Source organism: Rhizorhabdus sp. P4_G6 (assembly GCF_056401045.1).
The window spans coordinates 276,948-331,847 of sequence record NZ_JBFUKC010000002.1 but is presented as its reverse complement, the minus strand read 5'-3'; the positions used below and the strand labels follow the sequence as shown (position 1 = coordinate 331,847).

The 54,900-nt window shown below is 64.8% G+C and carries 56 protein-coding genes (2 of these 56 running past the window's edge); 31 read left to right on the top strand and 25 right to left on the bottom strand.

Annotated elements, in window-relative coordinates:
* Positions 1-271, top strand: partial view of an acetyl-CoA carboxylase biotin carboxylase subunit gene (gene accC / locus AC1DPF_RS03820; RefSeq protein WP_477870159.1) — the end only. 1,088 nt of this gene lie to the left of the window's left edge; 271 of the gene's 1,359 nt are visible here — the last part of the coding sequence; its start codon lies off the left edge, out of view; its stop codon occupies positions 269-271.
* Complete coding sequence (locus AC1DPF_RS03815) at positions 268-606, top strand: arsenate reductase family protein (RefSeq protein WP_477870157.1); 339 nt, start codon at positions 268-270, stop codon at positions 604-606. The genes accC and AC1DPF_RS03815 overlap by 4 nt, the downstream gene beginning before the upstream one ends.
* A gap of 7 nt (positions 607-613) precedes the next feature.
* On the opposite strand, the gene AC1DPF_RS03810 is transcribed toward AC1DPF_RS03815, so the two are convergent.
* From AC1DPF_RS03810 to AC1DPF_RS03795, 4 genes are all read right to left on the bottom strand, one after another.
* A complete protein-coding gene (locus AC1DPF_RS03810; RefSeq protein WP_477959771.1) occupies positions 614-1,381 on the bottom strand; it encodes a GDSL-type esterase/lipase family protein in 768 nt (255 codons plus the stop codon).
* 66 nt (positions 1,382-1,447) lie between these two features.
* A complete protein-coding gene (locus tag AC1DPF_RS03805; RefSeq protein ID WP_477870153.1) occupies positions 1,448-4,870 on the bottom strand; it encodes a chromosome segregation SMC family protein in 3,423 nt (1,140 codons plus the stop codon).
* Positions 4,871-4,914: 44 nt separating this feature from the next.
* Positions 4,915-5,658 (bottom strand): thioredoxin domain-containing protein, encoded by a 744-nt coding sequence (locus tag AC1DPF_RS03800; RefSeq protein WP_477870151.1) that lies wholly within the window; start codon positions 5,656-5,658, stop codon positions 4,915-4,917.
* Positions 5,659-5,791: 133 nt separating this feature from the next.
* On the bottom strand, positions 5,792-5,977 hold the full coding sequence (locus tag AC1DPF_RS03795) for a hypothetical protein (RefSeq protein WP_477870149.1): 186 nt from the start codon (positions 5,975-5,977) through the stop codon (positions 5,792-5,794).
* 115 nt (positions 5,978-6,092) lie between these two features.
* Here AC1DPF_RS03795 and AC1DPF_RS03790 point away from each other — a divergent pair, with 115 nt between their 5' ends.
* The 3 genes from AC1DPF_RS03790 (at position 6,093) to AC1DPF_RS03780 (ending at position 7,800) form a co-directional block, all read left to right on the top strand.
* On the top strand, positions 6,093-6,620 hold the full coding sequence (locus AC1DPF_RS03790; protein WP_477870147.1) for a YsnF/AvaK domain-containing protein: 528 nt from the start codon (positions 6,093-6,095) through the stop codon (positions 6,618-6,620).
* Positions 6,621-6,624: 4 nt separating this feature from the next.
* Positions 6,625-7,554: a YsnF/AvaK domain-containing protein gene (locus AC1DPF_RS03785; RefSeq protein ID WP_477959769.1), complete on the top strand. Its 930-nt coding sequence runs from the start codon at positions 6,625-6,627 to the stop codon at positions 7,552-7,554.
* 93 nt (positions 7,555-7,647) lie between these two features.
* Complete coding sequence (locus AC1DPF_RS03780; RefSeq protein ID WP_477870143.1) at positions 7,648-7,800, top strand: hypothetical protein; 153 nt, start codon at positions 7,648-7,650, stop codon at positions 7,798-7,800.
* Between the two features lie 75 nt (positions 7,801-7,875).
* On the opposite strand, the gene AC1DPF_RS03775 is transcribed toward AC1DPF_RS03780, so the two are convergent.
* The 5 genes from AC1DPF_RS03775 to AC1DPF_RS03755 form a co-directional block, all read right to left on the bottom strand.
* Positions 7,876-8,274: a TadE/TadG family type IV pilus assembly protein gene (locus tag AC1DPF_RS03775; RefSeq protein ID WP_477870141.1), complete on the bottom strand. Its 399-nt coding sequence runs from the start codon at positions 8,272-8,274 to the stop codon at positions 7,876-7,878.
* Positions 8,271-8,720 (bottom strand): TadE/TadG family type IV pilus assembly protein, encoded by a 450-nt coding sequence (locus tag AC1DPF_RS03770; protein ID WP_477959767.1) that lies wholly within the window; start codon positions 8,718-8,720, stop codon positions 8,271-8,273. Before AC1DPF_RS03770 ends, AC1DPF_RS03775 begins: the two co-directional genes overlap by 4 nt.
* Positions 8,721-8,728: 8 nt before the next feature.
* Positions 8,729-9,982 (bottom strand): pilus assembly protein TadG-related protein, encoded by a 1,254-nt coding sequence (locus AC1DPF_RS03765; RefSeq protein ID WP_477959765.1) that lies wholly within the window; start codon positions 9,980-9,982, stop codon positions 8,729-8,731.
* 233 nt (positions 9,983-10,215) lie between these two features.
* On the bottom strand, positions 10,216-10,917 hold the full coding sequence (locus AC1DPF_RS03760) for a thioredoxin domain-containing protein (protein ID WP_477959837.1): 702 nt from the start codon (positions 10,915-10,917) through the stop codon (positions 10,216-10,218).
* Between the two features lie 2 nt (positions 10,918-10,919).
* Complete coding sequence (locus tag AC1DPF_RS03755) at positions 10,920-11,498, bottom strand: DUF721 domain-containing protein (protein WP_477959763.1); 579 nt, start codon at positions 11,496-11,498, stop codon at positions 10,920-10,922.
* Positions 11,499-11,523: 25 nt separating this feature from the next.
* Here AC1DPF_RS03755 and AC1DPF_RS03750 point away from each other — a divergent pair, with 25 nt between their 5' ends.
* Both AC1DPF_RS03750 and nudC read left to right on the top strand, forming a co-directional pair.
* Positions 11,524-12,570: an A/G-specific adenine glycosylase gene (locus AC1DPF_RS03750; protein WP_477959761.1), complete on the top strand. Its 1,047-nt coding sequence runs from the start codon at positions 11,524-11,526 to the stop codon at positions 12,568-12,570.
* The gene (gene nudC, locus AC1DPF_RS03745; RefSeq protein ID WP_477959835.1) at positions 12,570-13,460 is read left to right on the top strand and encodes an NAD(+) diphosphatase; all 891 of its coding nucleotides are present in this window, start codon (positions 12,570-12,572) and stop codon (positions 13,458-13,460) included. Before AC1DPF_RS03750 ends, nudC begins: the two co-directional genes overlap by 1 nt.
* A 27-nt stretch (positions 13,461-13,487) precedes the next feature.
* On the opposite strand, the gene AC1DPF_RS03740 is transcribed toward nudC, so the two are convergent.
* The gene (locus tag AC1DPF_RS03740) at positions 13,488-14,387 is read right to left on the bottom strand and encodes a prephenate dehydratase (RefSeq protein WP_477870127.1); all 900 of its coding nucleotides are present in this window, start codon (positions 14,385-14,387) and stop codon (positions 13,488-13,490) included.
* A gap of 158 nt (positions 14,388-14,545) precedes the next feature.
* On the opposite strand from AC1DPF_RS03740, the gene AC1DPF_RS03735 reads away from it, so the two are divergent.
* The 5 genes from AC1DPF_RS03735 (at position 14,546) to AC1DPF_RS03715 (ending at position 20,923) form a co-directional block, all read left to right on the top strand.
* A complete protein-coding gene (locus tag AC1DPF_RS03735) occupies positions 14,546-15,166 on the top strand; it encodes a c-type cytochrome (RefSeq protein ID WP_477870125.1) in 621 nt (206 codons plus the stop codon).
* A gap of 271 nt (positions 15,167-15,437) precedes the next feature.
* Complete coding sequence (locus AC1DPF_RS03730; protein WP_477959759.1) at positions 15,438-16,598, top strand: phosphoserine transaminase; 1,161 nt, start codon at positions 15,438-15,440, stop codon at positions 16,596-16,598.
* A 126-nt stretch (positions 16,599-16,724) separates the two neighbouring features.
* Positions 16,725-18,302 (top strand): phosphoglycerate dehydrogenase, encoded by a 1,578-nt coding sequence (gene serA / locus AC1DPF_RS03725; RefSeq protein ID WP_477959757.1) that lies wholly within the window; start codon positions 16,725-16,727, stop codon positions 18,300-18,302.
* Between the two features lie 180 nt (positions 18,303-18,482).
* Entirely contained in the window at positions 18,483-19,598 is a 1,116-nt protein-coding gene (locus AC1DPF_RS03720) for an ATP phosphoribosyltransferase regulatory subunit (RefSeq protein ID WP_477870119.1), read from the top strand.
* 35 nt (positions 19,599-19,633) lie between these two features.
* A complete protein-coding gene (locus AC1DPF_RS03715; protein ID WP_477870117.1) occupies positions 19,634-20,923 on the top strand; it encodes an adenylosuccinate synthase in 1,290 nt (429 codons plus the stop codon).
* A gap of 31 nt (positions 20,924-20,954) precedes the next feature.
* On the opposite strand, the gene AC1DPF_RS03710 is transcribed toward AC1DPF_RS03715, so the two are convergent.
* The 3 genes from AC1DPF_RS03710 to uvrB form a co-directional block, all read right to left on the bottom strand.
* A complete protein-coding gene (locus tag AC1DPF_RS03710) occupies positions 20,955-21,575 on the bottom strand; it encodes a DJ-1/PfpI family protein (RefSeq protein ID WP_477870115.1) in 621 nt (206 codons plus the stop codon).
* Positions 21,576-21,637: 62 nt separating this feature from the next.
* The gene (locus AC1DPF_RS03705) at positions 21,638-22,072 is read right to left on the bottom strand and encodes a DUF1810 domain-containing protein (protein WP_477959755.1); all 435 of its coding nucleotides are present in this window, start codon (positions 22,070-22,072) and stop codon (positions 21,638-21,640) included.
* A 309-nt stretch (positions 22,073-22,381) separates the two neighbouring features.
* Positions 22,382-24,565 carry an excinuclease ABC subunit UvrB gene (uvrB, locus tag AC1DPF_RS03700; RefSeq protein ID WP_477959753.1) on the bottom strand — a complete coding sequence of 728 codons (2,184 nt, stop codon included), beginning with the start codon at positions 24,563-24,565 and terminating at the stop codon, positions 22,382-22,384.
* Between the two features lie 107 nt (positions 24,566-24,672).
* Here uvrB and AC1DPF_RS03695 point away from each other — a divergent pair, with 107 nt between their 5' ends.
* The 3 genes from AC1DPF_RS03695 to AC1DPF_RS03685 are packed head-to-tail and all read left to right on the top strand — an operon-like array spanning position 24,673 to position 27,541.
* Positions 24,673-25,770 carry an acyltransferase family protein gene (locus AC1DPF_RS03695; protein WP_477870109.1) on the top strand — a complete coding sequence of 366 codons (1,098 nt, stop codon included), beginning with the start codon at positions 24,673-24,675 and terminating at the stop codon, positions 25,768-25,770.
* Between the two features lie 31 nt (positions 25,771-25,801).
* Complete coding sequence (locus AC1DPF_RS03690) at positions 25,802-26,635, top strand: 2OG-Fe(II) oxygenase (protein ID WP_477870107.1); 834 nt, start codon at positions 25,802-25,804, stop codon at positions 26,633-26,635.
* Between the two features lie 42 nt (positions 26,636-26,677).
* Positions 26,678-27,541 (top strand): sulfotransferase family protein, encoded by an 864-nt coding sequence (locus AC1DPF_RS03685; protein WP_477870105.1) that lies wholly within the window; start codon positions 26,678-26,680, stop codon positions 27,539-27,541.
* 102 nt (positions 27,542-27,643) lie between these two features.
* On the opposite strand, the gene AC1DPF_RS03680 is transcribed toward AC1DPF_RS03685, so the two are convergent.
* The 4 genes from AC1DPF_RS03680 to AC1DPF_RS03665 all read right to left on the bottom strand — a co-directional run bounded on the left by AC1DPF_RS03680 (position 27,644) and on the right by AC1DPF_RS03665 (position 30,742).
* Positions 27,644-27,808 (bottom strand): hypothetical protein, encoded by a 165-nt coding sequence (locus AC1DPF_RS03680; protein ID WP_477870103.1) that lies wholly within the window; start codon positions 27,806-27,808, stop codon positions 27,644-27,646.
* Between the two features lie 146 nt (positions 27,809-27,954).
* The gene (locus tag AC1DPF_RS03675) at positions 27,955-29,046 is read right to left on the bottom strand and encodes an acyltransferase family protein (RefSeq protein ID WP_477870102.1); all 1,092 of its coding nucleotides are present in this window, start codon (positions 29,044-29,046) and stop codon (positions 27,955-27,957) included.
* A 129-nt stretch (positions 29,047-29,175) separates the two neighbouring features.
* On the bottom strand, positions 29,176-29,625 hold the full coding sequence (locus AC1DPF_RS03670; protein WP_477870100.1) for an acyltransferase family protein: 450 nt from the start codon (positions 29,623-29,625) through the stop codon (positions 29,176-29,178).
* Positions 29,615-30,742, bottom strand: coding sequence for a glycosyltransferase (locus AC1DPF_RS03665; protein WP_477870098.1), 1,128 nt, complete (start codon positions 30,740-30,742; stop codon positions 29,615-29,617). Before AC1DPF_RS03665 ends, AC1DPF_RS03670 begins: the two co-directional genes overlap by 11 nt.
* Positions 30,743-30,883: 141 nt before the next feature.
* Here AC1DPF_RS03665 and AC1DPF_RS03660 point away from each other — a divergent pair, with 141 nt between their 5' ends.
* The 5 genes from AC1DPF_RS03660 (at position 30,884) to AC1DPF_RS03640 (ending at position 35,153) form a co-directional block, all read left to right on the top strand.
* Complete coding sequence (locus AC1DPF_RS03660; RefSeq protein WP_477870096.1) at positions 30,884-31,360, top strand: DUF3617 domain-containing protein; 477 nt, start codon at positions 30,884-30,886, stop codon at positions 31,358-31,360.
* Positions 31,351-32,184 (top strand): arylamine N-acetyltransferase family protein, encoded by an 834-nt coding sequence (locus tag AC1DPF_RS03655; protein ID WP_477870094.1) that lies wholly within the window; start codon positions 31,351-31,353, stop codon positions 32,182-32,184. The genes AC1DPF_RS03660 and AC1DPF_RS03655 overlap by 10 nt, the downstream gene beginning before the upstream one ends.
* Positions 32,185-32,296: 112 nt before the next feature.
* On the top strand, positions 32,297-33,583 hold the full coding sequence (locus AC1DPF_RS03650; RefSeq protein ID WP_477870092.1) for an MFS transporter: 1,287 nt from the start codon (positions 32,297-32,299) through the stop codon (positions 33,581-33,583).
* A gap of 8 nt (positions 33,584-33,591) precedes the next feature.
* Positions 33,592-34,362 carry an NRDE family protein gene (locus AC1DPF_RS03645; protein ID WP_477870090.1) on the top strand — a complete coding sequence of 257 codons (771 nt, stop codon included), beginning with the start codon at positions 33,592-33,594 and terminating at the stop codon, positions 34,360-34,362.
* 53 nt (positions 34,363-34,415) lie between these two features.
* A complete protein-coding gene (locus AC1DPF_RS03640) occupies positions 34,416-35,153 on the top strand; it encodes a hypothetical protein (RefSeq protein WP_477959751.1) in 738 nt (245 codons plus the stop codon).
* A 113-nt stretch (positions 35,154-35,266) separates the two neighbouring features.
* Here the strand turns inward: AC1DPF_RS03640 and AC1DPF_RS03635 are convergent, their stop codons facing one another.
* Positions 35,267-36,790 (bottom strand): fumarate hydratase, encoded by a 1,524-nt coding sequence (locus AC1DPF_RS03635; RefSeq protein WP_477959749.1) that lies wholly within the window; start codon positions 36,788-36,790, stop codon positions 35,267-35,269.
* Between the two features lie 122 nt (positions 36,791-36,912).
* Here AC1DPF_RS03635 and phhA point away from each other — a divergent pair, with 122 nt between their 5' ends.
* The 7 genes from phhA to AC1DPF_RS03600 all read left to right on the top strand — a co-directional run bounded on the left by phhA (position 36,913) and on the right by AC1DPF_RS03600 (position 42,860).
* A complete protein-coding gene (gene phhA, locus AC1DPF_RS03630; protein WP_477959747.1) occupies positions 36,913-37,812 on the top strand; it encodes a phenylalanine 4-monooxygenase in 900 nt (299 codons plus the stop codon).
* Between the two features lie 184 nt (positions 37,813-37,996).
* Positions 37,997-38,341: a hypothetical protein gene (locus AC1DPF_RS03625; protein ID WP_477959745.1), complete on the top strand. Its 345-nt coding sequence runs from the start codon at positions 37,997-37,999 to the stop codon at positions 38,339-38,341.
* A gap of 625 nt (positions 38,342-38,966) precedes the next feature.
* Entirely contained in the window at positions 38,967-39,374 is a 408-nt protein-coding gene (locus AC1DPF_RS03620; protein WP_477870081.1) for a hypothetical protein, read from the top strand.
* 67 nt (positions 39,375-39,441) lie between these two features.
* A complete protein-coding gene (locus AC1DPF_RS03615; protein WP_477870080.1) occupies positions 39,442-40,407 on the top strand; it encodes an SGNH/GDSL hydrolase family protein in 966 nt (321 codons plus the stop codon).
* Positions 40,404-40,841 (top strand): SxtJ family membrane protein, encoded by a 438-nt coding sequence (locus AC1DPF_RS03610; protein WP_477959743.1) that lies wholly within the window; start codon positions 40,404-40,406, stop codon positions 40,839-40,841. Before AC1DPF_RS03615 ends, AC1DPF_RS03610 begins: the two co-directional genes overlap by 4 nt.
* A complete protein-coding gene (locus AC1DPF_RS03605; protein WP_477959741.1) occupies positions 40,765-41,013 on the top strand; it encodes a DUF5989 family protein in 249 nt (82 codons plus the stop codon). Before AC1DPF_RS03610 ends, AC1DPF_RS03605 begins: the two co-directional genes overlap by 77 nt.
* 11 nt (positions 41,014-41,024) lie before the next feature.
* The gene (locus AC1DPF_RS03600) at positions 41,025-42,860 is read left to right on the top strand and encodes a carbamoyltransferase family protein (protein WP_477959739.1); all 1,836 of its coding nucleotides are present in this window, start codon (positions 41,025-41,027) and stop codon (positions 42,858-42,860) included.
* A gap of 96 nt (positions 42,861-42,956) precedes the next feature.
* Here AC1DPF_RS03600 and wecB read toward each other — a convergent pair whose 3' ends face one another.
* Together wecB and AC1DPF_RS03590 are read right to left on the bottom strand one after the other, a co-directional pair.
* Entirely contained in the window at positions 42,957-44,054 is a 1,098-nt protein-coding gene (wecB, locus tag AC1DPF_RS03595) for a non-hydrolyzing UDP-N-acetylglucosamine 2-epimerase (protein ID WP_477870072.1), read from the bottom strand.
* Positions 44,055-44,061: 7 nt separating this feature from the next.
* Positions 44,062-44,997, bottom strand: coding sequence for a cation diffusion facilitator family transporter (locus AC1DPF_RS03590; protein ID WP_477870070.1), 936 nt, complete (start codon positions 44,995-44,997; stop codon positions 44,062-44,064).
* 391 nt (positions 44,998-45,388) lie between these two features.
* On the opposite strand from AC1DPF_RS03590, the gene AC1DPF_RS03585 reads away from it, so the two are divergent.
* The 3 genes from AC1DPF_RS03585 (at position 45,389) to AC1DPF_RS03575 (ending at position 49,653) form a co-directional block, all read left to right on the top strand.
* Complete coding sequence (locus AC1DPF_RS03585; RefSeq protein WP_477959737.1) at positions 45,389-46,582, top strand: type III PLP-dependent enzyme; 1,194 nt, start codon at positions 45,389-45,391, stop codon at positions 46,580-46,582.
* A gap of 119 nt (positions 46,583-46,701) precedes the next feature.
* Positions 46,702-47,754 (top strand): 1,9-bis(guanidino)-5-aza-nonane synthase, encoded by a 1,053-nt coding sequence (locus AC1DPF_RS03580; protein WP_477870066.1) that lies wholly within the window; start codon positions 46,702-46,704, stop codon positions 47,752-47,754.
* A gap of 48 nt (positions 47,755-47,802) precedes the next feature.
* On the top strand, positions 47,803-49,653 hold the full coding sequence (locus tag AC1DPF_RS03575; RefSeq protein ID WP_477959736.1) for a hypothetical protein: 1,851 nt from the start codon (positions 47,803-47,805) through the stop codon (positions 49,651-49,653).
* On the opposite strand, the gene AC1DPF_RS03570 is transcribed toward AC1DPF_RS03575, so the two are convergent.
* Entirely contained in the window at positions 49,645-50,100 is a 456-nt protein-coding gene (locus AC1DPF_RS03570) for a BLUF domain-containing protein (protein ID WP_477959735.1), read from the bottom strand. The genes AC1DPF_RS03575 and AC1DPF_RS03570 overlap by 9 nt on opposite strands.
* 155 nt (positions 50,101-50,255) lie before the next feature.
* Here AC1DPF_RS03570 and AC1DPF_RS03565 point away from each other — a divergent pair, with 155 nt between their 5' ends.
* Complete coding sequence (locus tag AC1DPF_RS03565) at positions 50,256-50,690, top strand: MAPEG family protein (RefSeq protein ID WP_477870063.1); 435 nt, start codon at positions 50,256-50,258, stop codon at positions 50,688-50,690.
* Here AC1DPF_RS03565 and AC1DPF_RS03560 read toward each other — a convergent pair.
* The 4 genes in view from AC1DPF_RS03560 to ilvD are tightly spaced (at most 42 nt apart) and all read right to left on the bottom strand, a layout consistent with a single transcriptional unit that may run on beyond the window.
* Complete coding sequence (locus tag AC1DPF_RS03560; protein ID WP_477959833.1) at positions 50,687-51,889, bottom strand: class I SAM-dependent RNA methyltransferase; 1,203 nt, start codon at positions 51,887-51,889, stop codon at positions 50,687-50,689. The genes AC1DPF_RS03565 and AC1DPF_RS03560 overlap by 4 nt on opposite strands.
* Positions 51,890-51,894: 5 nt before the next feature.
* On the bottom strand, positions 51,895-53,262 hold the full coding sequence (locus AC1DPF_RS03555) for an NAD(P)H-hydrate dehydratase (protein ID WP_477959734.1): 1,368 nt from the start codon (positions 53,260-53,262) through the stop codon (positions 51,895-51,897).
* Positions 53,259-53,603 carry a hypothetical protein gene (locus AC1DPF_RS03550; RefSeq protein WP_477959732.1) on the bottom strand — a complete coding sequence of 115 codons (345 nt, stop codon included), beginning with the start codon at positions 53,601-53,603 and terminating at the stop codon, positions 53,259-53,261. Before AC1DPF_RS03550 ends, AC1DPF_RS03555 begins: the two co-directional genes overlap by 4 nt.
* A 42-nt stretch (positions 53,604-53,645) precedes the next feature.
* Positions 53,646-54,900, bottom strand: the 3' portion of a protein-coding gene (gene ilvD / locus AC1DPF_RS03545) for a dihydroxy-acid dehydratase (RefSeq protein ID WP_477870057.1). Its footprint extends 467 nt past the window's final position; 1,255 of the gene's 1,722 nt are visible here — the last part of the coding sequence; the start codon falls outside the window, past its right edge; the stop codon is at positions 53,646-53,648.

Here is a 54,900-nt window from a genome sequence, read left to right as displayed (position 1 = left end):
GCACGTTCGCGTCGATAGCGGCATTTATGCCGGTTATCGCATTCCGCCTTATTATGATTCGATGATCGCCAAGCTGATCGTCTACGGCCGCGATCGTGCCGGCTGCATCCGTCGGCTGCGCCGCGCGCTCGAGGAGTTCGTCGTCGATGGCGTCAAGACGACGATCCCGATGCACCGCGCCTTGCTCGACGAGCCGGATTTCCAGAGCGGCAATTACACAATCAAGTGGCTCGAGGAGTGGCTGGCGACACAGCAGGATCCCGCCGAATGAAGGCGACGATCTGGCACAATCCGCGCTGCTCCAAATCGCGCGAGGCGCTCGCTATCCTGCAGGCGGCTCCAGGCGTCGAGATCGAGGTCCTGGACTATCTGAAGCAGCCGCCGAGCCGCGAGGCCATCGCCGCGATCTACGCCAGGGCGGGCATGACGCCGTCGGAAGGCCTCCGCAAGGCCGAGGACGGCGCCAAGGCGCTGAAGGGCGCCAGTGACGACGCGATCCTCGACGCGATGGCTGCCGATCCCATCCTGATAGAACGCCCGCTGGTGGAAACCGCCAAGGGCGCAAGATTGGGCCGGCCGCCGGAGAGGGTGCGCGAGATACTCTGAGCAGGCGCTAATGCGCCACCCGCTCGCCGCCCGCAATCTGGGTCGGCACCGGCGGCATCATCTCCAGATAGGCATCGACGAGCAGGTTCCACACCGCATAGCCGTCCGCATTCAGGTGGATCCGATCCTCCAGGAAATAGCGGTCGTCGGGCCGGCCGTCCGCGGCCAGCAAAGCTGTGCCGACATCGAGATAATCGAAATCGCCTGCCGCCTCGGCCTGCGCCTTCACCGCCGCGTTCACCTGTTGCATCTTCGCCCATAGTCCCCACCGGGCGTTGCCGGGCTTGAGCGAGAGGAAGACGATGCGCGCCTGGGGCAGATCGGATCGCAGGCGAGTGAGCAGGGTCAGCACGTCGGCGATCACGCGCTCAGGCGCCGCGCCATGCGCGATATCGTTCTCCCCGATATAGACGACCACGGCGGCGGGCCGATAGACCGACAATATCTGCGGATAATAATATAGCACATCAGGCGTTTCCGAGCCGCCGAAGCCGTGGTTGACCGGAGCGAATGCGGGAAAGCCGGCCGCGACGTCCCAGCGCCTGATGCTGGAGCTGCCCACGAAAAGCGTGCCGCCATTGACGATCCCGAGATCCTTGTCGTGGCGCTGAAATGCCGCGATCTCAGGCGCAAAGCGCAGCGATGCGTTCGCAGCCGGCGCCGGCGCGAGCTGGTCCCCGGCCGCGGCGGGGACCAGCTCGGCGGCCCATGCGGGCATGGCAGGCATGACAGGCGCGAGGAGCAGCGCGAGCAGTCGATTGAGCATTCGATTCATCTGGCGTGAGGTCTCCGACGTGTCGCACCTGTTGGTAGATTGGAGCAGATTAACTCCCGATTGCGGTTACTCCGCGGCGAGGAGTTGCTCCGCCGCGCCCAGATCGACCGAGACGAGCCGGCTGACGCCCCGCTCGATCATCGTGACGCCGAACAGGCGGTGCATGCGACTCATCGTGACGGCATTGTGCGTGACGATCAGGTAGCGCGTGTCGGTTTCGTTGGTCATCGCCACGAGCAGGTCGCAGAAGCGCTCGATATTGGCGTCGTCGAGCGGGGCATCGACCTCGTCCAACACGCAGATCGGCGCGGGGTTGGTGAGAAACAGCGCGAAGATCAGCGCCACCGCGGTCAGCGCCTGCTCGCCGCCCGACAAAAGGGTGAGCGAGCTGAGGTTCTTGCCCGGCGGCTGCGCCATGATCTCGAGCCCCGCCTCCAGCGGATCATCGCTGTCGATCAGCGCGAGATGCGCCTCGCCGCCCGCAAAGAGCGTCGTGAACAGCCGTCGAAAATGCCCGTCCACCGCCTGGAACGCCGCGAGCAGCCGCGCCCGCCCTTCGCGATTGAGGCTGCCGATCGAGCCGCGCAGCCGGTTGATCGCCTGATAGAGTTCGTCCCGCTCGGCGATGCTGGTGCCGTGCTGGCTCTCGATCTCGGCCAGTTCGCTCTCGGCGACCAGATTGACCGGGCCGAGCCGCTCGCGGTCGACGGTCAGCCGTTCGAGCCGGGCGGACTCGGCCGCGCCGTCGGCGACTTCGCTGCTCGCGAAGCCGATCTTTTCGGGCAACACCGGCGCCGGGCATTCGAAACGCTCGCCCGACAGGCGGCTCATCTCGACGCGGCGCTGTTCCTGGTTCTCATGCCGTGCCTGCGCGCCTGCGCGCGCCTCGCGGGCAGCGGCTAACGCCTCGCCGGCCTGCGCGACATCGGTCTCGATCGCACGCAACTCCGCCTCCGCCAGGCGCTCCGCTTCGCGCGCGGCATCGGCAGCCTGATCGGCCGCGCGCGCATCGGCGCCCACTGTTTCGATCAACGCCTGCAATTCCTCGGGACGGCCTTCGAGAGCCTTGGTCTCGGTTTCGATGGCGCGCGCGCGCGAATCCATCTCGGCAATGCGGCTTGCGGCATCGCCTGCCCGACTTCGCCAGCTCTTCGCCTCGGCGCGTGCCGCTTGCTGGCGCTGCGCGTCAGCCGAAGCTGCCTGCGCAAGGGTCATCGCTTGCCCCCGCGCCTCGAACAGCCGCGCGCGCACCATCTCGCTGGCCTTGCGCAGCCGCTCGACTTCGCTGCGGGTCGCCTCTCCGTCGGGCAGGGCCAGCATCACCGCCAGTTGGGCTTGCACCGCCTCACCGGCCTCGTCCGCTTCGCCGGCGGCGCGCTGCTGCCGCTCGGACATCGCACCGCGCTGGCCGGCCAACCGCTCGATCGCGGTGGTGGCCTGATCCTCGTCGCGGATCGCACCCCGCTGCGCGACCTCGGCCCGGCCGAGTTCGCCGCGCGCCGCATCGATCGCTGCCTTGGCCGCCTGCACGGCCCCATTGGCATCGGCCAGCGAAGACTGGGCCGCATCCACATCGGAGCGTGCCTTCGGCAAAGCTGCGTTGAGCTCCGCGAGGCGATTTGCGCGCACCAGCCGTTCCGCCGCGGCCGCACCGACATTGGCGGCGACGAAACCATCCCAGCGCCGCATCCGACCATCACGCGTGACGAGCCGCTGCCCGACGCCCAGCGGGATCGAGCCGTCATCGCCATCGACAACGCCGACCTGGGCCAGTCGCCGAGCCAGTTCCGCAGGGGCGCCGACATGATCGGCAAGATTCTCCACTCCGGCGGGAAGCCGCGGGTCGTCGGCCTTGTCCGCGCCCGACCAGCGCAGCGGCCCGTCACCGCCGACGGCGGCATCGAGGTCGTCGCCCAAGGCTGCCGCCAACGCCCGTTCATAGCCGGGCGTCGCCTGGATCCGGTCGATCGCGCGATTGCCCTGCCCTGCCGCGCCGGCCGTCTTCGCCAGCGAGCGCGCTTCGGACTCGAGCGCGGCCAGTGCCGCGCGCGCCGCGCCGCTCGCGGTCTCCGCCTCCTCGCGCCGCGCGGCGGCGGACGTGCGGGCCTCCTCGGCCGCGCCGATCGACGCCATCGCGTCCGCTATGCCGCGCTCGGCCAGTTCGCGCGCGGCTATCGCCGCCGTCCTGCGCGCGACCAGCGGCGCCTCGTCGCCAAGTGCTGCCAGCTCGCGCGCGATCCGCTGAGCCTCGGCCTGCGCCCGCTCCAGCCGTTGGCGCGCGGCCGTGACATTGGCTTGCGCGACCCGCATGTCGGCCTGCTCCGCGGCATAGGCCGCCTGTGCCTTGGCCACGGCCAGTTCGGCCTCACGCGCTTCATTCTCCGCGTCCCGCACCTGCGAGTCGATCGCCGACTGTCGTATCGTCGCCTCGTCGATCCGGCGGCCGAGTTCCTTTTCCTCCTGGCCGAGCGCCGCTAGCGCTGCCGCCGCGTCGATCGCCAGCCGATCCTCCCGCGCGCGGTCGCGGCTCAGCGTATCGCGCGCCTGCCCGATGTCGGCGAGGCGGCGCCGGACGCCTTCCAGGTCGGCGTTCAAAGTCGCCAGGCGATGGGCCAGCCCGGTCGACCGCTCGCGCGAGCTCTGTGCAGTGGCGCGTGCATCGCCAACCTTGCGGGTAATTTCCGCTTGCCGCGCCACCAGGGCGCGCTGGATATCGGCGGCCTGGTTGACCGTGGCGTCGGCCAGGGCCGCTTCCTTCTGCGCCGCGTCGGCAGCATTGGCCGCGTCGCGCCAGCGCGAGAAGATCAGCCGCGCCTCCGCGATCCTGATCTGCTCGCTGAGCGCCTTGTAGCGTTCGGCGGTGCGCGCCTGCCGCCGCAGCGATCCTGTGCGCGCTTCCATGTCGGCGATAAGGTCGTCGAGCCGTGCGAGGTTCGTCTCGGTTGCCCGCAGCTTCTGCTCGGCATCCTTGCGGCGGACATGCAGGCCGGCGATTCCCGCTGCCTCTTCGAGCATCTGGCGCCGCTCGGCGGGCTTGGCGGCGATCACGGCGGCAATACGACCTTGGCTGACCAGCGCCGGCGAGTGCGCGCCCGTGGCGGCGTCGGCGAACATCAGGCCGACGTCCTTCTGGCGAACGTCGCGGCCGTTCATCCGGTAGGCGGAACCGGCGCCCCGCTCGATCCGGCGGGTGACCTCGACCTCCCGGTCCTGATCGCCCTCCGCATCGGGCCGTTCGGTGAACAGGGTGACCTCGGCGAAGTCGCGGGCTGGCCGGGTGGTCGTGCCCGCGAAGATGACGTCCTCCATGCCGCCGCCGCGCATCGACTTGGCGCTGGATTCGCCCATCACCCAGCGGATCGCTTCGAGCAGGTTGGATTTGCCGCAGCCATTGGGACCGACAATCCCCGTCAGGCCGCGCTCGATCATCAGCTCGGCCGGCTCGACGAAGCTCTTGAACCCGGAGAGGCGCAGCTTGCGGATGCGCATCGGCGGCTCAGTCGGCCCCCGCCGATGCGCCCCTGAAGCTCATCTCAGCGGGCGCGTTCGCGCAGCTTGGCTTCGAGGCCGGGCCAGTCATAGACGCCTTCCTGGCGTTCGCCATTCAGGAAGAAGTTGGGCGTGCCGTCGACCTTGTCCTCGTTGGCGCCGTGGTCGCGGATCTTGAGCAGTTCCGCCAGCGCGCCCTTGTCGGAAAGGCAGGCCTGGATGCGATCGCCCGGCACACCATGAGCCTTGAAGAAATCTTCGAGCCCCGACAGCTGCACCAGCTGGGCGAACTGCTCCTGCTGCGGCAGCGCGCCGAGCGACTGGAGCCTCTTCTCGTCGATCGAGTTGAACTTGCCGACCCAATCGGCCTGCGTTGCATAGAGCTGCTCGACGAACGGGAAGAAGGTGTCCGCCCCCTGGCAGCGCGCGACCAGCGTTGCCGCGACGTCGAGCGGATTGAGCACGAAATTACGATATTCCCAGCTCACCTTGCCGGTTCTGACATAATCATTCTTAAGCGGCTCGGCACCGGCCTTGGTGAAGTCGCGGCAATGCGGGCAGGTGATCGAGGCATATTCAACCAGTTTCACCGGCGCGTCGGGATTGCCCATCCGGAAGCCGCCCTCGGGCGTCTTGACGACCGTCTCGGTCCAGTCCTGTCCGGTATAGGGTGCCTGGGGCGCAGCGGTCGCAACATTGGCGGCAGCGCCTTCGTTCGCATCCTTCTTGCCGCAGCCGGTCAGCACCAGCGCCAAACCGATCGCCGCGAGGGCCAGCGTCTTCGTCATATTCTCATAGTCTCCGAGCAGCGCATGGGGGCTGTGGTGCACAGTGATAGCCGCGACGGCGGATGGCGCAAGAGAAGCTTGCGCCATAGCATCCGAGGCCTCGCATCCCAGCCCGTCATCCGTCCCGGCGGCGCTATTTCACGCCGGACGTCTCCGGCGGCTCATTCGCACTGCCCCTGAAACCATAGATCCGCCACGGTCCTTCGATCTTCGGCTCCATGCCGGGCGCCAGGAACTGCACGCGGTTCAACCCCCGTGGGTCATAGGCGATCCTCAGGTCGAAAAGCCTCGCCAGACGCGCCCGCGGATGTTCGGCCATGATATCCCCCGATCGATTTGCCCCGCTGGATATTCGCCGCGAACCACCTCCGAAATCAAGCTTGTCCGAATAGCGGGCGCGACGACCAGGCACCTCGGCCCAGCTCACCGCGCTTTTGCATGCTCCTGTCAAAACTATCGAGATCCATGACCCTCAACAGGAACAGGTCTTCCATCTATTTGTTTATCAAAAGTTCCAGCCTGAACGGCATGGAACACTTCTGGAAAATATCAACATGACAAATAACGATCGAGTAGAAGTCATTCCGCTGGTGGAAGAGCATATCTCTACTTCCAAGGAACGCTTCGAAACCGGAACGGTTCGGGTGAGGACTTTCACCACTGAAACAATGGCGCGTGTTACCGAAGATCTCCAGCAAGACGAAGTAGACATCCGACATGTTTCAATAGACCGGCCAGTCGAAAGCGTGCCCGATATCCGAGAGGAAGACGGTGCGCTGATCATACCCGTCGTCGAGGAAATTCTGGTCGTGGAAAAGCGGCTCGTGCTGAAGGAAGAGATCCACATTCGACGACGCCAGACGGTGGAACGCTTTGAAAAGTCGATCCCCCTCAAGTCGCAGCAGGCCATCATCGAGCGGCACCGCGCGGACGGGGCCGCATCACCACCAAGCAAGGAGTAGGATAATGTCGCGAACAGTCACCGCCCTTTTCGACAACCGCCAGGAAGCCGAGGCTGCGGCTGACCGGCTGCGGCAGTCGAGAATCGATGCCGACCGGATCAGGATCATGGACCAGCACAGCCAGGGCTTCAGCGCCGATCGCTATTCGAACCGCGAGGATCGCGGCATTTGGGCCTCGATCAAGGAGATGTTCCTGCCCGACGAGGATCGCTACACCTATGAAGAAGGCGTTCGGCGCGGCGGTGTGGTGGTCAGTGCGCAGGTCGACGAAGACGAAGCCGACGAAGCGATCCGCATACTCGAGGAAGCGAGCAGCGTGGATCTCGACCGCCGCACGCAGGATTGGCGCAGCAGCGGCTGGACCGGGGGCGTCGCCAGTGGCAGCACCGGCATGTCCGCGACCGACACCTTGCGGGGCGACAGGGCGCGCGAGCCCGGCGTCTCCGATCGATCGGGTTCCGTGGTCGACGAGGAGCGCATCCCGGTGATCGAGGAGCAGCTTCGCGTCGGCAAGCGCGAGATCGAGCGCGGCGGTGCGCGCGTCCGTTCCTATATCGTCGAGGAACCGGTCCATGAGCAGGTTACCCTGCGCGAGGAACATGTCAGCGTCGAGCGGCGCCCGGCGGAGCAAACCACCCGCGCGGGAGATGTCGGCGACGCCGACCTGCTGCGCGATCGCGATATCGAGATGACCGAGACGGCGGAAGAAGCCGTGGTGGCAAAGGAAGCCGTCGTCCGCGAGGAGATCGTGGTCCGCAAGACCGCCGAGGAACGGGTCGAGGACATCGACGATACCGTGCGCCGAACCGAAGTCGAGGTCGATGAGGGCGATCGCGGGATGGTCAGCCATGGCGTTGACCGGGACCGCGACCGCGATCGCGACCGCGACGGTCTGCCGGGCAGCGGCAGGACCGATCGCGACACTTCGTTCTGATCGGATGGCGACGTCGAGGGAGCGGGCCCCGCTCCCTCGGCATCCTCCACCTGTGGACGCGCAGAGGTCGCGATGTGGAGAGCGGTGTGGCGCATGATGATCGTCGCGATCGTGGCGGTCAGCGCCGCGATCCTCGTCATGTTCGTCGCCGAACGGTTAAACCCGAAAAGACCGGTGCCGCCAGAGGATGCGGTGCCGATCGCTCCGGTCGTCAAACCACAGCCCGACAAGCTTAAACTGCGTTGATAGTGCGTGGAGCGGAACCACAGCAGCTCGGCTGCACAGGCTCGGGGTGCAGAACGGGCAAGAGCGCAATCGCCGCTACGGTTGGTAGGCGCGCCTCGTATGACTCAGGCTGACCGCATCCGCCTGGAAGAAGATGAAGTTCATCGGAACCGAGTAGGCCATGGTCACTTCGACGAATTTGACGCCCTTCGCGGTTCCATGGCTCACCGAAGGGCCGGTGATCCGGCTGTTGTCGAGCCCGAACTTGCTGCTGCCCACCTTTGCAAGGATCTGGGCGTCGGACGGGTTCGGATAAATGGTCGCGTAGCGCGCGCCGGTTTCGACCGCCTGCTGCAGTCCTGCATCCGCGTAGAACATGATCCCGATCTGCATGATGCCGATGATCATGGTCAGCAAGACCGGTATCACAAGCGCGAACTCGACCGCGGACGCGCCGCGCTCATCGTCAACGACATTGCCGCGCTGCGCGCTCACTGCACCCGCACCGAGGCATAGCCCGCCACCGGGATGTCGCCGCTGGCGGACAGCTGCAACATCGGGAACATGGGCCGATAGCTTGCGCTGATCGAGATCGACACGAAGCGTCCGACCTGCTGGCCGGTAAAGCAGCTGCCGTCGAACGAGACCTGCCTTACGCCCGCACATTCGAGCCACTTGTCGAGCGTGACCTGCTCCGCGGGCACCGACGCCGCATCGGCGGCCTCGGCCTGCAAGGCCTGGAAGGCTGCACTGTTCAAGCCGCCCGCGGTCGCCATCTCGACGCTGCGCGCTGCCGCCTGCTGCACCCTCAGCTTCGCGGCGAAACCCATCGCGAGATCCGACATCCCGGCAATCAGCATCGCCAGGGCCGGAATCACGATCGCAGTCTCGATCACGCTGATGCCGCGATCGTCGGATGGCAGGTCCCGAAGCCGTCGCAAGCCCATTCTCAGCTCACCAGTTGGACGCGCGCGCCGGTGAAGGACGACGCGCCCGAACCGCTCGGGCAATTATTCGCGATCATGGTGTTGCCGGTGAAGGTGACGCGCCGGCTCACGATCTGGATGCATTCGGTTGTCATGCCCGAATCTCCCGAGAAGCTCACGGCCTGCGACGCCATGTAGATTGCCCCCTGCAGCTTCGAACCGGCATTGCCGTTGACCGTGTTGCTCCCCGAATCCTGGGCGCGGCGATCCTGGTAGAACAGCACCCCCTTGTAGGTCCCGCTGGTCGGCGCGGTGAGCTGCAGGCTGGCGCCGCCGTTGATGTCCACCGTCGCGATCGTGCTCGGATTGGACGTCGCGTTGCTGCTGGTGAGGATGAAGGTCACCCCGGTACCGGTGATCACCGTCTGCGATCCCGCGCTGAACGAGCTGCCATCGATAAGATACACGCCGGGATCGAAGCTAACCGTGCCCTTCAGGTCCATGCCGCGGTAGCAGGACACGCCCGCGGCATTGGTCACGTGCTGGGTTGCGTTCGGCGCCACCGAAAGCTTTCCGCTGCACGTCGTTACCGATGGCGTCGGCAACCCGGCGAAAGGGTCCGGCTGGGCTATCGAATAGGGCTGCAGCGTGGTGCCCGCCGCGTAATTCGCGCTCGCCTGCAGCCCTCCGACCGCCGCAACCGGCGTCGCGAAGATGCTGCTGCTTCCGCCAGCGGTCACGGCATTGCTGGCGATCGAATTGGTGGCGATGCCGCAACCCATCGTCACGCTCGCATTGCCCTGCATCGTCACCCCGGTGGCGCTCGTCGGCTCCAGCGAGATCACGCAGTAATTGCCGTTGCTGATGACGGCGGCGGTTGCATCGGCGGTCAGCACCGGTGCCGAACTCAGGAACAGGCTCGAGAAGGGCAGCGCCTTCTGCATCTTGAGCACCACCCGCACAGCATTGGCGTTTCCGGCAAAGCTGCCGGCCGTCGGCGCGCTTTCGATCGTGGGCGATCCCAGCAATGTCACGAAGCTGTGCCGGTTGATCTCGGTCGTGGCGCTCGCCATCGGGTCGCCCCCCTGAGCCTTGGCATATGCACCGGCAAGCGCGGCCGAGTCTGCCTGGCGCTGGATCTCTCTTTTCCACACCGTCCACTGGACCGTGTCGGTAGCAAGCCCGCCGGTCCCGATCAGGACGGGAAACGACAATGCGACCAGGAACAGGGCGTTGCCCGCTTCGTTGCGGATCAGATCGATAAGCTTGTCGAACATCAGGCGCCAATCCGTCCATCCAGCACGCGAGGACGGCACCACAAGCAGGCAGCAGCCTTGAAATCAGGATAAGCGAATTGGTTAGCGGGACAGGAAGGAAGGCCGCTTGCCTAGACCTTGATCGGATCAGGCACAATCAGCCTGATCCGTGAATCAGGGTCTAAATCTTTGACAGAGCATGATTCACGCTTTCGGCGGAAGCGCAACGCGCTTCCACCTCAAACGAGCATACTCTAGCGCAAGGCAGCCTTGATCAAGGGTTCCAGATCCGCCCATTCGTGGACGTTCTCCTGCCGTTTCCCATTGACCAGGATCAGCGGCGTTCCGGGAATTGCGTCGCGTTGCCAGCTGTTCCCGGCCATTTTCGTGAGCTGGTCCTTGCCGGCCGCATCGGCCATGCAGCTGGCATAGACCTTCGGTGTCATGCCGCGCTTCATGAAGAAGGCATCGAAGCCGGCCGCCTTGGCGACAAGCGCCATCTTTTCGTCGTCCGACCTGCTTTCGAAGTCTGGCGCACTCGCAGCACTCGCGCCCTTCGTCATCCAGTCCTGCTGGGTGGCGAACAGCGCTTCGATCGAATCGAGATAGAGCGCGCGCGGTTCACAGCGCAGCAGCAGAGATGCGACGAAGTCGTAGCCGTCGCGCACGGCATGCCGCACTTCGAGGCTCGCAATCCCCCTAGCGAGATAGTCCCGCTTGAGCGGAGACATCGCGTCTCGTGCCAATGCGGCGCAGTGCGGGCAGGTGAGCGACAGATATTCGACGAGCTTCACCTTGGCCGCAGGGTTGCCGACGACGATCGCGCCTTCGGTGGTGCGGCTGGTCGTCAGCAGCCAGTTCCGAGCGGCAGGAGCTGCCTTTGCCAACGGTTTTGCAGCGTACACGCCAGATGACATCGACAGGGCGAGCAGCGCAGCCGCTGCAACCGGTAGCATCTTCACTGGTCGCCGTCTCCGGGCGTGATGACCGGCGGCCCGCTCGTGGCGGCAAGCGCCCCCGCCAGCGATTCCAGGCAGGCACGAAGTTCGGGATCGCCAACTGTCCGCAGACTGTCGCCGAGATCGACCGGCAGCATCTTGAGCGAGGGCGGAGCGACTCGCGGCGCCGGCGCGGGCGGCGCGGCACAGGGACCCTGCTTGATCGCGATGCGCGCCACCGCGGGATAGCCGAAGAAGCGGTTGACCCGCTCGATGATCGTGGGCGCGACATGCTGGAGCATCGTGCCATGCGCGCCGTCGACCAGCAGCGCCAGAACGCCTTCCGAGCGACGGCCCTGGGGGAAGCGAATCGATTCGGGAACCGAGACCCTGGCGTAGCGCTCGCCGACGATCTCCGCCCAGCGGCTGACCACCGAACTCTGCACGAAGCCGAAGCGGCGAAAGGCAGCGCGGCCGACATCGGGCAGCATATCCGCGACCGAACGGGCCTGGCCGCCGCGCGGTCGGGGCTCGATCGGCTTCGCTGCTTTCGCCGCCTTGGGCCGCGCCGTTTTCACTGTCTTGCCGGTTTCGCTCATACCCGCTTCATGCCATAGGCGCCCCATGCGCGTCGATGCCGTAGCTGAAAATTTGCTGGCCTGGTATGACGTCCATCGTCGCCGGCTGCCGTGGCGTGCCGAAGCCGGAGCGGCAGCACCCGATCCCTATCGGGTGTGGCTGTCCGAAGTGATGCTGCAGCAGACCACGGTGGCAGCGGTGAAGCCCTATTTCGAACGCTTCACCACCCGCTGGCCGACGGTGAACGATCTCGCCGCCGCCGACGAGTCCGAGGTGATGACCGCCTGGGCAGGCCTCGGCTATTACGCCCGCGCCCGCAACCTGATCGCCTGCGCCCGTGCGGTGGCACGCGACCATCGCGGCCGTTTTCCCGACAGCGAGGCCGGGCTGCGCACCCTGCCGGGCATCGGCGACTACAGCGCTGCCGCGATCGCGGCGATCGCCTTTGGACAGCGCGCGGTGGTGATCGACGCCAATGTCGAGCGTGTCTGCAGCCGGTTTTTCGCGTTCGGCCAGCCCCTGCCGCAGGCGCGCGCCGCGCTGCGAACCGCGGTCGACCGGATCACACCAGACGCGCGGGCCGGCGATTTCGCGCAGGCGATGATGGATCTGGGGTCGGGCATCTGCACCGCCCGCGCGCCGCAATGCCTGCTTTGCCCGTTGAGCGGGGGCTGTGCTGCCCGGTCGGCTGGCAATCCGGAGGCCTATCCGGTCAAGGCCGCAAAGCGCACCAAGCCGCAGCGCCGCGGCACCGCATTCTGGATCGAACGCGGCAACCATGTCTGGCTGGTGCGGCGGCCGGCCAAGGGCCTGCTCGGCGGCATGCGCGCGCTGCCCAGCGGTCCCTGGATCGACATCGATCCCGGGCTTGCCGGTGCACCGATGGGCGGCGCATGGCGCGATGCGGGAACGGTTGCCCACGTCTTCACCCATTTCGCGCTGGACCTGCGGGTGATGGCCGCCAGTTGCCGGGAGGAGATCGGCGACGGCGAATGGTGGCCGATCGAGCGGATAGAGGAGGCCGGCCTCCCCACCCTTTTCGCACGCGCCGCTGCCTGCGCTATCGCCACGCGCCGACCCATGGAGAGATGATGGCCGACTTTCCCGCCCCCGGCTTCACTGGATCACCGCTCGTCCGCATCGATATAGAGCGCGATAACCAGGCCTATTTCGACGAGCAGCGCGCCAGCCTCTCGGCACGGCTGTTACGGCTGGGGGGGCTCGGTCCGGTGCTCGATCCCGACGGCCGGCTGAGCTGGGGTTCGCTGGCCGAAGCGGATCCCGATGCGCCGCTGGCTTTACTCGGCCTGATCGACGGGAAGCCGCGCTTCGTTTCCTTGACGAGGATAGATCCGGCGAGCGACCAGCGCGCCGGTATCATGACCGTGGGATCGATGACCGAGCCTGGCGACGCCGGCACCTATGCCGCCGCCCGGGCGCTGGTCGACTGGCACAGCCGCCACGGCTGGTGCGCCAATTGCGGCCATGTCACCACGGCAGGACGCTCGGGCTGGGCACGCTTCTGCCGCAAGGAGGATGGAGGCTGCGGCACCGAGCATTTCCCGCGCACCGATCCCGTGGTGATCATGCTCGCGGAATATGGGGATCGGGTGCTGGTCGGCCACAATGTCCGCATGCCGCCGCGCTTCTATTCGGCACTCGCCGGCTTTCTCGAAGTCGGCGAATCGATCGAGGACGCCGTTGCGCGCGAGCTTCATGAAGAGGCAGGCGTCGTCGTCACCGAGGTCCGCTACATCGCCAGCCAACCTTGGCCGATGCAATCCCAGCTGATGATCGGCTGCATTGCCAAGGTCGAGAGCGACGTGCTTCAGCTCGACACCAAGGAGATCGACCATGCGCTATGGGTGAATCGCGAGGAGGTCCGCGCCGCGCTGTCCGGCAATCCCGACGCGCTGTTCGAGATGAGCTTCCCGATGGCGATCGCCTATACGCTGCTCACCGCCTGGTCGAATGGAGCGTAGCCCGACCCACAGCCATGGCGATCCAGATTAGCCCAGCACCCGCGCGCGGGCCTGCGGATACGTCCCGAGCAAACGTACCCACTTGGTGTGGAAAGCGAGCTCCTCCAGGGCGCGGCGGACATGCGGCTGGTCGGGATGGCCCTCGATATCGGCGTAGAATTCGGTTGCCGCGAAGGTCGCGCCACGCTGATAGCTTTCAAGCTTGGTCATGTTGACGCCGTTCGTGGCAAAACCACCCATCGCCTTGTAGAGCGCTGCCGGGATGTTCTTCACCTCGAAAATGAAGGTGGTCATCACTGGCGTGCTATCCAGCGGCACGTCCGGTGCCGCGCGGGCCAGCACGACGAAGCGCGTAGTGTTGTCGTCCGAGTCCTGCAGATCGTCCTTCACCACCTTCAGACCGTAGATCGGCGCGGCGAGCGCCGGCGCGAGCGCGCCGACGTGAAGGTCGCCCGCTTCCGCCACCGCGGCTGCTGCACCGGCGGTATCGGGATAGGAGATGGGCGTGATGCCATTGGCGCGCAGCCAGTGGCGGCACTGCCCAAGTGCCTGCGGGTGGCTCATTACCTCGGTGATCTTGCCGTGGTTCGGCAGCGCCATCATCGTATGGCTGATCCGCATGAAATGCTCGCCGGTGATCACCAGTCCCGATTCGGGGAGCAGGAAGTGGATGTCGGCGACACGGCCGTGCAGCGAATTCTCGATCGGAATGACGGCACAGTCGGCGCGGAAGTCGCTCACGGCGTCCAGCGCATCCTCGAAACTGAAGCATGGCAGCGGCAGGCAGTTCGGAAATGCCGCGAGCGCGGCGATATGCGAATTGGCCCCGGGAGCGCCCTGAAACGCCACGGCGCGGCCCGGGTCGGCGGCACAGGCAGCGGACATTTCGGCGACGAGCACCTGGGCGGGAGCGGGATAGTTCTGCATGTTGCGCAGCCGATTAGGCGGACCTCGGGTCGATCGCAAGTCGCAGCGCAGCATATTCGGGTGTCGGGACGCTTGCGGAGCCCTCCAACCGATTATAAAGGGAGCGCGATTTTCGCGTGGGTTCCATCTCCCACGTTACCAGGGAGCTTGTGGGGCAAATGGACGATCGCGCTAACACGATTGCCGGCTGGGCGCTGGCTGGCGGCATTGCCGCACTGGGCCTTTCGATCCTCAGCGGCGAATATTTCAAAGCTGAGCGGCCCGAGAAGATGGGCTATGTCGTCGAGGGCGTCGAAGCAGAGGGCGACGCGGGCGGCGGCGCTGTCGCCGACAAGCCGATCGCTTTCTATCTGGCGAGCGCCGATCCCGCCAAGGGCGCCGACGTGTTCAAGAAGTGCGGCGCCTGCCATAATGCGGAAAAGGGCGGCCCGAACGCGCTTGGTCCGAACCTGTGGGGCGTACTGGGCGAGACGATCGGTGCCGGCGCGCATGGGTTCGCCTTCTCGGATGCTCTCAAGGCAAAGGGCGGAACCTGGGATTGGGACGGCCTGAACGCATGGCTGAAGAGCCCCAAGGCGTTCGCTCCTGGCACCAAGATGACCTTCGCCGGTCTGTCCAAGCCCGAAGATCGCGCCAACGTCATCGCCTATCTCAACCAGCAGAGCGATGCGCCTAAGCCGATGCCGGCGGTTCCCGCCGAAGCGGCCCCGGCTGCCGGCGCCCCAGCCGACAATGCTGCGGCTCCGGCCGAAGGCAACGAGGCCGCACCGGCGAAATAGTCCTGCTGCGATCGATTTTAAGAGGCCTCGGAGCGACGCTCCGGGGCCTTTCTCTTGGGCATCATTCAGGCGGAGGCCGGAATCTCGATAGTGGTTCGCGACCTCAACCCGTCCTTGACGGCCGAGACCCCGGCATCCGCCGGGGTGACGTCATCTATTCAAATGTCACCCGATCGCCATCCCGCATTGACTTGCAGTCACGCATCTCTAGAAGCGCCGGCGGGCCACGCTGTCCCAACGCAGCGCGTGCTCTCTGTGAGGAGAGTCTTAAATGACTGATTTTGAATACCCGGCCTCGAAGCCGGCACGTCCCCATTTCTCTTCCGGTCCCTGCGCCAAGCCGCCGGGCTGGGCCCCCGAAAAGCTCGCCACCGGTTCGCTCGGCCGCTCGCATCGTTCGAAGCTGGGCAAGGCGCGGATCAATCATGCGGTCGATCTGACCCGTGACATCCTCGGCATTCCCGCCACGCACCGCATCGGCATCGTGCCCGGATCAGACACCGGCGCCGTCGAGATGGCGCTGTGGAGCCTGCTCGGTGCCCGCAAGGCGACGATGGTTGCCTGGGAGAGCTTCGGTGAGGGTTGGGTCACCGACGTCGTCAAGCAGCTCAAGATCGAGGCCGACGTGGTCAAGGCACCCTATGGCGCTCTGCCCGATCTCGCCGCGCTCGACCAGTCGACCGACATCGTGTTCACCTGGAACGGCACCACTTCGGGCGTGCGCGTACCGAATGGCGACTGGATCCGCGACGATCGCGAAGGGTTGACCATCGCCGATGCCACCTCGGCCTGCTTCGCGCAGGATATTCCGTGGGACAAGCTCGATGTCGTCACCTTCTCCTGGCAGAAGGTGCTCGGCGGCGAAGGCGCGCATGGCATCCTGGTGCTTGGCCCGCGTGCCGTCGAACGACTCGAAAGCTACACCCCCGCCTGGCCCCTGCCGAAGATCTTCCGCATGACCAAGGGCGGCAAGCTGATCGAGGGCATCTTCAAGGGCGAGACGATCAACACGCCGTCGATGCTGGCGATCGAGGATTATATCCACAGCCTGGAATGGGCGAAGTCGATCGGCGGCCTGTCCGAGTTGATCGCGCGCGCCGATGCCAATGCCGCGGCGCTTGACGCCTGGGTGCAGAAGACCGACTGGATCGACCACCTCGCCCCCGACGCGGCGACGCGGTCCAACACCTCGGTATGCCTCAAATTCGCCGAGCACGCGGTCGAAGGGCTCGATGAGGATGCACAGCTCGCCCTCGTCAAGAAGATGGCCGGTGCGCTGGAACTCGAAGAGGCCGCCTATGATGTGGCGGGCTATCGCGACGCACCTCCGGGTCTGCGGATCTGGTGTGGCGGCACGGTCGACACGGCCGACGTCGAGGCACTCGGACCCTGGCTCGACTGGGCCTGGAACCAGGCCCGCATCCCGGCCTGACAGGCCTCCACCTATGCAACGTCATTCCAGCGAAAGCTGAAATCTCCTTGTCTTCCTTCGCTCACGAAGAGAAGTGAGATCCCAGCTTCCGCTGGGATGACGGCCTGAGATCAAAGGATAAAATCCATGCCCAAGGTACTGATTTCCGACCAGATGGACCCTCTCGCCGCGCAGATTTTTCGCAACCGCGGCATCGAGGTCGACGAGATTACCGGCAAGACCAAGGAAGAGCTGATCGCGATCATCGGCCAATATGACGGCCTGGCGATCCGCTCCGCCACCAAGGTCACCAAGGAGGTTCTCGAAGCCGCCACCAACCTGAAGGTTGTCGGCCGTGCCGGCATCGGCGTCGACAATGTCGACATTCCCTCCGCATCGGCCAAGGGCGTGGTCGTGATGAACACGCCGTTCGGCAATTCGATCACCACTGCCGAGCACGCGATCGCGCTGATGTTCGCGCTCGCCCGCGATCTGCCCGAAGCCGACAAGTCGACCCAGGCCGGCAAGTGGGAAAAGAACCGCTTCATGGGCGTCGAGGTGACCAACAAGACCCTCGGCCTGATCGGCGCCGGCAATATCGGCTCGATCGTCGCCGATCGCGCTCTGGGCCTCAAGATGAAGGTTGTCGCCTATGATCCCTTCCTGACGCCCGAGCGCGCGATCGAGATGGGCGTCGAAAAGGTTGCGCTCGACGAACTGCTTACGCGCGCCGACTTCATCACCCTGCACACGCCGCTGACCGATTCGACCCGGAACATCCTGTCGAAGGAAAACCTCGCCAAGACCAAGAAGGGCGTGCGCATCGTCAATTGCGCGCGCGGCGGCCTGGTCGACGAGGCGGCGCTCAAGGAAGCGCTCGACAGCGGCCATGTCGGCGGCGCGGCGATGGACGTGTTCGTTACCGAACCGGCCAAGGAATCGCCGCTGTTCGGCACGCCCAACTTCATCGCCACCCCGCATCTTGGCGCGTCGACCAACGAAGCCCAGGTCAACGTCGCGATCCAGGTCGCAGAGCAGATCTCGGACTTCCTGCTGTCCGGCGGCGTCACCAACGCGCTCAACATGCCGTCGCTGTCGGCCGAGGAAGCCCCCAAGCTGCGCCCGTACATGGCGCTGGCCGAGCATCTCGGCGCGCTGGTCGGCCAGCTCGAGGGCGACGCGATCAAGGCGATCGCGATCGAAGTCGAGGGCGCTGCCGCCGAGCTCAACCAGAAGCCCATCACCGGCGCGGTGCTCGCCGGGCTGATGCGCGTCTATTCGGACACGGTGAACATGGTCAACGCGCCCTTCCTCGCGAAGGAGCGCGGCCTCGACGTGCGCGAAGTCCGCCACGACCGCGAGGGCGACTATTCGACGCTGGTACGCGTCACCGTCACCACGTCGGAGGGCGCCAAGTCGGTCGCGGGCACGCTGTTCGCCAATGCCGAGCCGCGCCTTGTCGAAATCTATGGGGTGAAGGTCGAGGCCGATCTCAGCGGCGACATGCTCTACATCGTCAACGTCGACGCGCCGGGCTTCATCGGCCGGCTGGGTTCGACGCTGGGCGAAGCAGAGATCAACATCGGCACCTTCCATCTCGGCCGCCGCACGGCGGGCGGCGAAGCGGTGCTGCTGCTATCGGTCGACACCAAGGTGGATAACAGGGTGAAGGCAAAGATCGCCCAGCTGCCCGGCGTTAAGTCCGCCAAGACGCTGAGCTTCTAGGCCGTGACACGTCGCCCCAGCGAAGGCTGGGGCTCATATCTCTCCCGGCTAGGCGATGATCTCGTCATAAAGATCGCGCCGGCCGGGATTGGCAATCTCGATCAGATTGACCTTCCACGTCCGCAGAATGACGAAGGTACAAGTTGAACCGCGTGCAATCGCCGCTATGAGCCTCAGCCGATGACCATTACCCCCGGCCTCCTGCCCGAAGGATTGCGTGATCGCCTGCCGCCGCAGGCGGAAGCCGGGTCGCGCCTGCTGCACAGGGTGATCGTCGCGATCGGCCGGCACGGCTATGCGCGCGTGTCGCCGCCGCTCGCGGAGTTCGAGGAAGGGCTCGTCGCACAGCTCAAATCGGCGCGCTCGCAGGATCTGCTGCGCTTCGTCGATCCGCTGTCGCAGCGTACACTGGCGCTTCGGCCCGATATCACCGCACAGGTCGGCCGCATCGCCGCCACCCGCATGGGCCACCGCCCGCGCCCGCTGCGGCTCGCTTATGGCGGCCCGGTGCTCAAGCTGCGCGCGACCCAGCTGCGCCCGGAGCGCGAGCTGACCCAGGCCGGGGCGGAACTGATCGGTAGCGACAGTCTCGCCGCGGTGATCGAGGTGCTGCGCGTCGCCGTCGAGGCGCTCGAGGTGGCCGGCGTCACCGGCATCACCGTCGACCTCACCTTGCCCGATCTCGTCGAAACGCTTGCCGCCGGGGCGATGCCGCTGCCGCCCGAGAAGATCGACACCGTGCGCGACATGCTCGACGCCAAGGATGCCGGCGGGCTGGCGGGCCTTGGCGCCGACGCCTATCTGCCCTTCATCGAGGCCGCCGGCCCGGTTGCCCCGGCCCTCGCCCGGCTCCGCGCCATTGCCGGGGCCAAGGCGCTCGACAAGCGGATCGAGGCGATCGAGGCGATCGAGGCCGCGCTCGGCGCCCAGGTCACGCTGACGCTCGACCCGACCGAGCGCCACGGCTTCGAATATCAGAGCTGGATAGGCTTCTCGCTGTTCGGCCGGGGCCTGTCGGGCGAGATCGGCCGCGGTGGAAGCTATACGATCGTCCACCCGGACGGGCGTGAGGAAAAGGCGATCGGCTTCTCGCTCTATATCGATCCGCTGGTCGATGTCGGCCTCGGCGTCGTCGAGCATCGCCGCGTCTTCCTGCCGCTCGGCACCGATCCGGCATTGGCGGCGCGGTTGCGCGCCGAAGACTGGATCACCATCGCCGCGCTGACCGACACCGACGAGGCTGCAGCGCTCGGCTGCACCCATATCCTTCGCGGCTCTGTGCCCGAATCCCTTTGAATCCCGTGATGCGGGAAGTTGAACAGGACTGACTGATGGCCAACGTCACCGTGATCGGCGCCCAGTGGGGCGATGAGGGCAAGGGCAAGATCGTCGATTGGCTCGCCGAGCGCGCCGACGTCGTCGTGCGTTTCCAGGGCGGGCACAATGCCGGCCATACCCTCGTCGTCGGCAACCAGACCTACAAGCTCAGCCTGCTGCCGTCGGGCATCGTGCGCGGTACGCTGTCGGTGATCGGCAATGGCGTCGTGTTCGATCCATGGCATTTCCGCGAAGAGGTCGCCAAGCTGCAGGGCCAGGGCGTCACGATCACCCCGGCCAACCTCCAGCTGGCCGAAACCTGCCCACTGATCCTGCCGATCCACCGCGACCTGGACGGCCTGCGCGAAGACGCCTCGGGGGCCGGCAAGATCGGCACCACGCGGCGCGGCATCGGCCCGGCCTATGAGGACAAGGTCGGCCGCCGCGCGATCCGGGTGTGCGACCTCGCCCATCTCGACGACCTTGAGCTTCAGCTCGACCGGATCTGCGCGCATCACGACGCGCTGCGTGCCGGCTTCGGCGAGCAGCCGGTGGACCGCGACCGGCTCAAGGCCGATCTGGCCGAGATCGCGGATTTCATCCTGCCCTTCGCCAAGCCGGTCTGGCTGACGCTCAACGAGGCGCGCAAGGCAGGCCGCCGCATCCTGTTCGAAGGGGCGCAGGGCGTGCTGCTCGATGTCGATCACGGCACCTATCCGTTCGTCACTTCGTCGAACACGATCGCCGGCACCGCCTCCAGTGGTTCGGGACTCGGCCCGTCCGCCGCCGGCTTCGTGCTGGGTATCGTCAAGGCCTACACCACGCGCGTCGGCTCGGGGCCGTTCCCGTCCGAGCTGGAGAACGAGACCGGCCAGCGCCTCGGCGAGCGCGGCCGCGAGTTCGGCACCGTCACCGGGCGCAAGCGCCGCTGCGGCTGGTTCGATGCGGTGCTGGTGCGCCAATCGGCGGCCGTATCGGGCATCACCGGCGTCGCCCTCACCAAGCTCGACGTGCTCGATGGCTTCGAAGAGATCCGAATCTGCACCGGCTATACGCTCGACGGCAAGACCTATGACTATCTGCCCCCCCACCCGCAGGATCAGGCGCGGGTCGAGCCGGTTTACGAGACCATCGAAGGCTGGAGCGAGTCCACCGCCGGCGCGCGCAGCTGGGCCGAACTTCCCGCCCAGGCGATCAAATATATCCGCCGCGTCGAAGAACTGATCCAGTGTCCGGTCGCACTCGTCTCGACCAGCCCGGAGCGCGAGGACACCATCCTGGTCCGTGATCCGTTCACCGACTGAGCATAAGCCTCGGCGTTACCACCGGGCGCCTCTACACGGTGACCGCAACGGGAACAGGCAGAAACGGGCTGACGACGGCAAGCGCCCGGTCGACCCAAGCCTGCTTCTCGCCGACCGGCGCGACATAATGGAGTGCCGCGGCGGCAGCCTCGATGCCACTGCCCCGGGCGATCAGCCAGGCCGTCAAATATGTCGACGCCAGGCATCCACCCGCGGTCGCGACATTGCCATGCGCCACGAACGGCGCATCGATGACTTCGATCCCGGCTTCCATGACCCAGGGCTTGGTGGTCAGGTCGGTGCAGGCCGGCAGGCTACCGATCAGCCCGAGCTTGGCGAGCAGCAGCGTGCCCGAACATTGCGCCGCGATCAGCTGGCGCGCCGGATCGAGCCCTATGCGTGCCAGCATGCGCGGATCGGCTGCGATCTCACGCGTCCTGACGCCGCTGCCGATCACCACCGCATCGGCCTCCGCAGCAAACTCGAGCGGCTTCTGGCGCTGCACGACGACGCCGTTCATCGACGCGACCGTCTCGCTGGGGGCGGCGATATGCGCCATCCAGCCCCTTGCGCGCATCCGATTGAGAATGCCCGCCGCGACGAAGGAATCGAGCTCGTTGAAGCCGTCGAAGGTGAGCACAGCAATCTGCATGGGGCGTGAGCACAGCATGTCGTGAAGCGTCAGGCAAGGCCAGTCCGGCGGGCTGCGCCCGATCAACAGCCCGTGCTGGCGAGCAATGCCATGGTGGCCTCATCGACCTCGCCATCGAACCAACGCTTCAGCGCCGCCTCGAACAGGGAGCCTCCATCCGCGCGTCCAAACAGGGTCAACGAAGATTGCAGCTTGCGCGCGTCCACCGCCCCGAACACAGCTCCGGCGTCACGCTGGTCGAGGTCCTGTACCGCGGTAACGCATGCCCGCAGGCGTTCGCCGAGGATCGGATGCTGGAGATAGGCGCGCGCTTCGTCGAGGGAGCGGATCGCATAATGTTGCGCCGTCGCGCTGCGGCCGAGCCCGGCGAGCTGCGGGAAGATGAACCACATCCAATGACCGTGCTTCTGCCCGTCCCGGATCTCGGCCAATGCACTGGAGTAAATGCCTTCCTGCGCGGAGACGAACCGCTGCAGATCGAACCGGTCAATCGTCACTTCCGTCGCGGCGCGTACCGCCTCCCGCTGCTGTTGTGGTTCGCCCTGCCTCAGTCAGCGGAGCCGTCGGGCTCTCCACGGTGCGCACTTCGCTTGGCGGGCGCTATTCGCGATGCGAGGACATAGCGGCTGAGTTCATGCCAAGCTTCGGACGTGGGCTGCGTAGAACGGGCACGCGATGTTCCGGACGTGCGACTCGTCTCGTACATGATGCTTCCTCCTGTTACTCCCCTGATTCCACTATAAATACTTATCCGCAGTTCGGCACGAAAATTCGCGTAACGAGTTAAGATTCCGTAGCGGAATGTCTCAGCGCCGCTTGGCGGCCCGCATCTTGCTATATTTGGTGGTGCGCGTTCCGGGTTTGCCGCCGGTGGCATGGGCCTTGACCGGCGCTCGATGCTCCTGGACCGGCAAGCCGAGCTCCTCCTGCTCCAGCCGGCGGATCTCGTCGCGCAGCCGTCCGGCCTCTTCGAACTCGAGATCCGCCGCCGCCGCGCGCATGCGCGCTTCGAGGTCCTCGATATAGCCGCGCAGATTATGGCCGACCATGTGCGAGCGCTCGTCGATGCCGGTGTCGACCGTGACCTGGTCGCGCGACGCGAGATGGCCGACGATGTCGGTGATGTTGCGCCGGATCGTCTCCGGCGTGATCCCGTGCTCCTGATTATAGGCGGCCTGCTTCTCGCGCCGCCGCGCCGTCTCGGCCATCGCACGTTCCATCGATCCGGTTATGCTGTCGGCATAGAGGATCACCCGCCCATCGACATTGCGCGCGGCGCGGCCAATCGTCTGGATGAGCGAGGTTTCGGAACGCAGGAAGCCTTCCTTGTCGGCATCGAGGATCGCGACCAGCCCGCATTCGGGAATATCGAGCCCCTCGCGCAGCAGGTTGATGCCGACCAGCACGTCATAGACGCCGAGCCGCAGGTCGCGGATCAGCTCGATGCGTTCGAGCGTCTCGACATCCGAATGCATGTAGCGGACCTTGATGCCGGCCTCATGCATATATTCGGTCAGGTCCTCCGCCATTCTCTTGGTCAGCGTGGTGACCAGCGAGCGATAGCCCCGTTTGGCGGTCTCGCGAACCTCATGGACGAGGTCGTCGACCTGGCTCTCGATCGGGCGCACCTCGACGGGCGGATCGATCAGCCCGGTCGGGCGGATCACCTGCTCGGTGAAGACGCCGCCGGTCTGCTCCATCTCCCAATTACCTGGCGTCGCCGAGACATAAACTGTCTGGGGCCGCATCACCTCCCACTCCGCAAAGCGCAGCGGCCGGTTGTCGATGCAGGACGGCAGGCGGAAGCCATATTCCGCGAGCGTGATCTTCCGCCGGTGATCTCCCCGCGCCATGCCGTTGATCTGGCCGATCGTCTGATGGCTTTCGTCGACGAACAGCAGCGCGTTTTCCGGCAGATATTCGAACAGCGTCGGCGGCGGCTCGCCCGGCATGCGGCCGGTCAGGAAGCGCGAATAATTCTCGATGCCGGCGCAGCTGCCGGTGGCCGCGATCATCTCGAGGTCGAAATTGGTGCGCTGCTCCAGACGCTGCGCCTCGAGCAGCTTGCCTTCGCCGACCAGTTCCTTGAGCCGTTCGGCAAGTTCGAAACGGATCGCCTCCATCGCCTGCTTCATCGTCGGGCCGGGCGTGACATAGTGCGAGTTGGCGAACACGCGCACCGAGTCGAGGCTTGCCGCCTTCTTGCCCGTCAGCGGATCGAATTCGACGATCTCCTCGATCTCGTCGCCGAAGAAAGCGACCCGCCACGCGCTGTCTTCATAATGCGACGGAAAAATCTCCAGGCTGTCGCCGCGCACCCGGAAATTGCCGCGCGCGAAGGCAGCATCGTTGCGCTTGTACTGGAGCGCGACGAGCTTGCGGATGATCTCGCGCTGGTCGACCGTCTCGCCCTTCCTGAGGTCGAAGATCATCGCCGAATAGGTCTCGACCGAACCGATGCCGTAGAGGCACGATACCGACGCCACGATCAGCACGTCGTCGCGTTCGAGCAGCGACCGGGTCGCCGAATGGCGCATCCGGTCGATCGCCTCGTTCACCGAGCTTTCCTTCTCGATGTAGGTGTCCGAGCGGGGCACATAGGCTTCGGGCTGATAATAATCATAATAGCTGACGAAAAACTCGACCGCATTGTCGGGGAAGAACTGCTTGAATTCGCCGTAAAGCTGCGCCGCCAGGATCTTGTTCGGTGCGAGCACGAGCGCCGGACGCTGCAGCTGCTCCACCACCTTGGCCATGGTGAAGGTCTTGCCCGATCCGGTGACGCCGAGCAGCACCTGATCGCGCTCGCCTGCGTCCGCCTGGGCAGTCAGCTCGGCGATCGCGGCAGGCTGGTCGCCCGACGGCTCATAGTCGGACACGAGCTTGAACGCCTTGCCGCCCTCGGTCTTTTCCGGGCGCTCGGGACGATGGGGTATGAAGGTCTGGCCGAGATCGACATCGTCGAGGCTGGTGCGGATCTGGATGGTCATGGAACAAATATAGTCCGAAAGCCGCGCCTGACAATCTTGCCGAGCCCTGTCCGCGTCGTTAGCGAGGAACGGTGGGGGCGCCGGGACAAATCAGATCGCATAGCGGAATGCGCGGCATAGCGGCGCTGATGGTGCTCTTCTATCACGTTCAGTACGGTGCCGATTATCATCTGCCATTCGAGCAAGCGACCGCCCTTTTCCAGCGCGGCTATCTGATGGTGGACCTGTTTTTCATCCTTAGCGGGTTCATCATCAGCCATGTCAATCGCGCCGATCGCGGCGTGGCATATGACCGGAAGGAAGCCCGCGACTTCCTGTTGCGCCGGCTGGCGCGGATCTATCCGCTGCTGCTGTTCACACTCGTCGCACTGCTGGCATTCCGAATCATGGCGCAAATGCTGGATGTAGGTTCGGCGATGGTGCCGTGGGACCGGCATAGCATCCTAAACTTGGTGGCACAGCTGCTATTGCTCAACGCCTGGCTGCCCTTTGGTGGAGGCTGGAACACGCCAAGCTGGTCGATCAGCGCCGAGATGTTCACTTATCTCCTGTTTCCGCCGATCGTCTCGCTGAACTGCCGGATGCCGATGCTGAACCGGGCCCTGCTGCTGTTCGCCGCCACTCTCTTCTATGCTCTGGTCGCCGTCGATTCGGGATCGCTCGACATCATCGCCGGCATAGCACCGTTCCGCTGCCTCGCGGGCTTCTCCGTTGGCATGCTGATATTCTATGGCCGCGAACGCATCGCGGCCTTGCCGCCGACTATGCTCGCCACGCTGCAGATAGTCGCCGGCGTGGCGAGCATCCTGCTCCTCGCGGTTTCCTCGAACGATGTGCTGATCATCCTGCCTTTTGCGCTGCTGGTGGCAAGCTGCTGGACCGATTGCGGTCCCGTCGGCCGCGCGCTCGGCTGCGCGCTCGGCTGCGCGCCGCTGCTATGGCTTGGGGATCGTTCCTATTCGATCTACCTCAACCATCTGTTCATAAGATCAATATTCATCGTGCCCTGGAGCTATATGACGCGCCATATCGCACTCGACCCGGCCATCGCGCGGACGGCCTATCTGATCGGATATACGGCCATCGTGCTGCTGGTCTCCCATTTCACCTTCCGGTTGATCGAGATTCCCGCTCGCCGCCGGCTGACGCAAGCATGGCTCGGCCATCCGCCAGTCGCGATCGCGGCCGCAGCGCCTGCCCCATGACATCGATCGTGAGATTGTGGATCAAAGCCGCATGAGCATCCTCACCTTCTCCAATCACCGGGGTTGGCTTGGCTTCGACGCAGCCCAATGCCGGAAGATCGGCACCGACTACGCAGCGGCCTATGCGGCCGCGCAGCCCTTTCCGCATATCGTGCTCGATGAGTTGCTTGATCCCGCGCTGCTGCGCGACATGGCCGCCCAATTCCCGTCGGCCGAGGGCAAGAGTTTCTTCGACCGCGATCAGGAGCGGCTCAAATTCCAGTTCGCGCCCGACGAGATCATCGATCCGCGCCTGCGCCATCTGTTGCTCGAACTCAACGGTCCCGCTTTCCTGGGTTTCCTCGAAGCACTCACCGGGATCGCAGGTCTCATCCCGGATCCCTATTATATCGGCGGCGGCCTGCATGAGACGCGGCCGGGCGGGCATCTTTCAATCCACGCCGATTTCAACCTGCACAAGCCGATGCTCGTCGAGCGGCGGCTGAACCTGCTCATATACCTCAATGAAGATTGGCTTCCTGATTATGGCGGCGATCTCGAACTCTGGGATCGAGACATGAAAGCATGCGTCGCAAAGGTGGCGCCGATCCTCGGCCGTGCGGTGATCTTCAACACCGATGCCGACAGCTATCATGGCCATCCCGAGCCGCTCACCTGCCCGCCCGGACGCGCCCGCCGCTCGATTGCGACCTATTATTATACCGCGCCGCAGACCGAAGCCCTACGCAGCCGCACGACCTCCTTCCGCCGCCGGCCGGGCAGTTCGGACCGCCGCGACATGCGGGTAGCGGTCGATCATTTCGTTCGCGACTGGATTCCGCCACGTCTCCAACCCTTCGCACGGCGCTTCAACCGCTTTCGCTGACTGGCGCTTGCCTTCAGGCACGATTGGCGCGATCAATCCCGCGTGGCCTTCAAACCCTGTATCTTGATCGTCGGCGCCATGAAGTGCGGCACCACGTCGCTTTATGATTATCTGGCGCAACATCCCGACATCGCCTCCTCGGCGGAAAAGGAACCCAAGTATTTCTCGTCCGACGAGCGCTTCGCGCGCGGACTCGGTTGGTATGAGGGTCTCTATCCAACCGCAGGCGACCGCCGGTGGATTCTCGACGGCAGTACGGACTGCAGCAAATATCCCTATTGCGGCGATGTGCCAGCGCGGATGGCGGCCTCGGGTGGCGCTTATAAATTGATCTATCTGGTGCGGCATCCGCTGCGCCGCATCGAATCTCATGCGCGGCACGCCCAGTTGATGCGCGACGAGGTCAACCAGATTCGGTCCGATCGACCCGACCATAGCCTCGATCATGGCGTGAGCCCGGTATCGCTAGCCGCGTCCGACTATGCGGCACAGATCGACCGTTTTCGCTACTGGTATGACAGCGGCGACATGCTGCTGCTTACGACCGAAGAGCTTGAGCGCGATCCTGAAGCGCTGGTGGAGCGGGCCCTAGACTTTATCGGCCTGCCGCCACTTGCCTCGCTGCGGCGGCCCCGCTTTCAAAACCGGGCGGGTGAGCGCAAGGAGCCAATAGGCATCACGCGCCTGCTACGGCGTGCACCGGCCATCTACCGCGCACTGGGCGCGTTGCTGCCGCCTGCCGTGCGCGCCAGGGGACATCGGCCGATCAAAATTCCAGGGCGTTTCCGGCTCACGCCGGACGAAGAAACCGCGCTGATCACGAGCCTGACACCATCGCTGGTCCGGCTGCGGGATGTCTACGGCCTCGATGCGGAGCATCACTGGAATATCCCGCTGCCTCAATAGGTGAGGGAGCAGGCTTGAACCGTGACGGCCAGCCGTTAAAAAATCGCGGCGGTAAGGGCAAAAGCCTGATGATCGGAATTGCGCGCTTGGGCGCCACCTTTATTACACCGCGCCCCAGGCCGACGGCCTGCGCAGCCGCACCACCAGCTTCCGCCGCCGCCCCGGCAGCGGCGACCGGCGCGACCCGAAAGTGGCGGTCGACCATTTCATCCGCGACTGGGCGCCGCGCAGGTTGCAGCCCTGGGCCAGACGGTTGAACAGATTCAAATAGAGCGACTGGAAGGCCCGTCACCCAATAGCTTGTGCTCCTCGATCGCGCGCGACCAGATGGTCGAAGCTGGCGCTGCCGGGGACGACGAGGTCCCGCAGATAGCCGATGGTGAAGCTAGTCTATTGACTGATTGACGCTTAGGTCACGTCGGTCGCGCATGCTCCCAGATCGCATCTAGCCTTTCGAGAATGATGCGTTTTCTAGCCAGCAGTGGGTTTTCGACCAGCCTCCAGGACACTGCAGCGAACGCTACGCTTCCGAAGAGACTGATGATAGCGAAGGGCCACCACCATCCCATGAAGCGACCCACCAAGGCCATTAGCATCTGCGTGACGGGGAAGTGGAACAAATATACGCCGTAAGACAGATCACCGAACGGTAGGGCCGGCAATTGCTTCAAACCGAACCAAGCGATGAAATAACCTGTTGGAATCGCAGCCAACCACCATAGAGCCGGATATCTGAGTAGAACAGAAATCAATGCCAGTGAGGCCCATCCCAGTAGATCGGAGTACGGAATCCGACTCCGGTAACGATAGACCAACACCCCCGCCAGAAACATGAGTATAAGAATTCGACCAGTAAAATGACCGGCAACCATCGAACCCGTGGAGTCATCGTTTTTGATAAACGCAATATAGATTGTCCGTGCAATTATCAAAATAATCGTTAATATTAGTAGATAGCTGCGTCTCCATATGAGGCCGAGTAGTGACAGTAGGCTCAGAACGGCGTAGCATTCAAGCTCGAAGGGAATGGTCCAGAGCTGCGGATTCGAGAGGCTGGACAAAGGGTTTTTTGGGAACACCCCAGGCAGCGTAACATGAACCAAACCTACAATATTCAGGAAGTAGGTCGAAAACTCTCTGGAAGTGAAATACTGTCCGAGCGGTAGACTGGTGAACAGGGCGCCGATCACACAAGCGGATATGATGATCTCAAAAGCAAGTGCCGGAATAATCCGCAAGACGCGAAGCGCGAGAAAATGATGGAGCCGATTGCGTTCAAGGCTTCCTGCAACAAGAAACCCGGAAAGCGCGAAAAACATCGGAATGAAGCTCTGTGGTACGAATGCGAGCCAACCGCGCCAAAGGGGCAGATCCCACGCAAGTCTTCCCGTGAATATCCACCACGAATGCCAGATGCATATAGCAGCCGACAAACCGATACGTAAATAGTCAAATCCAGCGGAGTTCGACTTAGAATCGAATCGAGAACCGACGGTTTCTTGCATAATTACTCGTTCACATCGAAGGATGACAAATCATTTTCTAACATAATGCAATCAATGACGAGGCCAAATTTCGCGGCGCGGGCGACGGATGCGATTGCACTGGATTTTTGCGTACTCTCCTCCGTCGCATTAGCAATTATCATCTCCCGCTGGATGACACGCTGCGGTGTGAGCAGCGCGGGCTGTTTTCAAGCCAACAAGAGGTCGTTCCCAAGCCAGTCCAAGCGTCGCCAGCGCGGTGCCGCCATCGATCGGCGCCTCGCCCGGCGGCCAGCCGTAGCTGGAGAGAGCCATCAGCACGAGCACCAGCACGAGCAGCCCCGGCCAGACACGCGAGAAGCGACGCGCGAAGAACGGCCGCAGCGGGAAGCCGTCGACGAACAGGATCTGCGCCATCAGCCGTCCCGACAGCGCGAAGAACAGCTCGACGCCGAGCTGGCCCCAGCGGATCGCCGGAAGGCCGGTGAAGTGGCCGATCAGCACCAGCAGGATCGAGACGCCGCGCCACCCGTCCAGATAGGCGGTGCGGGCATGATCCTCGTGCCGCAGCAGCGGCGGCTGGCTGGACCTAGCGTCCACACAGCCCCGCGACGAAGCGTTCGAGGCTGGGGCCGGCGAGATACTCGACCACCCGCTGCCGTGCGGCTGCAGCTATCTCCGCCAGCCACTCAGGCCTGCGCAGCGCCTCGCGGACCTTCTCATCGAGGTCGGCAAGGTCCCACCGCACCGGAATATAGGTTTCGAACGGCACGAAGATGTCGGGATCGCACTCGATGTGCGACATGTCGGGCTTGACGAGCACCGCACCGCACAGTGCAGCCTCATAGTCGCGCCAGCACAGCTCGCCATAGCCGAACGGGCTGAAACACAGCTTCGACGCCCGCAACTCGTCCAGGAAGGCCCGCCGCGAGATCCTGCCGCTCGCCGCGACCCGCAGATCAGGGAAGCTTGATCCGACCTTGTCGGCCGCCTCCTGCCGCATGGCCTGGTACCAGGGCGTGCCCTCGACGGCGATCCGGGCATGCAGGTCGATCGGGCGATGGGCCGATGCGGCGGCGGGCCGTTCGAAGCCCGGCAGCAGCGCCGGCCCGGTCGCGAAGGCCGGGCCGATCATCAGCCGATCGACGATCGACGGATCGACCCGCCACTCCGGCGCCGGATTGTCGGTGCCGAGCCGGCGGCTGAAATGATCGGTAAGCTGGGTATGGCCATCGGTCGGCATCATATAGGCGCCGCGGTCGCGCAGCAGCGCTTTCTTCACATAATGCGAGACATAGGGCGTCACGCGCTCCGAGAAGCGGATGTCGGTCGGCGCGAACCAGTCCAGAAAACTCAGCGGCGTATCGGGATGCGCGGCCTTCAGTCCGCCGAGCAGCCGCTCGATCTCACCGTCTCCAGCGCCATAGGGCGCCTGCACCGCTATCGCGGCCAGGTCGCTTCCAAGATCCGCGACATCGATATGGTGATAGTCGAACACCCGAAACTCGGTCTGCGACGCTGCGAACCGTGCCCGGTAGCGCAGCAGCGGATAGATTTGCGGCCATGCCAGCACATCGTTCATCGCGATCAGCGCGATCCGCCGCCTCGAGCCCGGCGACCATGGCCTCGCCAGCCACGCCCGTGTCGCGCGCGCCGTGAAGCCGAGACGACGCCTGCCCAGCAGCCGGACGCTAAGTTCGTCTCCATTCCAGACCATCGACACGTGGCGCAGCTACCCCCCGGCAGACCCTATCAGCACAGCCGGCCCGTGGCGACAGATCGCCGCCCGCCCGGCCGAGCAGGCTTGAACCTTAGCAGTCAGCCGTTAATGGATCGAAGTCGTGAGGAGAACAGTCCGATGAGTGCGGGAAACGGCAAGAAAACGCGTCACATGGCGACCGGCTTCATTCTGCTCGCGTTGGCCGCGCCGGCCGCTGCCGACGGCTTCGCGCCGGGCGCGTGGCAGCATCAGACCAAGACGATCAGCGCCGACGTGCCCGGCGTCCCGCAATGGGTCGTGAAGGTCTTCGCCGGAAACAGCAGCCGCAAGAGCTGCTACACCGCGCAGCAGGCGGTGAGCCGCCCGGAAGCCTTGCTGACCCAGGACGACGCCGCAGTCTGCAAGCTGCGCCGCTTTTCGCTCGTCGGCGGCAAGCTCGCCTTCGACACCTTCTGCGTCAACAAGCGCTTTCCCGAAGGGCTGCTGGTCGCATCGAAGGGCAGCTATACCCCCGACAGCTACGAGATTTCGACGATGTCCACCGGCACCAAGGATGGCGCGCCGGTCAGGATCGTGACCACCGGCACCGGCCACCGCACCGGCCCATGCAAATAAGCGCACCGATCGACCTAGACAGCTACCTCGCCCGCATCGGCCTGGGGCTGCAACCGGCCGCCGATGCCGAGGGACTGGCCATCGTGCAGCGCGCGCACCGCCTGTCGATTCCCTTCGAAAATCTCGACGTGCGGCTGGGCCGCGGCATCAGCCTCGATCCGGCCCATGTGTTCGACAAACTCGTCCATCGCCGCCGCGGCGGCTATTGCTTCGAACAGAACCAGCTGTTCCTGCGCGCATTGACCGCGATCGGCTTCGATGCGCGGCCGCTGCTCGCGCGGATCTGGCTGATGGCTGACGGAGTCCCGCCGCGCACCCACACCCTCAACCTGATCCAGATCGAAGGCGAACCCTGGATCGCCGACGCCGGCTTCGGCGGCAGCTACTCGCCGCCAATGAAGCTGTTCGAAGGCTCGACTGCGACCGCGCCCGACGGCGCCCAATTCCGCCTCTCGCTGATTGAAGACCATGGCTGGCTGCTCGAACGGCGCGGCGACCCGGCTGCGACCGATGGTCGCTCCGCCGGCGTAGATTGGCAGCCCCAGTACAGCTTTACGCTGGAGAATGTCGCATCGGCCGATCTCGAGCTGTCCAACCATTGGTCCTCGACCCGGCCGAATATCCGCTTCACCAACCTTTCGGTGGTCAGCATCTGTCTTCCGTCCGGCTTCGCCTCGCTCACCGATCGCCACTATCGCCGGCGCAACGGCGATCAGCATGTCGAGGCCGACATCGAAAGCGCGACGGCATATCGGCTGCGCCTGAACTTCGTGTTCGGGATCGCGCTCGACGATGTTGAAATCGGCGGGCTGGGTCTGTTTTGAGCCGATCCCTCATCTCTCTTCGTCATCCCAGCGAAAGCCGGGATCTCATTTCTTCTTCCTCGCGGCCAGGAAGACAGAGGGATTTCAGCGTTCGCTGGAATGACGAACAGAGGTGAGAGCAGAAACCCGCCGCCCCAACGCCGTCCGTTCGGTCGTCGGCGGTGCGCTCGGCAATCTCGTCGAGTGGTATGACTGGTATATCTACTCCGCCTTCTCGCTCTATTTCGCGAAGAGCTTCTTCCCGAAGGGCGATCCGACCGCGCAATTGCTGAGCACCAGCATCGTGTTCGCGATCGGCTTCCTGATGCGGCCCCTCGGCGGCTGGCTGCTCGGGGTGCTCGCCGACCGCTACGGCCGCAAGAGCGCGCTGACCTGGTCCATCACGCTGATGTGCGCCGGCTCGCTGATCATCACGTGCACCCCCACCTATGCGTCGATCGGCCTCGCCGCGCCGCTGCTGCTGGTCGTCGCGCGGATGGCCCAAGGACTCAGCCTGGGCGGCGAGTTCGGCACCGCTGCCACCTATCTCACCGAGATTGCGCCGCCCGACAGACGCGGTTTCTGGTCGAGCTTCCAATATGTCACGCTGATCGCCGGGCAATTGCTCGCGCTCGCGCTGCTGGTGCTGCTGCAGTTCGTGTTCCTGACCGAAGCCCAGCTCGAATCCTTTGGCTGGCGGATCGCGTTCGCGACCGGCGCCATCCTGGCGGTCACGGTGTTCTGGCTCCGTCGCGGGATCGACGAGACACCCGATTTCCTCGGAGAAGGCACGCGGAAGCGCAAGGGAGGTCTCGTCACGCTGATCCGCGAGCAGCCGAAGCAGGTTGCCCTTGTGTTCGGCCTGTCGATCGGCAGCAATGTCAGCTTCTACGCCTTCACCACCTATATGCAGAAATATCTGGTCGCGAGCGCCGGCTTCGCCAAGGACCAGGCGTCGCTGATCTGCTCGGCGGCGCTGATCTTCTACATCGTCATCCAGCCGTTGCTCGGCGCCCTCTCCGACAGGATCGGCCGCAAGCCGCTGCTCTACTGGACGTGGATTCTGGGCGGGATCGCCACCGTGCCGCTGTTCACCGCGATCGGCGCGGCGCAGAGTATGGTGAGCGCCTTTCTGCTGATCTGCCTCGCCTATCTGATCATCTCCGGATCGAGCGCCACCAGCGCCGTCGTCAAGGCCGAGCTGTTCCCGCCGCACGTCCGCGCGCTGGGCGTCGGCCTGCCTTATGCGGTCAGTCAGGCAATTTTCGGCGGCACCGCGGAATCGATCGCGCTGTCGTTCAAGGCCGCGGGGATCGAGGCCGCGTTCTTCTGGTATGTGGCGGCCTGCATGGCCATCGCCCTCGTCACCACGTTCTTCCTGCCCGAGACACGCTGGCCCGGCGGCAGGCCGAAACGGTAGAGCCGCCGATGTGCGTCCTCGCCATGGCCTGGCAAGCCCATCCGCGCTGGCGGCTCGTCATCGCCGCCAATCGCGACGAGTTCCATGCCCGCCCCGCCGCTCCGCTGGCGCGCTGGCAGGATAGCGGACTGCTCGCGGGCCGCGACCTGCAGTCGGGCGGCACCTGGCTGGGCGTCTCCGAACGAGGTCGCTGCGCTGTCGTCACCAACCTGCGCGGTTTCGGCTCGCCCGGGCAGGACCGGCCTTCGCGCGGCGGACTGGTGACCGGCCTGCTCAAAGGCACCGATCCCGACAGCATGGCGATAGACGCCTATAATCCGGTCAACCTGATCGCGATCGACGGTGATCGCGCCCGCTTCCTGTCCAATCGTCCGGCGGCGTTGCACACCAGCCTCGGTTCCGGCCTCTACGGCCTGTCCAACGGGGCGCTCGACGAACCCTGGCCCAAGACGCTAAGGCTCAAATCCATCCTTCTGGATTGGCTAATGGGCCCGGCCGACACGCCCGAGCTGCTGCTCGAAGGCCTGCGCGAGGAAGCGCTTCCCGATATCGGCCTCGACCCTGTCCAACCCTCCGACGTGCCGCAGGAACCGAACCACAGTCCGATCTTCATCCGAAATCCGGTCTATGGCACGCGGTGCAGTTCGGTGATCGCGGTCGACGGCGAGGGTCGGGGGCTGTTCGTCGAGCGCCGCTTCACGGCGGCCGGCGATGCTAATGGCGATACGACCCTGCCTTTTTGCTGGCCGGTTCATCCGGGAGACAGCGTGGCATCATAGAGACGTGCCGATCGGGTTGCGGCATGTCGTCGCGGTGTTTAGGGGCGATCCTCATGCGTCCGGCCTTCCGAACACTCCTGCCGGCGCGGCGCCCCGAGCTGTTGACGCGGCGCGCCATCGGGCTTTTGCTCGCCGCCGCCGTCCACCTGGTCGCTGTCCTCCTGGCCTTCCTCATGGCGCCGCCGCTCGCGGTCAGGAAAGTCGAGCCGGAGTATAAGAGCTTTCCACTGCTCGCGCTGCGCGAACCCAAGGCCGAGAGGAAGGCCGCAGCACGCAAGGCGACGCCCAGGCCGGTCGAAGCCGTGACCGCGCCGAAGCTGCCAGATCCGCCGCTGCCGGCGGCCGCACCGCTCAGGATGATGCTGGTCAGCAGCGACGTGTTCGCCGCCAGCGATATCGGCAAGATCCCTTCACGCACACAAGGGGCAAGCGGCACCGGCGGCACCGGCTCCGCCGACAGCAGCGGATCCGGCGAAGGGCCGGGCGGCGCGCGCCTCTACAACGCCGAATGGTATCGCGAGCCGACCCAGGCCGAGCTCGCCTATTATCTTCCGAAGGGCACGCCGCGATCGGGATGGGGCGAGATCATCTGCCGGACGATCGCGGACTATCGCGTCGAGGACTGCCGCGAGCTGGACGAGGGGCCGATGGGATCCGGCATGGCCCGGGCCGTCCGACAGGCCGCCTGGCAATTCCGCGTCCGCCCCCCGCGTGCCGACGGCAAGCCGCTGATCGGCGCCTGGGTCCGCATCCATTATTCGCTGACCGTGAACGGAGAAAAGGGCGGCTAGCCCCCTTATCCCTCCACGTCATCCCGGCGGAGGCCGGGATCTCAGGAGTGCCGTGCCACCCCTACTCCGCCCTCGCCGACCGAGGCCCCGGCCTCCGCCGGGGCGACGGCGCCTTACGCGGTCTCGAGCAGCTTCTCCTTGGCGATCTTCTCGCGCCACACCAGCGGGCCGGTGTGGTGGACGCTCTCGCCGGTCGCGTCTACGGCCACCGTGACCGGCATGTCCTTAACATCGAACTCGTAGATGGCCTCCATGCCGAGATCGGCGAAGCCGACGACCTTGGCGCCCTTGATCGCGCGGGCCACCAGATAGGCCGCACCGCCGACCGCCATCAGATAGGCGGCCTTGTGCTTCCGGATCGCCTCGATCGCCGCAGGCCCGCGCTCGGCCTTGCCGACCATGGCGATGAGGCCGGTCTGCTCGAGCATCATGTCGGTGAACTTGTCCATGCGGGTCGCGGTGGTCGGGCCGGCGGGGCCGACGACCTCGTCGCGCACCGGATCGACGGGGCCGACATAGTAGATCACCCGGCCCTTGAAATCGACCGGCAGCGGCTCGCCCTTCGCCAGCATCTCCTGGATGCGCTTGTGCGCGGCATCGCGGCCGGTGAGCATCTTGCCGTTGAGCAGCAGCCGGTCGCCCGGCTTCCAGCTCGCGACGATCTCGGGGGTCAGCGCGTTCAGGTCGACGCGGATCGACTCCTTCGACGGCGCCCATTCCACCTTCGGCCATTCGTCGAGATTCGGCGGATCGAGATAGGCCGGGCCCGAGCCGTCGAGATGGAAATGCGCATGGCGGGTCGCCGCGCAGTTCGGGATCATCGCCACCGGCTTCGATGCCGCATGGGTCGGATAATCGAGGATCTTGACGTCGAGGATGGTCGAAAGGCCGCCAAGCCCCTGCGCGCCGATACCGAGCGCGTTGACCTTGTCGAAGATCTCGATCCGCAGCTTCTCGATGTCGTTCTGGGGGCCGCGCTGCTTGAGCTGGGCCATGTCGATATCGCCCATCAGCGATTCCTTGGCCATCGTCATCGCCTTTTCGGCGGTGCCGCCGATACCGATACCGAGCATCCCCGGCGGGCACCAGCCGGCACCCATCTTCGGGACGGTCTCGATCACCCAGTCGACGATCGATTCCGATGGGTTCAGCATCGCGAACTTCGACTTGTTCTCCGAACCGCCGCCCTTAGCCGCAACCGCGACCTCGACATGATGGCCGGGCACCATCTCGACGTTGAGCACAGACGGCGTGTTGTCCTTGGTGTTGACGCGGCTGAACGCCGGGTCCTTGAGGATCGACGCGCGCAGCCGGTTTTCGGGATGGAGGTAAGCGCGGCGAACGCCCTCGTCGACGACCTCCTGCAGGCTTCTCTCGGAATCCAGCATGCACTGCTGGCCCCATTTGATGAAGACGGTGACGATGCCGGTATCCTGGCAGATCGGACGGTGGCCCTCCGCGCACATCCGGCTGTTGGTCAGGATCTGCGCGATGGCATCCTTGGCGGCTGGCCCCTGTTCCGCCTCATAGGCCGCGCCAAGCGCCCTGATATAATCCATCGGGTGATAATAGCTGATATATTGGAGCGCGTCGGCGACGCTCTCGATCAGATCGGCTTCCTTGATGATGACGGTCATGGCCCCGGCTCCCGCGATGCTGCTTTATGCATCCACATAGACGCCAAAGGCAGCGCCGGTCAGCCCTAAAATGCGGTCGATGCACCGGTGTAAATGGTATCATCTGTTGCTATATCGCTGTGATGCTCAAGACCGACGAGACCATAGCCGCTGGCCCGCCCCCGGGCGCCGCACCCGACTGGACCATAGCCCAGGCGTGGGACAGCTATAGCCTTGCCGAGCATGCGATGTGGGATCGGCTGTTCGCGCGCCAGTCGGCGATGTTGCCGGGCCGGGTCGCGCCGGCCTTCCTCGAAGGGCTCGATATCCTGCGGCTGTCGAAGCGCGGCATCCCCGATTTCGCCGAACTGTCCGAGCGGCTGATGGCAACGACCGGCTGGCAGGTCGTCGCCGTGCCGGGACTGGTGCCGGAGGACGTCTTCTTCGAACATCTCGCCAACCGCCGCTTCGTTGCCGGCCGGTTCATCCGCACGCCCGAGCAGGTGGACTACCTACAGGAGCCGGATATCTTTCACGACGTGTTCGGCCACGTCCCGCTGCTCGCCAACCCGGTGTTCGCCGACTATATGCAGGCCTATGGCCGCGGCGGTCTCCGCGCCCTGGAACAGGGCGCGATCGACCGGCTGGCGCGCCTTTACTGGTATACCGTCGAATTCGGCCTGGTCCGCGACGGCGCCGAGGGTGATGGCGGCCTCAAGCTCTACGGCGCGGGCATCGTCTCCTCCTATGGCGAGTCGATCTTCGCGCTCGACAACCCCTCGCCCAACCGGCTCGGCTTCGACCTCAGGCGGGTGATGCGCACCCGCTACCGGATCGACGACTACCAGCAGAATTACTTCGTGATCGACAGCTTCGACGATCTGCTCCGCCAGACGATCGAAACCGACTTCGGCCCGGTCTATGCCGAGATCGCGGAGCAGGACGACATCGAGCCGGGCGAGATCGTCGCGGGCGACCGGGTGTTAACGCGGGGAACCCAAGCCTATGCGCGAGCGCGGGAGGGGCTGGTAGCGGGGGATTGACCCCAAGGCGAATGCAGACATCCGCCTATCAGCTTCATCCGCATCGAACATGTTTCTGAGCCGACATTGACGTACCTGCTGCCGAAGGATGGCAAGCTCCGGCGGAGACTAGGAGTTACATATTATGCGCAAGAGAAATCGCGATCGCCGGGAGGTATCGATTACGATCGAACCACCTCTGGGGATGAGCATCATGCACAAAATCACGCGCCTGACCCTGATTGTCGCGACGCTGGGCTGGTGCTCGCTGTCCATCCCCGCCTTCGCTGCCGGCAATCCCAATAACGGCAACAGCGGGAACGGGAACGCGAACGGCAATGCCGGCCATGGCAACCCGAATAACGGGAACAACGGCAACACGGGCTCGAACGGCAATGCCGGTGGCGGCGGTAATGGCGGTGGCGGTGGTGCTCACGGTACTCCGGCGCCGATCGCCGGCATCGGCTTGGGCGCCCTCCTTGTTCTGGGAGCGGGAGGAAAGATGCTGAGCCGGCGATTCCGCGGTGAACGCGATACGAAGAGCTCCTGACCCGACACGGGCGACCGCTGACTGCCTTTGCCAGAGGATCGCGCTAAGGCGTTTGCTGTCATCGACAGATCGCCGCTGTCGATGCGCAGGCGGGAAAGCTAGCGTTCACGCTACTTCGGCAAGTCCTGCTAGCACGCTTTCCGTTGGATGGCGTGATCGGCATCCTCCGTCCGCGACAATGTCGACGGTGATGGCGGCTTGACGCTCGACGGCGCGGTATCGTCTCCTCCTATGACAGCGATCTGCGCTGATCCCTCGACGAACCGGCCCGGCTTCGAGCTCAGGCGGGTGTTGCGCACCCGATATCCGGATCACGATTACCCGCAGACATATATCGGGATCGATGGCATCGACTACCTGCTCCGCCAACCGGCGACAGGGTGATCGCTCACCAGCTTCGGGTAATCACGCTCGGATTCTAGCGCCCTCCTCTAAACGATGAATTTCTCGCTCAGGTTACCAAATTTCGTGTCGTCGCTGGCACATGCTCAATGTTGTTACCAACAAAGGCCTATTTGCTAATCTTATGCGCGCTGCGGAAATCACAGATGAACATGTAGGTCTGGGGTCACGCGGTTGTCGGAGCCCCGAGCCAGCTTCCGCGGGTGCCATCGGAGACGGGCGCATGGCCATTCAGGCAGTTATCGAGTTGGTCTTCAGGCATGGCTGCGTAGCCTTCCAGCCACTGTTGCATCATATCTACCGCAGCAGTGCGCATGGCATGATTGCCTTGGTCCTCAACGATATCAGCCCTGATGCGATCGACCAGTCGCTTGATACTGTGGTTAAAAAACTACCGCTGACGATTCCGGGCCTCCGATACTTTGTGCCCCTCGATGATGACTTGCCGACTGTAATTTACGAGGCGAGCCTTATCTTTGCATCAACCCGCTCTTTTCGAAAGTGGCTCGTCAGTCTCGGGGTAGACGAGAGCTTCGTGATGCCTTTGCATTCACTCGGTGCACGGCTGCCGCACCGCCGGTCGAGCTTCGCCATTTCAGCCTTGCAAGATAGGGAACACGCCCTTGGCTAGTACGATAGTTGCCCAGCAACGCCCATCGTCCAAGCTCCGCAAAATATTCGCCAATGTAGGCTTGTGCATGGCGTCGCTCATTATCGTGCTGTTCGGCTGCGAGATAGGTGCTCGGATCCTGCTCTCCGATATAGGCACGACGGGCAACCGCACTGATTACTTTTCGCAGAGATGGTATACCAGCCACCCGCCCCAAAAAAATCGCCTTGGATTTCGCGACCGCGACTTCACGCCGATGGCTCAGCCCGGCATCTTCCGGATCGCAATTATAGGCGATAGCTTTACCTATGGCGCGGGGATCATGGAACGGGATCGCGTTTCCGATCGCCTAGATGAGCTGCTTAACCGGCGAGAGCATCGCTACGAAGTGCTTAATTTCGGCGTGCCCGGTGCCAACTACGCCGAGCATCGCGCGAACATGGCGGTCGCAATACGTGCTTCGCACCCACATTTCATTTTGTTGCAATGGTATCTGAACGACGTCGACGATCCCCAAACGCGCCGTCCCGATCCAAAGCAGCCTGGATGGATCCTGCATGAACCTCTGTCCCGCTCATCAGCGCTGTACATGTTGCTCTCCCATGCTTTCGCCGATGCCCAGATCCGGCTCGGACTTGTAGATCCCGATGCCTATTATGCGCGCTTCCGCGACCCCCGCGACGAACTCGCGCAGCGCGCCGACGCTCGACTCGCGGAGGTTCTGAATGTCGCCCGTGCCGCGGCGATACCGATCGCGATCTACATCTGGCCGGAGCTTGGTCGTCCGATCGGCCTCAGCCCGAACGATGGCTTGATCGACAAGCTCCTGGAGCGGTGCCATCGGGAACGCATCGCCTGCGTTGATCTGCGTCCGGCTCTGGCTGCTGTGTCGGATCGGAAAAGCCTGATCGTAAATCGCTTCGATGCGCATGCGAGCGCATACGCCAATCAACTTGCTAGCGACGTTCTTCTTCGCCGCTTCGGCCCGGCATGGGAGCAACAGTCACGGGCGGCAACGGCCGGCAATCAGCAACCGAGGAAGGGTAAGCCATGAGCAGCCACGCCCACGAGGAATTCATCGAGTACAAGGATGTTAAGCTTCCATCGGAGCGCAGCTTCGGCTGGACGGTGGGCAGCGTGCTGTTGCTTTTCTGCATAACCAAGCGACTGATCCATGGCGCCTGGACGGTCGACACAATGGCCACTGGTTGTGCCGGCTTGGCTCTGATCACTGTCGCTGTCCTGGCTCCCCAGGGACTGGCGCCCTTGAATCGCCTTTGGATGCAACTCGGAGCACTGCTCGCTCGCATAACGAACCCGGTGATCATGTTTGCAATTTTTGGACTGATCTTCACTCCTTACGCCCTGGTAATGCGGCTTAGCGGACGGGACGCCCTGCGCCTCCGCCGCGATGCCAACGCAGCGAGCCACTGGATCGATCGCGATCCCCCGGGGCCGCTTCCGCGTTCAGTCGAGCACCAATTCTGATCGAACCAGAAAGGAACCCATCATGGAGTTTGCACGAGAGATCTGGGCGTTCCTGGGAGCCCGGCGGAAATTCTGGCTTCTTCCGATCCTTTTCGTACTGGCGATATTTGGCGGCCTTATTCTGTTGACCTCGGGCACAGCGCTCGCGCCATTCATTTACACTCTGTTCTGATCGGGTCCCACATGCGAATTCTAGGAATTTCGGCATTTTATCACGACAGCGCTGCGGCTTTGATCGAGGACGGCAGAATTGTCGCTGCCGCGCAGGAGGAGCGCTTCACGCGCAAGAAGCATGATCCTCGATTTCCGGCATCGGCGGCAACCTACTGCCTGGAGGAGGCGGGTTGTGGGCTCGACGGCGTCGACCACGTCGTTTTTTACGAAAAGCCGTTCGCGAAATTTGAGCGGCTATTGGAAACATATCTGGCCACGGCACCTCGAGGTTTCGCATCCTTCCGCCGTGCAATGCCAGTTTGGCTGAAGGAAAAGCTCTTCCAGAAGTCAATGCTGCGCTCTGCGCTCCAGGCACTCCCCGGCGGCGGCGGACGGGATGACGCCATCCTGTTCGCGGAACATCATGAGTCGCATGCGGCCAGCGCGTTTTTCCCTTCGCCGTTCGAGAGTGCCGCCGTGCTCACCATGGATGGTGTCGGCGAATGGTGCACCACCTCGCTTGGCGTCGGCCAAGGAAACCGCCTCGCCATCCATAGGGAACTACATTTCCCCCATTCGCTTGGTCTGCTCTATTCCGCGTTCACCTTCTACACTGGCTTCCGTGTTAATTCCGGGGAATATAAGGTGATGGGGCTCGCCCCCTATGGGGAGCCGCGCTTCGCCCAGACTATCTTGGACCACCTGATCGATCTAAAACCGGATGGATCGTTCTGGCTCGATCAACGCTACTTCGATTATGCGACCGGCCTCACCATGACATCGCCCGCGTTCGATGCGCTGTTCGGCGGTCCTCCGCGAAAGCCGGAAGACGACCTGACCCAGCGGGAAATGGACCTGGCTGCGTCCATCCAGAAAGTCACGGAAGAAGTGGTGCTTCGGCTTGCACGCCATGCGCGCACCCACTTCGGAGAGCGGAAACTGTGCCTTGCCGGCGGTGTGGCCCTCAACTGCGTCGCAAATGGTCGGCTTCACAGAGAAGGAATCTTCGACGATATATGGATACAACCTGCTGCGGGTGACGCGGGGGGTGCGCTCGGAGCCGCCCTTTCGGTCTGGCACCAATATTGCGGTCAGCCGCGGAGCATCACTCTGGAGCGGGACCAGATGCAAGGCGCCTATCTCGGCCCCGCTTTCGAACAGGTCGCGATCGAAAAAGAGCTACGCAGTTGCGGCGCCCAATATACCGTTCTGGATGAAGCGCAGCTGATTTCTGCCACGGCGGATTCGCTGGTAGAGGGTAAGGCTGTAGGCTGGATGCAGGGCCGAATGGAATTCGGCCCACGCGCGCTCGGTAACCGCTCCATTCTAGGCGACCCGCGCTCGCCGACAATGCAGAAGCTGCTCAACCTGAAGGTGAAATATCGCGAGAGCTTCCGCCCCTTCGCTCCGTCCATTCTTCGGGAGGATGTTGCTGACTGGTTCGATGTGGATACGGACAGTCCGTACATGCTGCTTGTCGGCGACGTGCTCCACGAGCGTCGACGCAAAATGACGAACGCCGAAGAGGCGCTATTCGGGATCGAAAAGCTCAATGTTCCGCGGTCGGAAATCCCGGCCGTCACGCACGTTGACTATTCTGCTCGTATTCAGACGGTTCACCGAGAGACAAACCCTAGATATTGGCAGCTGCTTTCGAACTTCAAGGAGCGCACCGAATGCCCCGTACTGGTGAACACCAGCTTCAATGTCAGGGGCGAACCGATCGTCTGCAATCCTGAAGATGCCTTCCGCTGCTTCATGGGCACGGAAATCGAGCGCCTCGTTGTAGGAAACTGCATCCTGCGGAAAGAGGATCAGGACCCATCATTGGCAGCCGATTACAAGGCGGCTTTTGAACTTGACTAGGTCGTAATCGGGGGTTGAACGATAGCGGCGCAAATTAAACCGTTGCTGTACTGGCGGCGGAAACTGGCCGCAAAGCTGTCGCCACCCGACCCCGCCCTACGCCCCCATCCGCCGCCGCAGATCCTCAACACAGCGCCCGGCGGTCTTGCCGTCCCAATATTCCGGCCGCTTGCGGTCCTGCTTCGGTTCTGCGAGCGCGGCCAAAAGCCGCTCGAGCAGATTGCCCGCATTCACCAGTTGCGCGGTGCCCTCGCTGATCGTGATCGGCCGTTCGGTATTTTCGCGTAGCGTCAGGCAGGGAATACCGAGATAGGTGGTTTCCTCCTGGATGCCGCCGGAATCGGTGATCACCGCGGCGGCCCCGGCGACCAGGCTCATGAAGCGGACATAGGCGGCCGGCCCGACCAGCTTCATGCCTGCGCCTTCCAGTCTGGCGATGCCGGCGTCGCCCAGCCGCTGGCGGGTGCGGGGGTGAACCGGGAAGATCAGCGGCAGCTGCGCCTGCACCGCGACGAGTGCGTCGACCAGCCGCTCTAGCTGTTCGGGCAGGTCGACGTTCGACGGGCGATGCAGCGTGACCACGCCATAGCCGCCCGGCTTATGTCCAAGTTCGCCCGGATAGTCCGCCGCCAGGATCGCCGGGCGGACCAGCTCATAGCTGTCCATCATGATATTGCCGACGCGGGTGATGCGTTCGCGCGGGATGCCTTCGGCGATCAGATTGTCGTCGGCATCGGGCGACGGCGTCCACAACACGTCCGCGAGCACGTCGGTCACCAGCCGGTTGAGCTCCTCCGGCATGTCGCGGTCGCGGCTGCGCAGGCCGGCTTCGAGATGGACGATGGGAATGCGCAGCTTGCCCGCCGCCATCGATGCCGCCGCGGTCGAATTGACGTCACCGACCACGATCAGCCAGTCCGGCCGCTCGGCGATCGCCAGCGCCTCATAGGCGATCATCACCCTGCCCGTCTGCTCGGCGTGGCTGCCCGAGCCGATGCCGAGATGATGGTCCGGCGCCGGCAGGCCCAGGTCGGCGAAGATGTCGTCCGACATCGCCGCATCGTAATGCTGGCCGGTATGGACGATCACCGGCGCAAAGTCCGCGGTCGCCTTCAGCGCATGCCAGAGCGGCGCGACCTTCATGAAATTGGGGCGCGCGGCCGCGATCAGGTGGACGATGGCAGGACGGATCATGCAGCCCTCAATGCTGGTGCGCGGGCGCGCAATCGCGCCGCTCGTCGGCGCAGGCGCCATGCTCGATCTGGAATGTCGAGTGGCCGATCCGGAACTCGTCGCGCATCAGCTGCGCGGTTTCGGCGAGGAAGGCGTCGTTCTCGCCCTGAGACGGCATCAGCAGGTGCGCGGTCAGCGCCACTTCGGTGGTGCTGGTCGGCCAGATATGGACATGATGGACGGCGCCGACGCCGGGCAGGCCGGCAAGCCGCGCGCTGACCTCGTCGACATCGATGCCGCCCGGAACGCCATGTAGCGACATGCTCAGCGCATCGCGGAACAGGCCCCAGGTGCCGGCGACGATGACCGCGACGATCACCAGGCTCATCGCCGGATCGATCCAGGACATCCCTGTCCGCGCGACGATCAGCCCCGCCACGACCACGCCTGCGGACACCGCGGCATCGGCCGCCATGTGGAGGAACGCCCCGCGGATGTTGAGATCATGTTCGCGGCCGCGCAGGAACAGCAGTGCGGTGCCCAGGTTGATGACGATGCCGACCGCGGCGACCGCCATCATCGCGCCGCTTTCCACCGGCGCGGGGTGCAGCAGGCGCTGGACAGCCCCCAGCGCGATCGCCCCGCAGGCGACCAGCAGCAGGATCGCGTTGAACAGCGCGGCGAGGATCGACGATCCCCGAAGCCCATAGGTGAAGCGCGCGCTCGCGGGCCGCTTCGCCAGGGCATAGGCCGCCCAGGCCATCAGCAACCCGAGCACGTCGGACAGGTTGTGCCCGGCATCGGCGATCAGCGCAATCGATCCGGACAGCCAGCCTGCCGCGCCCTCGACGATCACGAATCCCAGGTTGAGGGCCACGCCTATCGCAAAGGCGCGGCCGAACTCCTTGGGCGCATGCGAATGCCCGTGACCATGGCCGGAATGCTCGTGATGCTGATCTGCCATGCCGCCGGCCTACACCCTGGCTTGGAGGATGAGGAAGGCCGTCGGCAGCGCGCCCCGGGACGCCGGCCCGTCGCTATCGGCGACAGCCGCGGCACGGCATCCTGGGGCAGGTTCGAGCGTCATTACGCAGCCAAGCCATAGCGCCGGGCCAAACGCAAGCGCGGCTCGACCGATTCGCGCCGGAAAAGCGACGAAACCCGTCAACAGCTTTTGATGATTTTATCCTATTTTCCATGGACTTGATCGACAATATGGCCGCTCGACGCGACGAGCTGCAGATCGCAACTTTACATAGCTGTTATCGCACCATATATCCGCGCCTCCGCTGCCCCATGGGACTTCCACCGCAAGGCAGCTTTCTTGCCAACGTTACACCCGGAGGTCCCTTGAGTTGCACAAGCATCATAGCGCGCTGGGGCTAGCTGCGTCCCTGAAGCCGGTTCAGCCGGTTACGCTCCTTCGTCCCCACGCCGCCGCGCGGGCTGCCCGGTTCTTCGTGGAGAAGTTCCAGGGGCGATCCATGTATGCGGTCAAGGCGAATCCATCGCCCGACCTGATCCAGATCCTGTGGGATAATGGCGTGACGCATTATGACGTCGCGTCGATTGCCGAGGTGCGGCTGGTCGCGGGGCTGCTGCCCGGTGCAACACTCTGCTTCATGCACCCGGTGAAGGCCGAGGAGGCGATCGCCGAGGCGTATTTCACGCATGGCGTCCGCACCTTCTCGCTCGATTCGATCGAGGAGCTGGAGAAGATCGTCCGCGCCACCCAGGCCGCGACCGACCTGACCCTGTGCGTGCGGCTGCGCGTCTCCTCAGAGATGTCGAAGCTTAGCCTCGCGTCGAAGTTCGGCGTCGAGCTGAGCGAAGCGAAGGAGCTGCTGATCCGCACCCGCCAGGTGGCGGACGCGCTCGGCATCTGCTTCCACGTCGGCAGCCAGGCGATGAGCCCGTCGGCTTATGTGCAGGCGATGGAGAAGGTGCGCGCGGCGATCGTCCTGGCGGCCGTCACGGTCGACGTGATCGATGTCGGCGGCGGTTTCCCGTCGGTTTACCCGGGGATGGAGCCACCCGAACTCGAAGGCTATTTCGACGCGATCCACAAAAGCTTCGAGAGCCTGCCGGTCAGCTATTCGTCGGAACTGTGGTGCGAGCCCGGCCGCGCGCTGTCGGCCGAATATGCCAGCCTGCTGGTGCGGGTCGAACGCCGCCGCGAGCACGAGCTGTACATCAACGATGGCGCTTATGGGGCGCTGTTCGATGCGGCCCATATCGGCTGGCGCTTCCCGGTGAAGCTGCTGCGCGACACGCCGTCGCGGGCGCGGGACCTGGCGTTCAGCTTCTACGGCCCGACCTGCGACGACATGGATCGCATGGCGGGCCCGTTCATGCTGCCCGCCGATATCGGCCCCGGCGACTATATCGAGATCGGCATGCTCGGTGCCTATGGCTGCGCGATGCGCACCGGCTTCAACGGCTTCACCGCCGGCGACCGGGTGGTCATGGACGACGAGCCGATGGCGAGCCTCTATGTAGCCGACGACGAGGTCCGCGAGGCGGTTCCGTCGAACGTCATCAAGCTGTAAGGGCTGACGACCACATTAATCCGTCATCCCAGCGAAAGCTGGGATCTCGTTTCCTTGCCAGAAACAAGGGAGATCCCAGCTTCCGCTGGGATGACGGCGATTGATTTCTGGAGAAGACAATGACCGAAGTGGCCATCAACGACACCCGCAAGGCCGAGCTGCTCTCGACCGTGGTCGAGCATATCGATATCAAGAGCTTCGACGCCCGCCCGATCATCGACGCGATGGGCAAGATGAGCTTCACCAGCCGCGATCTCGCCCGTGCCACCGGCATCTACAACCAGATGCTCGAGGATCCCGACTGCACCATCTTCCTGGTGATCGCGGGTTCGACCTCGGCGGGCGGCTGCATGGACGCCTATGCCGAACTGGTCCGCTCGGGCATGGTAGACGCGGTCGTCGCTACCGGCGCGTCGATCGTCGACATGGATTTCTTCGAGGGCCTCGGCCACAAACATTACCAGGCGCTCGAAGTGCCCGACGACGATACGCTGCGCTCGCTGCTGATCGACCGGATCTACGATACCTATATCGACGAGGAGCAGCTCCAGGATTGCGACCACACGATCTACGAGATCGCGAACTCGCTCGAACCGCGCCCCTATTCGAGCCGCGCTTTCATCCGCGAGATGGGGAAATATCTCGTCGAGCACGGCAAGAAGGAGAACAGCCTCGTCAAGCTCGCCTATGAGCATGACGTGCCGATCTTCTGCCCCGCCTTTGTCGACAGCTCGGCGGGCTTCGGCCTCGTCAAGCATCAGGTCGACTGCATGAAGGCAGGCCGCCCCTATATGGTGCTGGACGCGATCGCCGACTTCCGCGAGCTGACAGACATCAAGATCAAGGCGGGCACCAGCGGCCTGCTTATGATTGGCGGCGGCGTGCCGAAGAACTTCATCCAGGACACCGTCGTCTGCGCCGAGATTCTCGGCCATGACGATGTCCAGGTCCACAAATATGCGGTGCAGATCACCGTCGCCGACGTGCGCGACGGCGCCTGCTCTTCGTCGACGCTGCAGGAGGCTGCGAGCTGGGGCAAGGTCAACACCGGCATCGAGCAGATGGTCTTCGCCGAGGCCGGTTCGGTGGTGCCGCTGCTGGCGTCGGACGCCTATCACCGCGGCCATTGGAAAGGCCGTGCGAAGCGGGCGTGGGGCAAGATTTTCGATTGATCGGGCCGGACCGGCGGGAAGTTTGCGCATGACGCTAGGGGCGAAGCGATGAGCGACCTCATCGGCTTCGAGCGGGCAGCCTATGCCCGTTCGCCCGACCGCATGGCGCGGATGATCAGCGCGCTGCGCAACATGACGGTCGGCACCCTGCTCGAGGATGCCGGCCAGCCCGACAAGGCGGTCAACCGCGGCGTGCTGATCCACCGGCTAGCCGCTGCGATCATCGCGGTCTTCGCCGATCCCCAGCTGGAGCTCAGCGCCGCGGACGCCGACCGCCTGATGGTCGTCGCCGGCACGATGCGGCAGGTTTTCGAGCTGTCGGGCTTTGGCGGCCCGGATGTCATCATCCGGCTGCTCGGCGATACGCCGGTCAGCGCGCCGGCCGGGCAGATCGCGAAGCGGCTCGTTCTGCTATCGCTGGAAACCCCATTTGAGTGGGATCCGAAGATATTGGGCGCAGCGGGGCCGCGCCTTGCCACCCAGCTGCTGGCGAGCCTGATCGCCACCAAGCCGGTGATGACGCTGCGCGGCCAGCAGCGCCGCAACCAGCTGCTCGATGCCGCCCCGTCGCTGCCGCTGGGCACCTACCCTGCCGGCGTCGATCATCTGGTGCTGATCAGTTCGGCCTGGATGGTCTGCAGCTATGCCGGCACCGCGGGGAAGCACGCGATAAAGCGCGGCTTCAACGGCGTGCTGCGCAATGTGGCGGCGGATCTTGGCCTCCACGACGCGGAGCTGCCGGCGAGGCGGGCCGACAAGACACGCCCGGTGCTGTTGTTCGCCGCAGAGATCATGCACAGCGTTCATGTCCAGTATCGCTATTTCGGCCAATATCTGCGGCAGCTCCGCACCCGCTTCGAACTGGTGCTGCTGACCGAGAAGCGCGAGGTCGACGAGGCCGTGGCGGCGCTGTTCGACCGGGTGCTGACGTTCGAACGCGGCACCGACACCGTCTATCTGCGCGACATCGCCCGGCTGATCGGTGAGACGGCGCCAGACATCATCTTCTATCCCAGCGTCGGCATGCGCCATTGGGGCCCGCTGTTCGCCAATCTGCGGCTGGCGCCGATCCAGCTGACCGGGCTGGGCCATTCGGCATCGACCTTCTGCGACACGATCGACTATTATCTGCTCGAGCAAGGCTATGTCTCCGATCCCGCACTGTTCGGCGAAACCGTCATAACCCTGCCCGACGACAGCCTGATCTTCGAGCGGGCCCCGCATTATGCACCGCTTCCGCCGCAGATCCGCGACAAGCCGCAGCCGCTAAGCATCGTCCTCCCCAGCAACGCGCTGAAGCTCAATCCAGCCTTCCTGTCCGTGATCGCGCGGATCCGCGCCGACGCCGGTCGGCCGCTCGAACTGCATCTGCTTCCCAACGCGACGGGACTGGAGCTCGACGCCATCCGCAAGAGCGTCCAGCAGATCCTGCCCGGCGCCATCGTCCATCCGACGTTGCGCTATGACCGCTACCTCGAGATCGTCTCATCCTGCGACCTGAACCTCAGCCCCTTTCCGTTCGGTGGGCTGCACAGCGTGATCGATTCGCTGCGGCAGGGCATTCCGGTGGTGGCGATGGAGTGCCCCGAACCGCACGGCCGCACCGATGCCATGCTGCTGCGCCGCCTCGGTATGCCTGAATGGCTGGTGGCAAGGACCGAAGCCGAATATGTGGCGGCTGCGCTGCGCATCGTCCGGGATGATGCCCTTCGTGTCGATCTCAGCAGGCAGGCGCTCGCGCTCGATATCGACACCGTGATGTTCGGCGATGCGGCCACCTCGCTGCGCAGCGAGGTGGCCGATGCGCTGTGGTGGCTCTACCGTCATCATGAATCCATCCAGTCGGACGGCCGCAAGCTGTGGAACCAGGCGGATCGGCAGGGCGTCAGTTCAGCTTGACGACGGCCTGCCGATCGGGGCCCGCTGCTTTGTGCTTTCCTGCGCCAGCATCCGCATCAGCTTGTACAGTTCTGCCGTCTTCTCGGCCATCGCCGGGGCCTCCAGCTTGTTCAGCACGGTCGCAATCCGGCGGTCCATGTAGCTGGCGGTACCCCAATAGGCGAGGCCCCAGTTGGGAAAGCGGTAGCAGTCGATCGGCTTGCGCTCGATGATGGTGACGCATTCGTGCCGTGGATCGTGCGCGATGCTGCTCATCAATTCATCCACCGCCATCTCCGGGCCCTCGAGCAATTGGCCGAAATGCCGCTCGGTGTAGATCAGCGCGCCGCGCACGGCCAATTGGGCGTTGCGCGCCATCGAGCCGCTGACGATGCTGTCGATCTCCTCCTGCTGCGCGCAACGTGCGATCAGGCTGCGACTAACGTAGATTAGCGAAATCATCCTCATGCTGCGGTGATGCCATGATCAAGCGGCCGGCGCACTTCGCAATTATACCAATTTAACCATGATTTACGCGATTCCTATGAGAGCCCCCCACGGCGATTCGGGTGGACAGCCTGGCAGTCAGCCGTCAGCCTGCGTAAATCGGGGAGGATGACGAGATGCATACACAGATATTGGCAGCCGTCATCGCACTGGTGCTGTGGACCGGCGCGATGATGGCCTGGCTTTTCGCCACCCGCATACCGGCCATCGTGAAGGGACGCCTTGTCTACGATCCGCAGCGGCCGGTCAGCGAATTCATGGACAAGATACCGGCGCGAATCCGGTGGAAGGCGGACAATTACAACCACCTTCACGAGCAGCCGACGATCTTCTATGCCACCGCGATCGTTCTCGCCCTGTTGGGCGCAGGCGGCGGCATCAACGCCGCGCTGGCGTGGATATATGTCGGGCTACGCGTGGCGCACAGCCTGGTCCAGGCGCTCTCCAACCATGTCGGCCTGCGCTTCATGCTTTTCCTGGCGGCTTCTCTGGTGCTGTTCACGCTGGCCATCAGGGCCGCGCTGATCCTGTTGTCGGGCCCTGCTGCTTAGCCTGGTGCCCGTATGAACGCGGCGACCAGCTCGACATGGGTCGACCAGCGGAACTGGCCGACCGGGGTGATCCGTTCCAGCTGCCAGCCGCCCTCCACCAGCGTCCGCGCGTCGCGCGCGAAGGTCGAAGGATTGCACGAAACATAGGCGATGCGCGCGACCTTGGCCGAGGCGACGAGTGCTGTGACCTGCTCGCGAGCACCGGCGCGTGGCGGATCGAGCACCACGGCGGCGAAGCGGTCGAGTTCATCCGGCTGTAGCGGGCGACGGAACAGGTCGCGATGCTCGACGGCGATCAGGCGCTGGGCCCGCTCCCCGGCAGACTTCAGCGCCAGCGCCGCATCGCGCGCGCCCTCCGCCGCATAGACGCGGCGCCCGGCGGAAAGCGGCAGGGTGAAGGTCCCCAGCCCGGCGAACAGGTCGGCGACCATGTCGGCGTCGCCGACGATCGCCTCGACCGCCGCCACCAGCGCCGCTTCGCCATCGACGGTCGCCTGAAGGAAGCCACCGGCCGGGAAGGTCACCGGAAGTCCGCCCAGCGTGACGGTGGCGGGCTCCGGCTCCCAGCGCGGCTGCGAGCCGTAGCCGTCGTCGATCGAGAGCCGCGCCAACCGGTGCAGCTGCGCGAAATCGTTGAGCGCTTCCACCGCCGCCAGTCCCTCGACCTCGACCTTGTCGAGCAGCAGGTCGACGCCCTGGTCGACGAGCGTCATCTGGACGCCCGCCGCGCGCCGGTCGCGCAGCATCGGGTGCAGCAATTTACGCAGCGGATCGATCAGCGCGAACAGCGCCGGATGCATAATCGCGCACATCTTCATGTCGACGATGTGGTGGCTTTGCTCCTCGTTGAAACCGATCAGCATCCGCTTGCCCTGCCGTTCGGCGCGCAGCGAGGTCCGGCGGCGCGTCTCGGGTGCCGACAGGATGGCGGGCGTCAGTTCGGGAGTCGCGATCTTCTGCTGGCCCAGCGCACTGACGATCCGCTGCCCCATGAACTCCACATAGCTGGAGTCGTCGATATGCTGCAGCTGGCAGCCGCCGCATTTCGGAAAATGCCTGCATGGCGGGTCGACATGATGCGGGCCGCGGACCAGCGTGCCGTCCACGGCGAGCAGGTCGCCGGGCGCGGACAGCGGCGAGTGCCGTCCATCCTCGGTAATGCCCTCGCCGCGCGCGGCAATGCGGATGATCGGGACCATGTCGTTCACAGGCACTCCGCCATTGCTGCGGGAAGATGCCCGATCAGGTCGTCGGCGATAAGGGCCGGCCCCGCCAGTTCGGCGGCGCGGCCATGCAGCCAGATGCCCGCGCAAGCCGCTTCGAAGGGCGCGAGGCCGCGCGCGAGATTTGCTGCGATGAGCCCCGCGAGCACGTCGCCTGTCCCGGCGCTGGCGAGCCAGCCCGGCGCCGTCCTGGCGATCGCAGCGGCACCGTCCGGCGAGGCCACCACCGTATCGGCGCCCTTGAGTACGACCACGGCGCGCGACCGCGCCGCCGCGGCACGCGCCCGCTCGATCCGGCTGCCGGGCAGATCGCCGAACAGCGCCGCAAACTCGCCTTCGTGCGGTGTCAGCACCGGTGTTCCGGCAATAGGGCCGGTGCCGGCCAGCAGCATCAGCGCATCGGCATCGAGGACCAGCGGCTTGCCGCTCGCCAGCGCCGCATCGAGCAACGCGCGGCCCGCCGTATCGCGGCCGAGCCCCGGTCCGACCAGCACCGCCCCCACCCGGCGGTTGGCCAGCACATCGCCCAGCGCGGCATCGCGCCGGACGATCGCGGCCGGCCCGCCCGGTCCGCGGCCGACAAGCGTCACATAGCCGGCGCCGCCGCGCTGCGCCGCCATCGCCGCCAGCAGCGCCGCACCCGGCATGGCGCCCTCCGCGACGACGACATGGCCGCGGCTATATTTATGATCGGCGGGGCCAGGTGCGGGAAGATGCGGCCGCCCGATTTCGACGAGCAGCGAAGTCCCCGGGATGCCGATATCCGCCACGACCAGCCGCCCCATCAGCGCCGCGGCCGGCTGTAGCCGGTGCGCCGGCTTGAGCACCGCCAGCGCGACCGTCACGTCATAGCCGATCGCGGGCCCGAGCAGCGCGCCGTCGTCGGTACCGATCCCGCTCGGCAGGTCGACCGCGATCCTCCGGGTCGCCGCTCCCGCCAGCCGCGCCAAGGGTTCCGCCACCGCCGCATCGAGCGGCCGTGCAAGGCCGGTGCCGAACAGCGCGTCGATCATCACGGATGCAGGCTGCGCCTCCACCAGCGGCTCGACCGGACCACCCCAGCGCGATCGCATGGCGCGCGCGGCATCGCTCCTGGGTTCGCCGCTGGCCGCAACCCGGACGCTGACCCCACGCGCCTTCAGCAGCCGCGCGATCACATAGCCGTCGCCGCCATTATTGCCGGGCCCACACACCACCAGTGTCGACGCGCGCCCCGCATAGCGCCACGCCACCTCGGCGACCGCGCTGCCGGCGAGCTCCATCGCCTGCTCCACGGTAACGCCCTGCGCGAACGCCGCCGCCTCGGCGGCGCGTGTCTCGGCGGCGGTGAGGATCGCTCGCCCGATCATGGCGCGATCCGCGCGGGCAGGCGATAGACGGTGCTGCCGGCGGTCACGTCGATGCTGTCCTTGCCCGGCTTCACCGTCACGGGCTCGGCCCCATCCGCTGCGATTACCCCGCGGCCGTCCTTGACGACGAGCAGTCGGCGAAACCCGCCATCGGGCATCCGCGCCGTCAGGACTATGCCGTCGGGACTGCGCATCCTGTCGACGGTACACAGTTGCTCGAAGCCGCTCTTGCCGGGCAACAGACAGGCGATCGGCTCGCCGGCGATACTGCCGCTGCCGGCCGGACCACAGCCCGCCAGCAGCGCAAGCAGCGGCCCGCCTGCCATCGGGAGCCGGCTCACATCAGCGCTCCGCTGCACTGAAGGCTGAGCGCTGCTCCAAATTCAGATATCCGCAAAGACGTGAGTCTCGGCCTTGCCGCCGGGATGCGTCACCGCACCCGCCCAGGCCGGCCCGACATTCTGCGCATAGCGCCACAGCGCGCCCGACTGATAGTCGTTCATGCGCGGCCGCCACTTGGCCTTGCGGGCCGCCAGCACATCGGCCGGCACCTCCAGGTCGATGGTGCCTGCGACGGCATCGATGCGGATGATGTCGCCATTCTCAATCAGGGCGATCGGGCCGCCGTCGGCGGCTTCGGGTCCGACATGGCCGATGCAGAAGCCCCGGGTCGCCCCCGAGAAGCGGCCGTCGGTGATCAGCGCGACCTTCTCGCCCATGCCCTGGCCATAGAGCGCGGCGGTGGTCGCCAGCATCTCGCGCATGCCCGGACCGCCCTTCGGCCCTTCGTAGCGGATCACGATCACCGAGCCCTCGCCGATCTCGCGCGCCTCGACCGCGGCGAAGCAATCCTCTTCGCAGTCGAACACCTGCGCCGGCCCGGTGAACTCGAGCCGCGCCATGCCGGCGACCTTGACGATCGCGCCCTCTGGCGCAAGCGTGCCCTTCAGGCCGACGACGCCGCCGGTCGGGGTGATCGGCGACTTGGCGTCGTAGATCACCTTCTGGTCAGGGTTCCAGGTGACCTCATCTATATTCTCGCCCAGCGTCTTGCCGGTGACGGTCATGCAGTTGCCATGCAGCAGCCCTTCGCCGAGCATCGTCTTCATCAGCATGTACACGCCGCCGGCATTGTACATGTCCTTGGCGACATATTTGCCGCCAGGTTTGAGGTCGGCGAGATATGGTGTGGTCTTGAAGATCTCGGCGACGTCGAACAGCGAGAAGTCGATCCCGGCCTCATGCGCCATTGCCGGCAGGTGCAGCCCGCCATTGGTCGAGCCGCCGGTCGCCGCGACGATGCGGGCGGCATTCTCGAACGCATCGCGGGTGCAGATATCGCGCGGGCGGATATTCTTCGCGATCAGCTCCATGATCTGGCGGCCTGCCGCGCGCGCGATCTCGTCGCGGCCACGATAGGGCGCGGGCATCATGTTCGAATTGGGCAGCGACAGGCCGATCGCTTCGCCGACGCAGGCCATGGTGTTGGCGGTGAACTGTCCGCCACACGCGCCATGGCCGGGGCAGGCTGCCTTCTCGATCGCGGTCACTTCCGACAGCGGGCAAGCATTGGCCGAATAGCGCCCCACCACCTCGAACACGTCCTGCACGGTAAGGTCGCGGCCCTGATAGGTGCCC

What these genes read in the sequence shown, in the direction of transcription:
- AC1DPF_RS03815 (WP_477870157.1), top strand. Translation starts at nt 268, where the DNA reads ATGAAGGCGACGATCTGGCACAATCCGCGCTGCTCCAAATCGCGCGAG.
- AC1DPF_RS03810 (WP_477959771.1), bottom strand. Translation starts at nt 1,381, where the DNA reads ATGAATCGAATGCTCAATCGACTGCTCGCGCTGCTCCTCGCGCCTGTC.
- AC1DPF_RS03805 (WP_477870153.1), bottom strand. Translation starts at nt 4,870, where the DNA reads ATGCGCATCCGCAAGCTGCGCCTCTCCGGGTTCAAGAGCTTCGTCGAG.
- AC1DPF_RS03800 (WP_477870151.1), bottom strand. Translation starts at nt 5,658, where the DNA reads ATGACGAAGACGCTGGCCCTCGCGGCGATCGGTTTGGCGCTGGTGCTG.
- AC1DPF_RS03795 (WP_477870149.1), bottom strand. Translation starts at nt 5,977, where the DNA reads ATGGCCGAACATCCGCGGGCGCGTCTGGCGAGGCTTTTCGACCTGAGG.
- AC1DPF_RS03785 (WP_477959769.1), top strand. Translation starts at nt 6,625, where the DNA reads ATGTCGCGAACAGTCACCGCCCTTTTCGACAACCGCCAGGAAGCCGAG.
- AC1DPF_RS03780 (WP_477870143.1), top strand. Translation starts at nt 7,648, where the DNA reads ATGATGATCGTCGCGATCGTGGCGGTCAGCGCCGCGATCCTCGTCATG.
- AC1DPF_RS03765 (WP_477959765.1), bottom strand. Translation starts at nt 9,982, where the DNA reads ATGTTCGACAAGCTTATCGATCTGATCCGCAACGAAGCGGGCAACGCC.
- AC1DPF_RS03760 (WP_477959837.1), bottom strand. Translation starts at nt 10,917, where the DNA reads ATGCTACCGGTTGCAGCGGCTGCGCTGCTCGCCCTGTCGATGTCATCT.
- AC1DPF_RS03755 (WP_477959763.1), bottom strand. Translation starts at nt 11,498, where the DNA reads ATGAGCGAAACCGGCAAGACAGTGAAAACGGCGCGGCCCAAGGCGGCG.
- AC1DPF_RS03750 (WP_477959761.1), top strand. Translation starts at nt 11,524, where the DNA reads ATGCGCGTCGATGCCGTAGCTGAAAATTTGCTGGCCTGGTATGACGTC.
- nudC (WP_477959835.1), top strand. Translation starts at nt 12,570, where the DNA reads ATGGCCGACTTTCCCGCCCCCGGCTTCACTGGATCACCGCTCGTCCGC.
- AC1DPF_RS03740 (WP_477870127.1), bottom strand. Translation starts at nt 14,387, where the DNA reads ATGCAGAACTATCCCGCTCCCGCCCAGGTGCTCGTCGCCGAAATGTCC.
- AC1DPF_RS03735 (WP_477870125.1), top strand. Translation starts at nt 14,546, where the DNA reads ATGGACGATCGCGCTAACACGATTGCCGGCTGGGCGCTGGCTGGCGGC.
- AC1DPF_RS03730 (WP_477959759.1), top strand. Translation starts at nt 15,438, where the DNA reads ATGACTGATTTTGAATACCCGGCCTCGAAGCCGGCACGTCCCCATTTC.
- serA (WP_477959757.1), top strand. Translation starts at nt 16,725, where the DNA reads ATGCCCAAGGTACTGATTTCCGACCAGATGGACCCTCTCGCCGCGCAG.
- AC1DPF_RS03720 (WP_477870119.1), top strand. Translation starts at nt 18,483, where the DNA reads ATGACCATTACCCCCGGCCTCCTGCCCGAAGGATTGCGTGATCGCCTG.
- AC1DPF_RS03715 (WP_477870117.1), top strand. Translation starts at nt 19,634, where the DNA reads ATGGCCAACGTCACCGTGATCGGCGCCCAGTGGGGCGATGAGGGCAAG.
- AC1DPF_RS03710 (WP_477870115.1), bottom strand. Translation starts at nt 21,575, where the DNA reads ATGCAGATTGCTGTGCTCACCTTCGACGGCTTCAACGAGCTCGATTCC.
- uvrB (WP_477959753.1), bottom strand. Translation starts at nt 24,565, where the DNA reads ATGACCATCCAGATCCGCACCAGCCTCGACGATGTCGATCTCGGCCAG.
- AC1DPF_RS03695 (WP_477870109.1), top strand. Translation starts at nt 24,673, where the DNA reads ATGCGCGGCATAGCGGCGCTGATGGTGCTCTTCTATCACGTTCAGTAC.
- AC1DPF_RS03690 (WP_477870107.1), top strand. Translation starts at nt 25,802, where the DNA reads ATGAGCATCCTCACCTTCTCCAATCACCGGGGTTGGCTTGGCTTCGAC.
- AC1DPF_RS03675 (WP_477870102.1), bottom strand. Translation starts at nt 29,046, where the DNA reads ATGCAAGAAACCGTCGGTTCTCGATTCGATTCTAAGTCGAACTCCGCT.
- AC1DPF_RS03665 (WP_477870098.1), bottom strand. Translation starts at nt 30,742, where the DNA reads ATGGTCTGGAATGGAGACGAACTTAGCGTCCGGCTGCTGGGCAGGCGT.
- AC1DPF_RS03660 (WP_477870096.1), top strand. Translation starts at nt 30,884, where the DNA reads ATGAGTGCGGGAAACGGCAAGAAAACGCGTCACATGGCGACCGGCTTC.
- AC1DPF_RS03655 (WP_477870094.1), top strand. Translation starts at nt 31,351, where the DNA reads ATGCAAATAAGCGCACCGATCGACCTAGACAGCTACCTCGCCCGCATC.
- AC1DPF_RS03645 (WP_477870090.1), top strand. Translation starts at nt 33,592, where the DNA reads ATGTGCGTCCTCGCCATGGCCTGGCAAGCCCATCCGCGCTGGCGGCTC.
- AC1DPF_RS03640 (WP_477959751.1), top strand. Translation starts at nt 34,416, where the DNA reads ATGCGTCCGGCCTTCCGAACACTCCTGCCGGCGCGGCGCCCCGAGCTG.
- AC1DPF_RS03635 (WP_477959749.1), bottom strand. Translation starts at nt 36,790, where the DNA reads ATGACCGTCATCATCAAGGAAGCCGATCTGATCGAGAGCGTCGCCGAC.
- phhA (WP_477959747.1), top strand. Translation starts at nt 36,913, where the DNA reads ATGCTCAAGACCGACGAGACCATAGCCGCTGGCCCGCCCCCGGGCGCC.
- AC1DPF_RS03625 (WP_477959745.1), top strand. Translation starts at nt 37,997, where the DNA reads ATGAGCATCATGCACAAAATCACGCGCCTGACCCTGATTGTCGCGACG.
- AC1DPF_RS03620 (WP_477870081.1), top strand. Translation starts at nt 38,967, where the DNA reads ATGGCCATTCAGGCAGTTATCGAGTTGGTCTTCAGGCATGGCTGCGTA.
- AC1DPF_RS03615 (WP_477870080.1), top strand. Translation starts at nt 39,442, where the DNA reads ATGGCGTCGCTCATTATCGTGCTGTTCGGCTGCGAGATAGGTGCTCGG.
- AC1DPF_RS03610 (WP_477959743.1), top strand. Translation starts at nt 40,404, where the DNA reads ATGAGCAGCCACGCCCACGAGGAATTCATCGAGTACAAGGATGTTAAG.
- AC1DPF_RS03605 (WP_477959741.1), top strand. Translation starts at nt 40,765, where the DNA reads ATGCCAACGCAGCGAGCCACTGGATCGATCGCGATCCCCCGGGGCCGC.
- AC1DPF_RS03600 (WP_477959739.1), top strand. Translation starts at nt 41,025, where the DNA reads ATGCGAATTCTAGGAATTTCGGCATTTTATCACGACAGCGCTGCGGCT.
- wecB (WP_477870072.1), bottom strand. Translation starts at nt 44,054, where the DNA reads ATGATCCGTCCTGCCATCGTCCACCTGATCGCGGCCGCGCGCCCCAAT.
- AC1DPF_RS03590 (WP_477870070.1), bottom strand. Translation starts at nt 44,997, where the DNA reads ATGGCAGATCAGCATCACGAGCATTCCGGCCATGGTCACGGGCATTCG.
- AC1DPF_RS03580 (WP_477870066.1), top strand. Translation starts at nt 46,702, where the DNA reads ATGACCGAAGTGGCCATCAACGACACCCGCAAGGCCGAGCTGCTCTCG.
- AC1DPF_RS03575 (WP_477959736.1), top strand. Translation starts at nt 47,803, where the DNA reads ATGAGCGACCTCATCGGCTTCGAGCGGGCAGCCTATGCCCGTTCGCCC.
- AC1DPF_RS03570 (WP_477959735.1), bottom strand. Translation starts at nt 50,100, where the DNA reads ATGAGGATGATTTCGCTAATCTACGTTAGTCGCAGCCTGATCGCACGT.
- AC1DPF_RS03565 (WP_477870063.1), top strand. Translation starts at nt 50,256, where the DNA reads ATGCATACACAGATATTGGCAGCCGTCATCGCACTGGTGCTGTGGACC.
- AC1DPF_RS03560 (WP_477959833.1), bottom strand. Translation starts at nt 51,889, where the DNA reads ATGGTCCCGATCATCCGCATTGCCGCGCGCGGCGAGGGCATTACCGAG.
- AC1DPF_RS03555 (WP_477959734.1), bottom strand. Translation starts at nt 53,262, where the DNA reads ATGATCGGGCGAGCGATCCTCACCGCCGCCGAGACACGCGCCGCCGAG.